Annotated in this window: 53 protein-coding genes, 1 pseudogene and 2 riboswitches (1 of these 56 cut by a window edge); of the genes and pseudogenes, 21 read left to right on the forward strand and 33 right to left on the reverse strand. The window is 70.0% G+C overall.

Features of this window, described 5'->3' with window-relative positions; translation table 11 throughout:
• Nucleotides 1-65: 65 nt before the first annotated feature.
• The 4 genes from metX to ASG74_RS14465 form a co-directional block, all read right to left on the reverse strand.
• Nucleotides 66-1,205 carry a homoserine O-acetyltransferase MetX gene (metX, locus tag ASG74_RS14450; protein WP_056145103.1) on the reverse strand — a complete coding sequence of 380 codons (1,140 nt, stop codon included), beginning with the start codon at nt 1,203-1,205 and terminating at the stop codon, nt 66-68.
• Between the two features lie 13 nt (nt 1,206-1,218).
• Nucleotides 1,219-1,330, reverse strand: a riboswitch (SAM riboswitch).
• 77 nt (nt 1,331-1,407) lie between these two features.
• Nucleotides 1,408-2,595 carry a DUF4192 domain-containing protein gene (locus ASG74_RS14455; protein ID WP_082569787.1) on the reverse strand — a complete coding sequence of 396 codons (1,188 nt, stop codon included), beginning with the start codon at nt 2,593-2,595 and terminating at the stop codon, nt 1,408-1,410.
• A gap of 94 nt (nt 2,596-2,689) precedes the next feature.
• A complete protein-coding gene (locus tag ASG74_RS14460; protein ID WP_056145109.1) occupies nt 2,690-3,097 on the reverse strand; it encodes a YkvA family protein in 408 nt (135 codons plus the stop codon).
• A 3-nt stretch (nt 3,098-3,100) separates the two neighbouring features.
• On the reverse strand, nt 3,101-3,982 hold the full coding sequence (locus ASG74_RS14465) for an EcsC family protein (RefSeq protein WP_235499009.1): 882 nt from the start codon (nt 3,980-3,982) through the stop codon (nt 3,101-3,103).
• Here ASG74_RS14465 and ASG74_RS14470 point away from each other — a divergent pair.
• Nucleotides 3,981-5,678, forward strand: a complete 1,698-nt coding sequence (locus ASG74_RS14470; RefSeq protein WP_056145111.1) for a DNA polymerase — start codon at nt 3,981-3,983, stop codon at nt 5,676-5,678. The genes ASG74_RS14465 and ASG74_RS14470 overlap by 2 nt on opposite strands.
• Nucleotides 5,679-5,823: 145 nt before the next feature.
• Here ASG74_RS14470 and ASG74_RS14475 read toward each other — a convergent pair whose 3' ends face one another.
• The 3 genes from ASG74_RS14475 to ASG74_RS17910 are packed head-to-tail and all read right to left on the reverse strand — an operon-like array spanning nt 5,824 to nt 11,550.
• A complete protein-coding gene (locus ASG74_RS14475) occupies nt 5,824-6,732 on the reverse strand; it encodes a proteasome assembly chaperone family protein (protein WP_056145114.1) in 909 nt (302 codons plus the stop codon).
• 33 nt (nt 6,733-6,765) lie between these two features.
• Nucleotides 6,766-10,665 (reverse strand): ATP-dependent RNA helicase HrpA, encoded by a 3,900-nt coding sequence (hrpA, locus tag ASG74_RS14480; protein WP_056145118.1) that lies wholly within the window; start codon nt 10,663-10,665, stop codon nt 6,766-6,768.
• A 45-nt stretch (nt 10,666-10,710) separates the two neighbouring features.
• On the reverse strand, nt 10,711-11,550 hold the full coding sequence (locus tag ASG74_RS17910; protein WP_056145120.1) for a DUF2249 domain-containing protein: 840 nt from the start codon (nt 11,548-11,550) through the stop codon (nt 10,711-10,713).
• On the opposite strand from ASG74_RS17910, the gene ASG74_RS14490 reads away from it, so the two are divergent.
• The 3 genes from ASG74_RS14490 to ASG74_RS14500 are packed head-to-tail and all read left to right on the forward strand — an operon-like array spanning nt 11,534 to nt 16,139.
• The gene (locus ASG74_RS14490) at nt 11,534-12,349 is read left to right on the forward strand and encodes a helix-turn-helix transcriptional regulator (RefSeq protein ID WP_200942627.1); all 816 of its coding nucleotides are present in this window, start codon (nt 11,534-11,536) and stop codon (nt 12,347-12,349) included. The genes ASG74_RS17910 and ASG74_RS14490 overlap by 17 nt on opposite strands.
• Nucleotides 12,349-13,533 carry a hypothetical protein gene (locus ASG74_RS14495; RefSeq protein ID WP_200942628.1) on the forward strand — a complete coding sequence of 395 codons (1,185 nt, stop codon included), beginning with the start codon at nt 12,349-12,351 and terminating at the stop codon, nt 13,531-13,533. Before ASG74_RS14490 ends, ASG74_RS14495 begins: the two co-directional genes overlap by 1 nt.
• A complete protein-coding gene (locus tag ASG74_RS14500) occupies nt 13,530-16,139 on the forward strand; it encodes a multicopper oxidase domain-containing protein (protein WP_056145124.1) in 2,610 nt (869 codons plus the stop codon). The genes ASG74_RS14495 and ASG74_RS14500 overlap by 4 nt, the downstream gene beginning before the upstream one ends.
• Here ASG74_RS14500 and ASG74_RS14505 read toward each other — a convergent pair.
• From ASG74_RS14505 to ASG74_RS14515, 3 genes are all read right to left on the reverse strand, one after another.
• Nucleotides 16,126-17,310, reverse strand: a complete 1,185-nt coding sequence (locus ASG74_RS14505) for a hypothetical protein (RefSeq protein WP_056145126.1) — start codon at nt 17,308-17,310, stop codon at nt 16,126-16,128. The genes ASG74_RS14500 and ASG74_RS14505 overlap by 14 nt on opposite strands.
• The gene (locus tag ASG74_RS14510; RefSeq protein ID WP_156465423.1) at nt 17,310-17,597 is read right to left on the reverse strand and encodes a WXG100 family type VII secretion target; all 288 of its coding nucleotides are present in this window, start codon (nt 17,595-17,597) and stop codon (nt 17,310-17,312) included. The genes ASG74_RS14505 and ASG74_RS14510 overlap by 1 nt, the downstream gene beginning before the upstream one ends.
• Before the next feature lie 68 nt (nt 17,598-17,665).
• A complete protein-coding gene (locus ASG74_RS14515) occupies nt 17,666-19,003 on the reverse strand; it encodes a bifunctional o-acetylhomoserine/o-acetylserine sulfhydrylase (RefSeq protein ID WP_056145132.1) in 1,338 nt (445 codons plus the stop codon).
• Between the two features lie 15 nt (nt 19,004-19,018).
• A riboswitch (SAM riboswitch) is annotated at nt 19,019-19,131 on the reverse strand.
• 72 nt (nt 19,132-19,203) lie between these two features.
• Here ASG74_RS14515 and mgrA point away from each other — a divergent pair.
• Nucleotides 19,204-20,250, forward strand: coding sequence for an L-glyceraldehyde 3-phosphate reductase (gene mgrA / locus ASG74_RS14520; RefSeq protein WP_162252810.1), 1,047 nt, complete (start codon nt 19,204-19,206; stop codon nt 20,248-20,250).
• Here the strand turns inward: mgrA and ASG74_RS14525 are convergent.
• Both ASG74_RS14525 and ASG74_RS14530 read right to left on the reverse strand, forming a co-directional pair.
• Nucleotides 20,239-20,670: a hypothetical protein gene (locus ASG74_RS14525; RefSeq protein ID WP_056145135.1), complete on the reverse strand. Its 432-nt coding sequence runs from the start codon at nt 20,668-20,670 to the stop codon at nt 20,239-20,241. The two genes, mgrA and ASG74_RS14525, sit on opposite strands and share 12 nt — an antisense overlap.
• Complete coding sequence (locus ASG74_RS14530; protein WP_056145138.1) at nt 20,663-21,025, reverse strand: hypothetical protein; 363 nt, start codon at nt 21,023-21,025, stop codon at nt 20,663-20,665. The genes ASG74_RS14525 and ASG74_RS14530 overlap by 8 nt, the downstream gene beginning before the upstream one ends.
• A 69-nt stretch (nt 21,026-21,094) precedes the next feature.
• Between ASG74_RS14530 and ASG74_RS14535 the strand changes: the two genes are divergently transcribed.
• Entirely contained in the window at nt 21,095-21,991 is an 897-nt protein-coding gene (locus ASG74_RS14535) for an alpha/beta hydrolase (RefSeq protein ID WP_056145140.1), read from the forward strand.
• A 47-nt stretch (nt 21,992-22,038) separates the two neighbouring features.
• The gene (locus tag ASG74_RS14540) at nt 22,039-22,689 is read left to right on the forward strand and encodes a cobalamin B12-binding domain-containing protein (protein WP_056145143.1); all 651 of its coding nucleotides are present in this window, start codon (nt 22,039-22,041) and stop codon (nt 22,687-22,689) included.
• Between the two features lie 4 nt (nt 22,690-22,693).
• Here ASG74_RS14540 and rocD read toward each other — a convergent pair whose 3' ends face one another.
• Both rocD and pdxH read right to left on the reverse strand, forming a co-directional pair.
• Nucleotides 22,694-23,920 carry an ornithine--oxo-acid transaminase gene (rocD, locus tag ASG74_RS14545; protein ID WP_056145146.1) on the reverse strand — a complete coding sequence of 409 codons (1,227 nt, stop codon included), beginning with the start codon at nt 23,918-23,920 and terminating at the stop codon, nt 22,694-22,696.
• A 50-nt stretch (nt 23,921-23,970) separates the two neighbouring features.
• Complete coding sequence (gene pdxH / locus ASG74_RS14550) at nt 23,971-24,651, reverse strand: pyridoxamine 5'-phosphate oxidase (protein WP_056145149.1); 681 nt, start codon at nt 24,649-24,651, stop codon at nt 23,971-23,973.
• A gap of 89 nt (nt 24,652-24,740) precedes the next feature.
• On the opposite strand from pdxH, the gene ASG74_RS14555 reads away from it, so the two are divergent.
• Nucleotides 24,741-25,670, forward strand: coding sequence for an oxygenase MpaB family protein (locus ASG74_RS14555; RefSeq protein WP_056145152.1), 930 nt, complete (start codon nt 24,741-24,743; stop codon nt 25,668-25,670).
• Between the two features lie 101 nt (nt 25,671-25,771).
• Here ASG74_RS14555 and ASG74_RS14560 read toward each other — a convergent pair whose 3' ends face one another.
• From ASG74_RS14560 to ASG74_RS14570, 3 genes are all read right to left on the reverse strand, one after another.
• Nucleotides 25,772-26,329: a TIGR03086 family metal-binding protein gene (locus tag ASG74_RS14560; RefSeq protein WP_056145154.1), complete on the reverse strand. Its 558-nt coding sequence runs from the start codon at nt 26,327-26,329 to the stop codon at nt 25,772-25,774.
• A 135-nt stretch (nt 26,330-26,464) separates the two neighbouring features.
• Entirely contained in the window at nt 26,465-27,190 is a 726-nt protein-coding gene (locus ASG74_RS14565; protein WP_056145355.1) for a SprT-like domain-containing protein, read from the reverse strand.
• Nucleotides 27,191-27,228: 38 nt separating this feature from the next.
• Nucleotides 27,229-27,879, reverse strand: coding sequence for a hypothetical protein (locus ASG74_RS14570; RefSeq protein ID WP_056145158.1), 651 nt, complete (start codon nt 27,877-27,879; stop codon nt 27,229-27,231).
• A gap of 154 nt (nt 27,880-28,033) precedes the next feature.
• On the opposite strand from ASG74_RS14570, the gene ASG74_RS14575 reads away from it, so the two are divergent.
• Nucleotides 28,034-29,182 carry a sensor histidine kinase gene (locus tag ASG74_RS14575; RefSeq protein ID WP_056145160.1) on the forward strand — a complete coding sequence of 383 codons (1,149 nt, stop codon included), beginning with the start codon at nt 28,034-28,036 and terminating at the stop codon, nt 29,180-29,182.
• Nucleotides 29,179-29,844 (forward strand): response regulator, encoded by a 666-nt coding sequence (locus ASG74_RS14580; RefSeq protein WP_056145163.1) that lies wholly within the window; start codon nt 29,179-29,181, stop codon nt 29,842-29,844. The genes ASG74_RS14575 and ASG74_RS14580 overlap by 4 nt, the downstream gene beginning before the upstream one ends.
• 132 nt (nt 29,845-29,976) lie before the next feature.
• On the opposite strand, the gene ASG74_RS14585 is transcribed toward ASG74_RS14580, so the two are convergent.
• Nucleotides 29,977-31,542, reverse strand: coding sequence for an HNH endonuclease signature motif containing protein (locus tag ASG74_RS14585; RefSeq protein WP_056145167.1), 1,566 nt, complete (start codon nt 31,540-31,542; stop codon nt 29,977-29,979).
• Nucleotides 31,543-31,985: 443 nt separating this feature from the next.
• On the opposite strand from ASG74_RS14585, the gene ASG74_RS14590 reads away from it, so the two are divergent.
• The 6 genes and pseudogenes from ASG74_RS14590 (at nt 31,986) to ASG74_RS14620 (ending at nt 38,324) form a co-directional block, all read left to right on the forward strand.
• A complete protein-coding gene (locus ASG74_RS14590; protein WP_200942629.1) occupies nt 31,986-33,440 on the forward strand; it encodes a S8 family peptidase in 1,455 nt (484 codons plus the stop codon).
• Nucleotides 33,441-33,524: 84 nt separating this feature from the next.
• A complete protein-coding gene (locus tag ASG74_RS14595; RefSeq protein ID WP_056145174.1) occupies nt 33,525-34,334 on the forward strand; it encodes a ceramidase domain-containing protein in 810 nt (269 codons plus the stop codon).
• A 219-nt stretch (nt 34,335-34,553) separates the two neighbouring features.
• Nucleotides 34,554-35,626, forward strand: a pseudogene (locus ASG74_RS14600) (IS110 family transposase).
• A gap of 14 nt (nt 35,627-35,640) precedes the next feature.
• A complete protein-coding gene (locus tag ASG74_RS14605) occupies nt 35,641-36,585 on the forward strand; it encodes an NYN domain-containing protein (protein ID WP_056145176.1) in 945 nt (314 codons plus the stop codon).
• 252 nt (nt 36,586-36,837) lie between these two features.
• Nucleotides 36,838-37,440 carry a DUF6318 family protein gene (locus ASG74_RS17845; RefSeq protein ID WP_268766037.1) on the forward strand — a complete coding sequence of 201 codons (603 nt, stop codon included), beginning with the start codon at nt 36,838-36,840 and terminating at the stop codon, nt 37,438-37,440.
• A gap of 326 nt (nt 37,441-37,766) precedes the next feature.
• A complete protein-coding gene (locus ASG74_RS14620; RefSeq protein WP_056145184.1) occupies nt 37,767-38,324 on the forward strand; it encodes a hypothetical protein in 558 nt (185 codons plus the stop codon).
• Nucleotides 38,325-38,372: 48 nt separating this feature from the next.
• Here ASG74_RS14620 and ASG74_RS14625 read toward each other — a convergent pair whose 3' ends face one another.
• The 8 genes from ASG74_RS14625 to ASG74_RS14660 all read right to left on the reverse strand — a co-directional run bounded on the left by ASG74_RS14625 (nt 38,373) and on the right by ASG74_RS14660 (nt 46,593).
• Nucleotides 38,373-39,389 (reverse strand): CPBP family intramembrane glutamic endopeptidase, encoded by a 1,017-nt coding sequence (locus tag ASG74_RS14625; RefSeq protein ID WP_056145187.1) that lies wholly within the window; start codon nt 39,387-39,389, stop codon nt 38,373-38,375.
• Nucleotides 39,386-39,625: a hypothetical protein gene (locus ASG74_RS14630; protein WP_056145190.1), complete on the reverse strand. Its 240-nt coding sequence runs from the start codon at nt 39,623-39,625 to the stop codon at nt 39,386-39,388. The genes ASG74_RS14625 and ASG74_RS14630 overlap by 4 nt, the downstream gene beginning before the upstream one ends.
• A complete protein-coding gene (locus ASG74_RS14635; protein ID WP_056145193.1) occupies nt 39,622-40,308 on the reverse strand; it encodes a DUF2306 domain-containing protein in 687 nt (228 codons plus the stop codon). Before ASG74_RS14635 ends, ASG74_RS14630 begins: the two co-directional genes overlap by 4 nt.
• The gene (locus ASG74_RS14640; protein WP_056145195.1) at nt 40,305-40,994 is read right to left on the reverse strand and encodes a hypothetical protein; all 690 of its coding nucleotides are present in this window, start codon (nt 40,992-40,994) and stop codon (nt 40,305-40,307) included. The genes ASG74_RS14635 and ASG74_RS14640 overlap by 4 nt, the downstream gene beginning before the upstream one ends.
• Nucleotides 40,995-41,111: 117 nt before the next feature.
• A complete protein-coding gene (locus ASG74_RS14645) occupies nt 41,112-43,820 on the reverse strand; it encodes a LuxR C-terminal-related transcriptional regulator (RefSeq protein WP_156465424.1) in 2,709 nt (902 codons plus the stop codon).
• A 110-nt stretch (nt 43,821-43,930) separates the two neighbouring features.
• Nucleotides 43,931-45,208: an MFS transporter gene (locus ASG74_RS14650; RefSeq protein WP_082569805.1), complete on the reverse strand. Its 1,278-nt coding sequence runs from the start codon at nt 45,206-45,208 to the stop codon at nt 43,931-43,933.
• 159 nt (nt 45,209-45,367) lie between these two features.
• A complete protein-coding gene (locus ASG74_RS14655; RefSeq protein ID WP_056145205.1) occupies nt 45,368-45,661 on the reverse strand; it encodes a hypothetical protein in 294 nt (97 codons plus the stop codon).
• On the reverse strand, nt 45,658-46,593 hold the full coding sequence (locus tag ASG74_RS14660) for an NAD(P)/FAD-dependent oxidoreductase (protein ID WP_056145207.1): 936 nt from the start codon (nt 46,591-46,593) through the stop codon (nt 45,658-45,660). Before ASG74_RS14660 ends, ASG74_RS14655 begins: the two co-directional genes overlap by 4 nt.
• 78 nt (nt 46,594-46,671) lie before the next feature.
• On the opposite strand from ASG74_RS14660, the gene ASG74_RS14665 reads away from it, so the two are divergent.
• Entirely contained in the window at nt 46,672-47,250 is a 579-nt protein-coding gene (locus tag ASG74_RS14665) for a helix-turn-helix domain-containing protein (protein WP_056145210.1), read from the forward strand.
• 114 nt (nt 47,251-47,364) lie between these two features.
• Nucleotides 47,365-48,171 carry a hypothetical protein gene (locus ASG74_RS14670; protein WP_056145213.1) on the forward strand — a complete coding sequence of 269 codons (807 nt, stop codon included), beginning with the start codon at nt 47,365-47,367 and terminating at the stop codon, nt 48,169-48,171.
• Nucleotides 48,172-48,183: 12 nt separating this feature from the next.
• Here ASG74_RS14670 and ASG74_RS14675 read toward each other — a convergent pair whose 3' ends face one another.
• From ASG74_RS14675 to ASG74_RS14690, 4 genes are read right to left on the reverse strand one after another with little or no spacing between them, the layout of a single operon-like run.
• A complete protein-coding gene (locus ASG74_RS14675; RefSeq protein ID WP_056145215.1) occupies nt 48,184-49,440 on the reverse strand; it encodes an NAD(P)/FAD-dependent oxidoreductase in 1,257 nt (418 codons plus the stop codon).
• 59 nt (nt 49,441-49,499) lie between these two features.
• Nucleotides 49,500-50,129 carry a GTP cyclohydrolase I FolE gene (folE, locus tag ASG74_RS14680; protein ID WP_056145217.1) on the reverse strand — a complete coding sequence of 210 codons (630 nt, stop codon included), beginning with the start codon at nt 50,127-50,129 and terminating at the stop codon, nt 49,500-49,502.
• Nucleotides 50,126-51,106, reverse strand: coding sequence for a patatin-like phospholipase family protein (locus ASG74_RS14685; protein ID WP_056145220.1), 981 nt, complete (start codon nt 51,104-51,106; stop codon nt 50,126-50,128). The genes folE and ASG74_RS14685 overlap by 4 nt, the downstream gene beginning before the upstream one ends.
• A 6-nt stretch (nt 51,107-51,112) precedes the next feature.
• A complete protein-coding gene (locus ASG74_RS14690) occupies nt 51,113-51,562 on the reverse strand; it encodes a hypothetical protein (protein WP_056145222.1) in 450 nt (149 codons plus the stop codon).
• Nucleotides 51,563-51,637: 75 nt separating this feature from the next.
• Here ASG74_RS14690 and ASG74_RS14695 point away from each other — a divergent pair, with 75 nt between their 5' ends.
• Genes ASG74_RS14695 through ASG74_RS14705 form a run of 3 tightly spaced genes read left to right on the forward strand, consistent with a single transcriptional unit; the run spans nt 51,638 to nt 52,979 of the window.
• On the forward strand, nt 51,638-51,970 hold the full coding sequence (locus tag ASG74_RS14695; protein ID WP_200942631.1) for a hypothetical protein: 333 nt from the start codon (nt 51,638-51,640) through the stop codon (nt 51,968-51,970).
• Nucleotides 51,971-51,996: 26 nt separating this feature from the next.
• Entirely contained in the window at nt 51,997-52,725 is a 729-nt protein-coding gene (locus ASG74_RS14700) for an RNA polymerase sigma factor (protein ID WP_200942632.1), read from the forward strand.
• Complete coding sequence (locus tag ASG74_RS14705; RefSeq protein ID WP_200942633.1) at nt 52,722-52,979, forward strand: hypothetical protein; 258 nt, start codon at nt 52,722-52,724, stop codon at nt 52,977-52,979. The genes ASG74_RS14700 and ASG74_RS14705 overlap by 4 nt, the downstream gene beginning before the upstream one ends.
• A gap of 174 nt (nt 52,980-53,153) precedes the next feature.
• Here the strand turns inward: ASG74_RS14705 and ASG74_RS17790 are convergent, their stop codons facing one another.
• The 3 genes from ASG74_RS17790 to ASG74_RS14720 all read right to left on the reverse strand — a co-directional run.
• Nucleotides 53,154-53,393, reverse strand: a complete 240-nt coding sequence (locus ASG74_RS17790; RefSeq protein WP_056145229.1) for a hypothetical protein — start codon at nt 53,391-53,393, stop codon at nt 53,154-53,156.
• Nucleotides 53,394-53,428: 35 nt separating this feature from the next.
• A complete protein-coding gene (locus ASG74_RS14715) occupies nt 53,429-54,829 on the reverse strand; it encodes an HNH endonuclease signature motif containing protein (RefSeq protein WP_056145232.1) in 1,401 nt (466 codons plus the stop codon).
• A 229-nt stretch (nt 54,830-55,058) separates the two neighbouring features.
• Nucleotides 55,059-55,544, reverse strand: the 3' portion of a protein-coding gene (locus tag ASG74_RS14720; protein ID WP_056145235.1) for a DUF2399 domain-containing protein. Its footprint extends 84 nt past the window's final position; only the last 486 of its 570 coding nucleotides appear in the window; its start codon lies off the right edge, out of view; its stop codon occupies nt 55,059-55,061.

Genomic DNA, 55,544 nt, shown 5'->3' on the forward strand with positions numbered 1-55,544 from the left:
CGTGACACGGACTCGACCGCGCGCCGTGTGCTCGGGCTCCCTGACGCCGGGCAGTGCGGGGACCCTCAGGGGTGCGTGGGACGAGCGTCGAGCGCCTCACGGATGATCTCGCCGACCCGCTCGATCTCGATGAGGAAGCCGTCGTGGCCGAAGCGCGAGGAGATGTGCCGCAACGTCGTTCCGGGACGCAGCGCCGCGATCTCGTCCGAGAGCCGGGCGGGGTAGAGCCGGTCGGTGTCGACGCCGGCCACGACCAGGTGCCCGGGAAACCTCGCGAGCGCGGACGCGACACCCCCGCGGCCTCGCCCCACGTCGTGGCTGTTCATGGCCTCGCTGAGGACGAGGTAGGAGTTGGCGTCGAAGCGGGCACCCAGCTTGCCGGCGTGGTGGTCGAGGTAGGACTCGACGGCGAAGCGTCCGCGTCCGGACAGCGGCCGGTCCTCGGGCTGCGCGTCGCGGCCGAAGCGCTCGGCGAGCTCACCCTCGTGGCGGTAGGTGACGTGGGCGATGCGCCGGGCGATGCCCAAGCCGTCGAGGGGGGCGACACCGTGCTCGTAGTAGTCGCCGTCGTGGAAGCGGGGGTCCGAGCGAATGGCCAAGAGCTGCGGCTGGCACCACGCGATCTGGTCGGCGGTCGCATATGCCGTGGACGCCAGCACGATGCAGGTGTCGATCCGCTCGGGGTGGGTGGTCGCCCACTCGATGGCCCGCATCCCGCCCATGGAGCCGCCGAGCACCCCGGCCCATCGGTCGATCCCGAGGTGGTCGGTGAGACGCGCCTCGACGGTGATCTGGTCGCGGATGGTGATGGCCGGGAAGCGGCTCCCCCACGGGTGCCCGTCGGGGGCGTCGCTCGAGGGACCGGTCGTCCCCTGGCACCCTCCGAGGACGTTGCTCGAGACGACGAAGAACCGGTCGGTGTCCAGCGGCCGGCCCGGACCGACCAGCCCGTCCCACCACCCCGCCGTCGCCTGCCCCGGCCCGGCGGGGCCCTCGACGTGCGCGTCTCCGGTGAGGGCGTGCTCGACGAGGACGGCGTTGTCGCGGGCGGCGTTGAGCTGGCCCCAGGTCTCGTAGGCCACGGTGACCTGCGGCAGGGAGCCACCGAGCTCGAGAGCGACGCGGCCGACGTCGACGAACCGTCGCTCGCCCGGGGGGTCTCCCGGGCGCCAGTAGGACGCCGTGGGGAGGTCGGTGATGGTCATCGCAGGCTCCTCGGTATCGCGCTTGCCCGCCGAGTGTCGGCAGGGCCGTGTCTTCACCCGGGGCACCCCACCGCGAGGAGGGTTGCCGCCCAGCAAGCCGGGGCTTGTCGCTGGGACTCATGACCTGCGCCCGATTCTAGGCCCGGTGCCACGCTCGCGGGGAGCCTGTCCGCAGCGTGAGAGCGACCCGTCTGCGCGCCCGTCAGGACGCCTGCGGCCACGCCTCGACGTCGGCCCACGTGTGACGGGGCCGCATCTGCAGCTCGATCATCCGGCTGAGGTAGTCGGCGAGCGTGTAGTCCGGCTCCAGGCGCAGTGCCCGGCTCACCGCGTCACCCGCGGTGGACCCGTTGCCGAGCCCCCAGGCCACGCACGAGACGACCGTGCAGACAGCCGCGGCCTCGTGCGACCACTCGTCGGGCAGGCGTCGCGCCAGCTGCATGAGGCGCCGCAGCGCGGTCTGGGACCGCTCGCTCGACGTCGCGGGTCCGGACGGCGCCGCAGCCGCGAGGGCGGCGCCGGAGTCGTCGTCGACCTGGTCGAGCGGGAACATCACCGGTGACAGCCACGAGATGAGCGAGTCACGCCAGGCCTTGTTGACCAGCGACCGTGCGGCCCGGGCCACATCGAGGTCGGACACCTCGAAGGTGTCGCCACGCTCCCCCGCCGGAGCCAGCACTCGTCCCCACACGTCACCGGCCCGGTCGACCTGCTCGATCCACCGGGCTGCCCGCGCCTTGGCCGCCTCGATGCCCTCCGCGCTCTGACTGCACGGCTCGAGCGCGTCGGGGTCGAGCTCCATGAGTCCGTCGGGGTCGATCGCGTCCACGACGTCGTCCCACAGGTCGTCCAGTGCGTCGGCCACGCCGGCGCTCAGGGACGGGTCCTCGGTGACGAGGTCGCTCAGGGCGTCGCGGCCGGGCAGCGGCGCGCTGCCGCCGGCGATGAGCTCAGCCACGGCAGGCACCGAGGCGTCGTCCGGCACGGGGTGCCCATCGAGGTGACCGGGTCGCAGGCCCTCGAGCGAGTGCCCGGGCCGGCAGCAGCCGCCCCACCAGCGCCCGCCGCGGACGACGACGTGGTCGATGAGCCCCACGCCGGCCTCGAGGAGCCCGGTGTGCAGGGCCCGCAGCAGGGAGCGGGACTCCCCCGGGACGTCCTCGAAGCCGACGAGGAGGGCGAGCTGCGGGCCAACACGCAGCAGGCTCGCGAGCAGGTGCTCGGCGGTGTGCTCGACGTGTCGTTCCTCGGGCAGGTCGACACGGGCGACGGGCCCGACGACCTTGTCGGTCACGAGGGCGATGGCAACACACTGCTGGAGGCGGTATCCGAGCTGGTGCGGCAGGACCGCGAGCAGCTCGTCGGTGGTGGAGATCTTCACTGAGGTCATGACCTCAGCGTCGAGAGATGCCTGCCACCCCGGGAAGGGTCAGATCAGCGGGTTGGGGACAACCCGGCATACGGGAGGTGCCTGTGGACAGCGCTCACGCACGAGGGAAGGACGAATCGCCGCGCGAGTCGTCGACGACCTCACCCGGGACCGAGCCACCGGTCCCACGACCGGACGAGCGCTCCCACGCGAGGAACTCCTCCGTCTCGGTCACGAGCTGGGCGGCGAGCCAGGACCCGACCATCGCGTCGTCGGCGAGCCCGAACACGCCCAGGATCCCCTCGGGCAACAGGTCGACCGGCGACACGAGGTAGCCGGCCGCCCCGAGCATCATGAGCAGGCGCCCCACGGAGGTGCCGCGGTACTCCCCCGACCTCACGGCCCGCACCATGCGCGGCACCGCCTGGGCGCGTTCCGTCATGGTCGGGCCACCCGGCCGCGTGGCGATCCTCACGGCCGTCGCGAGGCTCCGGAACGTCGAGACCTTGGAGTGCAGGGCCATGGGTCAGGCCTCCGTGATCTGCGCCGACGCCTTCGGGAACTCCTGGCGCGCGTTGTCGGAGATGCGCTTGAGCAGCCAGCCGTCGAGCCCCGCACCGACGACTCCACCGATGATGGGCACGTTGCGGCCGAAGCGCGAGAACGTCTTCTTGCCCGCGGTCGAGAGCAGCCGGAAGCCGATGGCCTTGTTGACGACCATGAGGGCCGGGCCGGGCAGTCGCTGGGCGGCGAGGTTGGTGAGCCGGCCGGCCGGAGCCACCATGCCCGCCTTCGCGAGCAGGTCGTCGGCGTCGGCCCCCACGAGGGTGAGGAGCACGGCCGTGCGGATCTGCTGCTGCGAGAGGTCGTGCCCGCGCAGGCTGGCGACGGCACCGGTCATGCGGGTGGCCAGCAGGTAGAAACCCAGCACGTTGGCGGGCAGGGAGATCGGGAGGGTGATGAACCCGCCCAGGTTCGTGACGAACCCGCTGGCGGCGGCCAGCTTGAGGTGGCTCTTGACGACGTCGTCGACGGCCTCCTCGACGTTGCCGGAGTTCTTCTTCAGCGCTGCCGCCGCAACGTTGGTGGCCGAGTCGAAGGGGCCCTTGCCGTCGATGCCCGTGTCGAGGAGGTTCTCGACGAGCTTGGCGGCGGAGTTGCCGAGGAAGCCCTGGTCCCGGGGCCCGTCCTGGGCCTGCTCGAGAGCGGACCGTGTCTGCCCGATCTGGTCCTTGGCGTTCTTGGCGTCGTCCTTGCCGAATCCGAAGAGTCCCACGGTGACCTCCTGTGGCGTGCCGGCGTGGCCGGCCGCGGTTGCGAGCATGTGTCGCCACCGATCCTGCCACGTCAGGGGAGGTGCGCCGGGCGCAGCGGTGGTGTCATCGCGCTCACCTAGGCTGCCGCTCATGGCATCACACGGGACCGACGTCGACCTCGTCGCCGTCGTCGTCCACCGCGGGCGCGCCGCTCTCGTGGGTGCCGGTGCGCGGCTCGCCGGCTCGGTCCCCGAGGTCGCTTCCGCCATGGTCACCGCTGCGTCCACGTCCCGTCCGCGGTTCGTCTGGTGGTCCGCCCGGTATGCCGGCGAGCTGGTTGCCGCGGTCGCCTCACCTCTCCCTCGGGCCTGGGACCTCGCCGAGGCCCACCGGATCCTCCACGGCGGGTGGAAGGCCGAGCCCGGCCGCGTCTGGGCAGCGGCTCACGCCCTCCCCCTGTCGTCGATGCCGGAGGCGTCGTCGGGCGACCTGTTCGACTTCTCGGCGGGCGACGAGCTCGGGCCCGACGACCTCACCCGCAGTGACGGGCACCTGCGGGCCGACGCCGCCTCGGGGTGGCTCGAGAGCGATGCGCGGTTGCTGCGCTGGGCCGAAGCCGCGCTCGAATGCGCTGCGCTGCAACGCGATCGGGCCGAGACGCTGGGTCCGCGGATCGTCGGCACCATCCACTCGGAGTCCGCGGCAGCGCTCATGTGTCTAGAGCTGGAGGCGGGCGGGTTGCCCGTCGACCGGGCGGTGCTGGAGGACCTCATCGGCGGGTTCGCCGGCCCTCGGGCGGCGTCGGAGGAGGCAGCCGTCGCGGCGCGCCGCGCGCGTGACGCCGAGGTGCTGCGGCACGTGCCCGGGCGCGAGTCGACCGACCTGCGCAACCCCCAGCAGGTACGCGACATGCTCGCCGGGGTGGGCGTGGACGTGCCCAACACCCGCAAGTGGGTCCTCGACGCCTACCGGCACGTCCACCCGGTCGTGGACGCCCTGCTCACGTGGCGCAAGGCCGAGCGGATCGCGACGACCTATGGCTACCGGTGGCTCGACCAGTGCGTCGGCCCGGACGACCGGCTGCGCGGTGGGTGGAGCGCGTGCGACGGCGCCGCCGGGCGGATGACGGCCGAGAACGGTCTGCACAACCTGCCGGCTGCCCTGCGCTCCGGGGTGGCTGCCCATGGCGGGCACGTCTTCGTGCGTGCCGACCTGGGCCAGATCGAGCCCCGCGTGCTGGCGGTCGTGTCGGGTGACCCGGTCTTCGCGGAGGCGACGCGGGCCGACGACCTCTATGCACCCGTCGCCTCCCGCCTGGGCGTGGAGCGCCCGGTCGCGAAGGTGGCGGTGCTCGCCGCGATGTACGGCCAGCGCTCGGGAGCCGCCGGTGAGGCGCTCAAGGGCCTGGAGCGGGCCTACCCGGTCGCCATGGGGCTGCTCGACCGGGCCTACGAGAGCGGCGTGCGCGGCGAGCCGTTGCGCACCTTCGGCGGGCGCCTCGTCCCGACGGGGCGCTTCCTGGCACAGTCGCCGATCGGCACCAACCCGGCGCTGGACGCGGCACGAGGCCGGTTCGCCCGCAACGCCATCATCCAGGGGGCCGCGGCGGAGCTCTTCAAGGCCTGGGCCGCGACGGTGCGGGCACTGGGCGCGCCCCTGGGGGCACAGATCGTGCTGTGCCTGCACGACGAGCTGCTGGTGCACGCCCCGGCAGACCGGGCCGACGAGGTGGCGACGCTGGTCGACCGGGCCCTCGCCGACGCGTCACGCAGGTGGGCCGCCGGCGCGCCGGTGCGCTTCGTCGCAGACACCTCGGTCATCCAGCGCTGGTCCGACGCCAAGCCCTGACCCCGCCGCCATCCCCCGACGCCGCCTCCCCATTTCCGGCCCATCACGGAAACGGAGCGTTCAGCCGGGAACTGTTCCCGGCCGAACGCTCCGTTTCCCGGCTGAACCCGGCGCGCGAAAGTGCGCCGGACGGCATACGGGCCGGTCAGTCGTCGCTGACGTTGCGGAGGAACTCCTCGATGTCGGCGCCGAGCTCCTCGGCCGACGGCAGGTCCTCGGCCTCGGTCGCCAGCAGGCTCGGGCGCTCCTGGCCCTCGACGAACGCGTCGTACTGCTGCTCGAGAGCGCTGACGATCTGCCCGGCGTCCGCGTTGTCGGCCAGCTCGGAGGCGATCTCACGGTTGTTGGCGCCGGCCTTGGCGACCAGCTCATCATTGGGCAGGTTGAGCCCGGTGGCGTCGGTGATGGCGTTGAGGGCCGCGAGCGCGCCCTCGGCCCACTCGGCCTGCGCGAGGTACTGGGGCACGTGGATCGCGAAGCCCAGCGCGTCACGTCCGGCCTCACCCAGGCGCAGCTCCAGCAGCGCGGGGAAGCTCGCCGGCACCTGGACCTGGCCGAACGGCGACTCCTTGCCACCGACGAGGCGAGCGTCCGTGGCGTGCGCGGTCATGCCCACCGGGCGGGTGTGCGGCACACCCATGGGGATGCCGTGGCTCGTGACGACGAGGGAGACACCGAGGATCTGGATGAGCTGGCGGATCGCCTCGATCGCGCGCTCCCACTGGAAGTCCGGCTCGGGACCGGTGAGCAGGTAGTAGGTCTGCCCGTCCCGGTCGTTCATCCGGTAGAGCACCATCGAGGGATCGGCGTAGCTCTCCCAGCGGTTGGTGTCGAACACCATCGCCGGACGGCGCCCGCGGTAGTCCAGCAGGGCGTCGACGTCGAAGGTCGCCACGACCTCGGCCTCGCTCGTGTCGACGAGGTGCGTGCCGAGGATGCGCTGGATGTTGCCGGCGTCGATGAAGGCGCCGAGCAGCACGATGAGCGCGCCCGGCTCACGGGTGGGCACGGGTGCGTCGGTCTCGAAGCGATACAGGTCAGACGGGTTCTGCACGGGAACAGCCTCTCAGGGGGGTCACGTGTCTGGTCAAACGTGTCGGGTGGCGCGGAGATTCCCGGACTGGGCCACCGCCGCGATGGCGTTGCGCACCCGCTTCTCGCTCACCGGGTGCGCGGTCCCGAGGGCCTGGGCGAAGAGGCTGACGCGCAGCTCCTCGATCATCCAGGCGATGTCGGTCACCTCGGGTGCCCGTCTCGACGTCGCGGGGAGGTCGTCCAGCAGATCGGCGTATGCCGTCTCGACCGAGTCGACCTGTTCCTGCAGCTTCGACTCCCGGGGGTTGGTCGCGGCCCTCTCGAGGCGCTGGAGCATGGCGCGCAGGTAGCGCTGCAGGTGCGGGAGCCGGGCGAGACCGGTGTCGGCGACGAAGCCCGGCCGGATGAGCCCGTCCAGCTGGGCGCGGACGTCGGCGGTGGTCGCGGCCAGGCTGTGCCGGGCGGCACCGGCCTCGATGGCATCGAGACGACGACGCACGTCACCGGCCAGGGCGAGCACCGGCTCGACGGCCTCGATCACGTGGAGCACCCGGGCCACCACGTGGGTGCGGACCGCGTCGTGCGCGGCCTCGAACTCGGCCTTCGTGCGCACCTCTCCCCCGGTGGCGCCGGAGGACGGGTCCGCGACGATCGAGTCGACGGCCGCGGCGAGGCAGTCCTCGAGCAGAGCGGGGACCGAGCCGTGGGGGTTCTGGCCGAGCGCGAGCTTCTGGGCGTTGCTGAGGCGCGCGAGGACGCGCTTCCACGGCGCGGTGGTGTTGAGCAGCAGCAGCCGCCGGACGCCGGCGCGGTGCTCTGCCTCCGCCGAGCCAGCGGAGTCGAGGACCCGCAGCGACACGCTCGTCCCCTCGTCGACGAGGGCGGGGTGGCCCTGCACGGTGTGGCCCCCGGAACGACCCTCGAAGGTGCGTGGCACGTCCTCGACGCTCCACTGGGTGAGCCCGCTGCGCTCGATCGACGCACCCGCCTTGGCCATGCGCTGCCGGACGGCGCCCTGCGACTTCGGGCGCAGCTCCTCGAGGTCCTTGCCGCGCGCGATGACCCGTCCACCCGGCGCCTCGACCGAGAACGTGACCCGCAGGTGGTCCGGCACCCGGTCCCAGTCCCACTCTCCCTCCGGGATGGTCACCCGCGTGCGCTCGCGCAGCACCCGCGCCAGCTCGTGGGTGAAGGACGCCCCCGACGACGGGTCAGCACCCACCAGGGCGGCACGCGCGTGGTCCGGGGTCGGCACGAAGTGGCGCCGGGTCGCCTTGGGCAGCGACTTGAGCAGGGCGATGGCCAGGTCCTCACGCAGACCCGGGACCTGCCAGTCGAACCCCTCGGAAGTCACCTGGTTGAGGATCGCCGTCGGAACGTGGACGGTGACACCGTCAGCAGCGTCACCGGGCGAGAACTGGTAGGTGACATCGAGCTCGAGGTCGCCCTGGCGCCACGTGCGCGGGTAGTCACCGGCCGACACCGTGTCGACGTCCTCACGGGTGAGCAGCTCCTCGGTGAAGGTGAGCAGGTCGGGGCGCCGGCGCTGCTCGCCCTTCCACCACCGGTCGAAGTGCCGCACCGAGGTGACGTCGGGCGGGATCCGCGCGTCGTAGAACTCGAAGACCACCTCGTCGTCGACGATGAGGTCGCGACGCCTGGCCCGCTCCTCCAGCTCCGAGAGCCGTTGCAGGAGAGCGGTGTTGGCCTTCCAGAACCGGTGGTGGGTGTCCCAGTCGCCCTCGACCAGGGCGTTGCGGATGAAGAGGTCGCGCGAGACCTCCGGGTCGATCCGGCCGTACTGCACCGTGCGGTCGACGATGAGCGGGACCCCGTAGAGCGTCACCCGCTCGGAGGCGATGACGCTGCCCGCGGACTTCGACCACCGCGGCTCCGAGAACGTCCGCTTGATGACGTGCGCACCGACCTCCTCGGCCCACTCGGGGTCGATCGCGGCGTTGACCCGGGCCCACAGGCGCGTGGTCTCGACGAGCTCGGCAGCCATGACCACGTCGGGCTGCTTCTTGAACAGCCCGGAACCGGGGTTGATGCCGAAACGCGAACCCCGCGCGCCGGCATACTCACGCTTTTGCTCGTCACGGACGCCGACGTGCGACAGCAGGCCGGCGAGCAGCGCCTTGTGCACGACGTCCCAGTCGGGCTCGGCATCCTTCGCGGCGGTGCTGCGGTCGGGGTCGATGCGAGCGGACTTGCAGGCGCTGCGGAGCTGCTGGTGGAGGTCCTGCCACTCCCGGATGCGCAGGTAGTGCAGGAACTCGGCCTTGCACAGCCGCCGGAAAGCGCTGCCGGACAACGCTTTCTGCTGTTCCTTGAGGTAGCGCCACAGGGCGTGGAAGCCGGCGAAGTCGGACGTCTCGCTCTTGAAGCGCGCGTGCTGCTGCTGGGCCTGCGCCTCCTTGTCGACGGGGCGCTCGCGTGGGTCCTGGATCGAGAGCGCGGCCACGATGACGAGGACCTCGCGGGTGCAGCCCAGCCGGTCGGCCTCGATGATCATGCGCCCCATGCGAGGGTCGAGCGGCAGTCGCGCCAGGGTCTTGCCGTATGCCGTGAGTCGCCGCTCGCCGTGCCTGCCCTTCGCGGGCCGGAGGGCGTTGAGCTCGTCGAGGAGCCGCACCCCGTCGGCGATCTGCTTGCTGTCCGGGGCGTCGACGAAGGGGAACCGGGCGATGTCGCCCAGCCCGAGCGCGGTCATCTGCAGGATGACGGCGGCGAGCGACGTGCGCAGGATCTCGGGCTCGGTGAACTCCGGCCGTGACTCGAAGTCCTCCTGCGAGTAGAGCCTGATGGCAATGCCGTCCGCGACGCGACCGCACCGACCGGAGCGCTGTGCCGCGCTGGCCTGCGAGATCGCCTCGATGGGCAGGCGCTGGACCTTGGTGCGCTGGGAGTAGCGGGAGATGCGGGCGGTGCCGGTGTCGATGACGTAGCCGATGCCGGGCACGGTGAGCGAGGTCTCGGCGACGTTCGTGGCGAGGATGATCCGTCGGCCCTTGCCGCGAGTGAAGACCCGGTGCTGCTCGTTGGCGGACAGCCGCGCATAGAGCGGGAGGATCTCGGTGCTCGGTAGGTTGAGCCCCTTGAGTGCGTCCGCGGCGTCCCGGATCTCGCGCTCACCCGAGAAGAACACAAGGATGTCGGTCGCGCTGTGGCCCGGCGGCGTCTCGGTCCAGAGCTCGGTGACGGCGTCGGCAACAGCGGTGACCTGGTCGCGTTCCTGGGTGATCTCCCCGCCGGGCCCCCGCTCGACGAGGGGGCGGTAGCGCACCTCGACGGGGTAGGTGCGTCCGGAGACCTCGATGACGGGCACCTCACGGACCACGTTGCCACGAGCGTCGGTGGAGAAGTGCTCGGCGAACCGGGCGGGGTCGATCGTGGCCGAGGTGATGACGACCTTGAGGTCTGGCCGACGCGGGAGGAGGGACTTGAGGTAGCCGAGGATGAAGTCGATGTTGAGGGACCGCTCGTGGGCCTCGTCGATGATGATCGTGTCGTAGCGGCGCAGGTCGCGGTCGCGCTGCATCTCGGCGAGAAGGATGCCGTCGGTCATGACCTTGAGCCGGGTCCGGTCGCTGCTGTGGTCGGTGAAGCGGACCTGGTAGCCGACGAGGTCGCCGAGCTCGACCTCCATCTCCTCGGCGATGCGCTCGGCCACGGAGCGGGCGGCGATGCGGCGTGGCTGGGTGTGGCCGATCTGGCCGGTGCCGCCCAGTCCCAGCTCGAGGCACATCTTGGGCAGCTGCGTGGTCTTGCCCGAGCCGGTCTCGCCGGCGATGACGACGACCTGGTGGTCCCGCAGCGCGGCCAGGATGTCGTCACGGCGTTCGACGACGGGCAGCTGCTCGGGGTACCTCAGCTGCGCGGGGTCGAGCGGTCCGCGCCCGACGTTTCCGTCGACGACGCTGGTCCCCTCCTGCTGCTCCGGCTGCGGCACGCGCCCAAGGATAGGTCGGGCACGTGCCGCGGCTCGCGCGAGTTCTCAGGCGACGGCTGCACGCACCAGGCGCAGGCGCCACGCCTCGGGACCGCGCTCGAGGTAGTCGACCGTGAACACGCCGGGTGCGCGACCCTCGAGCTGGCGCAGGAGTGGCAGGGGGTCGTGCGGCGCCACGAGGACCATGCCCTTGCCGGGCTGCACGGCGTCCAGCGCGCCGAAGATGGTCGCGTGGCGGATGGCGTGCGGGACCTGACGGGCGTCGAGCTCGGGCAGCTCCTCGTCGTGTCCACCGCACCCGCAGGCGCCCGAGCCGGCCGCCTCGACCGGCGCGGACTCGGCGACCTCGCCGTGACCCGCGTGACCGTGGCCCTCCTCGCCGTGGCCCTCCTCGGCGTGGCCCTCGTGGCCGCCGAGCAGGTCGTGCATGCCGTCGAGTGCCCCGGCGAGCGAGACCTGCGGGTTGCTCGCGAGCAGCGGCAGGATCTGGTCGTTCTCCTTGGCCAGGTGGCTGTCGAAGGTCACCGCCAGGGCACGTGCCTCGGCGGCCGCGCGCACGCGGCTGGGAGCCGAGCGCAGCGAGTCCACGAGCCCGATGATCAGCTGGTGCTCGACGAGCATGGCGTCGACGAGGAGCTGTCCGCGGGAGTCGGCGTGGGCGAGGGGATACATCGCGGACTCCTCGGCCTTCGCGTGCGGGACGAGGTCACTCTCGGCCCACTGGACGAGCTCGTCGCGGGCGGCGAGGGCATCCTCGTCGGTGCGCGCCGAGATGAGGCGTTCGACATGGGCGGCGAGCGTGCCGGCCATCTGGGCGTGGTGCTGCTTGACGGCCTCGACCGCGTCCGAGTCCTGCTCGGTGCTGGCGATGACGATGGTGTTCACGGGGGTGACCTCCTGGGGCCTCCTGCCGCCCGGCTGGCGGCGACGACCCTTATTTAATACACTAGTTTCCGTGGATAATCCAACTGCTGACGCCGGCCTGCACCAGCGCATGGCGGCGGGGCTCGGCCCCGTCCCCTCGTCGACGAGCCGGGTCCACGAGGCGCCCGGACGTGCGGCTGCGGGTGTGCTCACGGCCCTCGAGGACTCCGGCGAGCCGGTGACCGTGGCGACGCTCGCCGAGGCCCTCGGACAGCACCCCAACACCGTGCGTGAGCACTTGGACGCCCTCGTCGACGCAGGCCTGGCCGAGCGCACCCGTGCCGCGAGCGCCGGTCGTGGCCGGCCGGCCTGGCTGTATGCCGCGCTGCCGGCTGTCGCTGCCGGGTCCCGGGAGTACGCCGGCCTGGCCACGGCGCTCGCCCTGCAGCTGGCCCGCACGAGCGCCCACCCCGGTGACGAAGCAGCCACGGCCGGACGCGCCTGGGGTGCCAGCCTGGCCACGGCCAGCGGGCGGCAGCCCCGGACGCGGCCGGGGGTCGAGCGTGGGGTCATGGGCATCCTCGACGAGCTCGGGTTCGAGCCGGAGTCACGTGGGCGCAGCACCACCGTCCGGCTGCGCCGCTGCCCACTGCTCGAGGCGGCCCGCGAGGAGCCCGAGGTCGTGTGCTCGGTACACCTCGGCATCGTGCGCGGTGCGATGGACACGTGGGGCGCGGACACCGAGGGGGTCGGGCTCGTCCCGTTCGCCGAGCCCGGAGCATGCCTGCTCCACCTCGGAACGCCCAAGGGAACCGCCTGATGCTGCTGCGCCGTGCCCCGTTCCTCCTCCCCGGTGCCGTGGCCCTCCTCCTAGGCCTCGACGCCGGCCTGCAGCTGCTCAACCTCCCCTCGGTGCCGCTGGCCAACCGCCTGCCGGACGTCCACGGGATGCTGCTCGTGCTCGGTTTCGTCGGCACCCTCATCGCGCTCGAGCGGGCCGTGGCCCTGCGTCGGCGCTGGGGCTTCGCGGCGCCTGCCCTCCTGGGCGCCGGCGGGATGCTCATCGTGCCGACCGCGACCGCGCGTGCCGGCCAGGTGTTGCTGGTGGCGGGCAGCGCCGCCCTCGCCCTCGTCTACGTCTCGCTGTGGAAGCGCCAGCGCGACGAGGCCGTCACCATCCAGGCCCTGGGAGCCGTCCTCGCACTCGGAGCCGCGATGCTCTGGCTCCGGGACGTGCCCATCCCGAGCCTGCTGCCGTGGCTGGCCGGGTTCGTCGTGCTCACCATCGCCGGGGAGCGGCTCGAGCTGGCCCGGATCGACCTTGCCCGCAACGGACCGGCCCAGGTCTGCGCTGCCGCCCTCGTCGTGGCCACGCCAGTGAGCCTGCTCTGGCCGACGGCTGGCCAGCCGCTCTTCGGGCTCGTGCTCCTGGCCCTCGTCGGCTGGCTCGTGACCCACGACGCTGCGCGGCGCACCGTGCGGGCCAGCGGCCTCCCGCGGTTCGCCGCTCTCTGTCTCCTCGCCGGCTACGCGTGGCTCACGCTGGCCGGAGCGCTGTGGCTGCTGGCGGGCCCGGTGCTCGAGGGACCTGCCTACGACGCGACCGTCCACGCCGTCTTCCTCGGCTTCACCCTCTCGATGATCATGGCTCACGCGCCCGTCATCCTGCCGGCGGTGCTGCGGGTCTCGCTCCCCTACCGTCCGGCGCTCTACGGCCCGGCGGTCCTGCTCCACGCATCGCTGCTCATCCGCGTCGGCGCGGGTGACGCGCGCGACTGGGAGCTGGCACGCGACGTCGGCGGAGCCCTCAACGTGGTCGCCGTCCTCTCGCTGCTCGTCGTGCTCGTCTGGAGCGCCGCCACCGCGTCTCGTCGCTCGGCCACCCGGGATCGCCCACGTGCGGCACCGGCGGACGCATCCGCCCAGGCACCTGCACAGTCACCCACGGAGGCACCGGCGATCGCGCCACCTCTGCGCGGGCGAGCCCCTGAGGTGGTCAGGTGACCGGCGGCAGGCCCCGGCTCACCTGGCACCTCGGCGCCAACTCCGGCGTCGTCCTGTGGCTCGTGCTGCTCTTCATGAGCACGCTCGTGCACCCCTTCGTGGCGCAGTCGCGGTGGCTCATGGTGCACCTGCTGCTCCTCGGTGCCGTCACGAACGCCATCCTCGTGTGGAGCACACACTTCGCCCACGCCCTCCTGAGGACACCTGCCGGTTCACGGCGCGGCGAGGTCGTGCGTCTCGTCGTCCTGAACGTCGGTGTCGCCACAGTGGTCGCCGGGATGCTGAGCGGGCTCTGGCTGGCCGTCCTCGTGGGTGCGGTCGTGGTCGGCGCTGTCGTTGCCGCACACGGCATCTCGCTGGCCCTCAAGGCCCGACGCGCCCTGCCGGCCCGCTTCGCGACGTCGGTGCACCACTACATCGCCGCGTGCTGCGCGCTGCCCGTGGGCGCCGCCCTGGGCACCCTGCTGGCTCGCCACCCGAGTGAGTCGACGCACGGTCGTCTCCTGGTCGCGCACCTCACGGCCAACATCCTCGGCTGGATGGGCCTCACCGTCATCGGGACCCTGCTGACCCTGTGGCCGACGATCCTGCGCACCAAGATGACCGTGGGCGCCGAGCGCGCTTCCCGGCAGGCCCTCCCCGTCCTCGGAGGCGCCCTGTGCCTTGCCGCAGGCAGCGCCCTCCTCGGCATCCTCAGCCTCGCCGGTCTCGGGGTCATGGCCTACCTCGGTGCGACGCTGTGGGCCCTCCGGCCGGCCCTGGCCGCGGCTCGCGCACGGCCACCCCAGTCGTTCGCCGCCTGGTCGGTCCTGGCTGCGATCGGATGGCTCGCCGTCTCCCTGGTGTGGCTGACGGCCCTGCTCGTGACGTCTGCGGACTGGGTCACGGCCGGCGAACGCACCCACCAGGTGACCGTGCCGCTCGCCGTCGGTTTCGCGGCGCAGGTCCTGCTCGGCGCCCTGACCTACCTCGTCCCCGTCGTGCTGGGTGGAGGCCCAGCCCGGGTGCGCGAGCTCACCGCCATCCTGGAGCGCGGCGCCGCCCTGCGCATCGCTCTCACCAACGCCGGCCTCGCCCTGTGTCTGGCGCCGGTGCCGAGCCTGGTGCGGGTCATCGTCTCCATGCTCGTCCTCGGCTCGTTCGCGTCGTTCCTCGTCCTTCTGGCCACCGCCCTTCGCCTTTCCCGCCGGTCGGTCGAGCCGCCCGCCTCCCCACCCGTCCGGCACGTGCCGGAGCCGCGCGCGGTGGCGAGCGGACGGCATACGGGACTGGCAGCCGTGGGTCTGGCAGCAGTCGTCCTCGCCACCGCCGCAGGAGTCGCCGCGGATCCCGCCGCGCTCGGTGGGCTGGGGGTCACCGCTGCCGGATCCGTCAGCGCCACTGGTGCGACGACCACCGTGCAGGTCGAGGCGCGGGACATGCGCTTCCACCCGGACTCGGTGACGGTCCCGGCGGGCAACCGACTGGTGATCGAGGTCGTCAACCGCGATGCCGACGTCCACGACCTCGCCCTCGAGAGCGGTGAGCGCAGCGGTCGCCTCTCCCCCGGAGCGAGCGGCCAGGTGGTGGTGCCGGTGGTCGGGCGCGCGCTCGACGGCTGGTGCACCATCGCCGGTCACCGCCAGATGGGCATGCTGTTCAGGGTCACCGTGACCGGGGCTCCGTCGGAGCACTCCGCACACGCCCTGACCGAGGCGGCGGCACCCCAGGGCGCTGCCCCACCGATCGACTTCATGGCCAAGGCGCCTCCGGGCTTCGCCGCCCGCGACGCAGCAGTGCCCCCGGCGCCGAGCACCACCGTGCACCGCGTGCGGCTCACCGCCCAGGAGGTCGTGTTCGAGGTGGCCATCGGTGTGCCACAGAGCCGGTGGACGTTCAACGGCACCGCTCCGGGACCGACGCTGCGCGGCCACGTGGGCGACCGGTTCGAGATCACCCTGACCAACGACGGGTCGATGGGCCACTCGATCGACTTCCACGCCGGCTCCCTCGCGCCGGACGGGCCGATGCGCACCATTGCCCCCGGTCAGTCGCACACGTTCTCGTTCGTGGCGACGCAGGCGGGGATCTGGATGTACCACTGCAGCACCATGCCGATGTCGCTGCACATCGCCAACGGCATGTTCGGCGCCGTGGTGATCGACCCGCCCCACCTGCCGAAGGTCGACCGCGAGTACCTCCTCGTGCAGTCCGAGGTCTACCTCGGTGGGTCGGTCGCGTCGGGGTCCGACCCGGTGAAGGTGGCCACCGAACGTCCCGATGCGGTGGTGTTCAACGGATTCGCCAACCAGTACGACCACGACCAGCTGCCTGCGAGGGTGGGTGAGCGGGTCCGCATCTGGGTCCTCGACGCCGGTCCGAGCCGCGCCTCGTCCTTCCACGTCGTCGGCGGACAGTTCGACACCGTCTTCCGTGAGGGCAGCTATGACCTGCGGCCGGGTCAGCCCGGGAGCGTGGGTGGTGCACAGGCGCTTGCCCTCCTGCCCGCGCAAGGTGGCTTCGTCGAGCTCGTCCTACCGGGGGCGGGCCACTACCCGTTCGTGTCGCACGTCATGGTGGATGCCGAGCGCGGTGCCCACGGAGTGCTCGACGTCAGCGCTCGCTGAGACCCTCCTGCTGCGACGATGTGCCGTCCGACTCAGTAACGAGCTCCGTGCGCAGCCGGGGCAGCGCCTTCTCGAGGGTGGCACCGGCGACGAACATCCGCTTGGCCCCTGCCCCACCGGCTGCCGCGAGGCGGAACTGGCCGACCTGGGACCTGTCGAGCCGGTCCCGCGCCAGCTGACGGGCGCGTTCACGCAGTGGCAGTGCGCCGGAGACCTTGGCGGGCACGTCCGGTCTGCTCAGGTCGACCTTCTTGCCGAAGGCGCTCTGCGACTGGGCCCACTGCTCGCGAGCTCCTGCCCTCACGCGCTGAACCGTCGTCATTGTCGGCGCTGACGTGATGACGCGCCTGCCGTTGGTCACGGTGCGTCCGGCTCCGGCCGTCGACCCCTTGACCAGGGCCGACCCACCCCTGACCCCGAGTGCAGTCGCCGCACCGACCGCGACGTCGCCCACGCTCCCCTCGTCATAGAAGAGGGCCAGGGCGGCACGTGAGACGCCGCCCACGGCAGCCGTACCCGCGGCTGCCTGGGAACCTCCCGGCACCTTGGTCGCCAGCAGGTCGAAGAAGGGGACGTGGTCGCGTCCCACCTGGAAGCTGGCCTCCATGGAGGCGACAGCCTCGTCGCCCCGGGCGAAGGCGGTGTAGTGCCAGGAGTCAGCCAGGATGTCGTCGGACAGGGAACGCAGCCGCCGGGCCAGCACAGTGTCCGCCTCCCGGAAGTCCTCCCACGCGCACGCATGGACACGCTCGCACTCGTGCATCCGGGCCAGCGCATCTCGTTGCCGGCGCTCGAGGTCGGCCCTGGCGACGGGGTCGTCCAACTGGGCGTCGAGCTGGACCTGCAGGGCCTCGTGGTCCGCCCACGCGTCGAGGTAGCGCTCACCGGCGGCCACGGCTCGGCGCTGGGCACTGTCGAGCGCCTCGGCGAAGGTACGCAGGGCGCCGGCGGACCCGGCGTAGCGGTCGATGAGCGCGTCGACGAGGGGCGGCGACTCGCGCACCGCCGCCTCGAAGACCTCGCCCGCAGGGCTCTGCCAGGAGGCACCCGAGGAGATGGTCACGAGGACGTCGTTGATGGCACTCAGCCTGGCAGCAGCCCCCGAGAGAGCCGCGGCCAGCCGGCGCACGGAGTCGGCGTTGCCCTCGATCGGCGCCAGGGCCCGGCCCATCACCGCGTCTCACCACCGAACATCCGGTGGGTGTCCGACTCGGTCTCGACGTAGGCGGTGCCGGCACGTGCAGCCTTCTCGCTGAGGTCGCGCAGGGCCTCGACGAGCTGCAGCCGGCTCCGGCGCCACCCGCGCAGCAGGTCGTCGAACGCCTCGGAGCTCTGCCCGGCACCCAGCGCCCACCGGTCGACCGACCCGTCACGCACGGACTCGAGGTCGCTCGCCGTCTCGGCCAGGGACATCCCGAGCGCCGCGACCACCTCGGCGTCGACCCGCATCCTCGTCATGCACCAGACGCTAGATCGAACCGGGGATCGCGCCGTCGAGTTATCCACACCCCTCAGCGGGGCGGGGGTCAGGCCCCCTTGGCAGCCACGAAACCCAGCTCGAGGTCGGCGAGGATGTCGTCGATGTGCTCGATCCCCACCGCGAGCCGCACCAGACCGGGCGTGACGCCCGCGGCCAGACGGTCCTCCTCGGGACCCTGCGAGTGGGTGGTCGACGCCGGGTGGATGACGAGCGAGCGCACGTCACCGATGTTGGCGAGGTGGCTGTGCAGCACGAGCGCCTCGACGAAGCGCTTGCCCGCCTCCAGGCCGCCCTTGATCTCGAACGAGATGACCGCTCCGGCGCCTCGCGGCACGTACTTCTGGGCGAGGTCGTAGCTGCTGTCGCCCTCGAGCGAGGCCCATCGCACGGACTCGACGCTCTCGTGGTCCTTGAGGAACGCGGCGACCTTGTGCGTGTTCTCGATGTGGCGCTCGATGCGCAGGCTCAGTGTCTCGATGCCCTGCGCGATGAGGAAGGCGTTGAACGGCGCGATCGCCGGTCCGAGGTCACGCAGCAGCTGCACGCGGGCCTTGAGGATGTAGGCGAGGTTCGCACCGAGCGGGCTGCCCACGCCGAGGTCGCGGCCGTAGACGAGCCCGTGGTAGCTCTCGTCGGGCGTGTTGTAGTTCGGGAACCTCTCGGGGTCCTTGGCGTAGTCGAAGGTCCCCGCGTCGACGATGACGCCGGCGATCGCCGTGCCGTGCCCACCGAGGTACTTCGTGGCGGCATGGACGACGACGTCCGCACCATGCTCGATCGGCCGCAGCAGGAAGGGCGTGGCGATGGTGTTGTCGACAATGAGCGGAACGCCCACCTCGTGGGCCACTGCCGCCACGGCCTCGATGTCGAGGACCTCGGACTTGGGGTTCGCGATGGTCTCGCCGAAGAACGCCTTGGTGTTCGGCCGGACCGCCGCGCGCCAGGACTCGGGGTCACGAGCGTCCTCGACGAAGCTCACCTCGATGCCGAACTTGGGCAGCGTGTGCTTGAAGAGGTTCACGGTGCCGCCATAGAGACCAGGGCTCACCACGACGTGGTCACCCGCCTCGGCGACGTTGAGGATCGCGAGGGTGGTCGCGGACATGCCCGAGCTCAGCAGCAGCGCCCCGACGCCACCCTCGAGCGAGGCGATGCGCTGCTCGACGGCGTCCTGCGTCGGGTTCATGATGCGCGTGTAGATGTTGCCGAACTCCTTGAGCGCGAACAGGTTTGCCGCGTGCTCCGTGTCCTTGAAGACGTAGGAGGTCGTCTGGTAGATCGGCAGGGCCCGCGCACCGGTGGTGGGGTCGGGCTCCTGCCCGGCGTGGACCTGGCGCGTCTCGAAGGACCAGTTCGGGGTGGCAGTGGTGGCGTCGTCGGACATGGCTTTGCTCCTTGTGTGCCGTGCTTGCGGACGCCGGTCGACGTACGCCAGGTCTTCACCCGGGGCACCCCACCGCGGTGGAGGGTTGCCGGCCAGCGAGCCGGGGCCTGTCGCTGACACTCATGACCTTTCTTGACGATAGAACGACCACTCGAGGTCGCACTCCCCCGTCTCTCACTGTGGACGGCATGATGGGGAACATGACCTTCCACGTCGATGAGTACAAGGCGGCCGCTGGTCGCTACCGCGCCGGTATGCCGTTCCGCCGGGTCGGGCGGTCCGGTCTCGACCTCCCGGCCATCTCCCTGGGCCTGTGGCACAACTTCGGTGACGACGTGCCCCTCGAGCGTCAGCAGGCGATCCTGCGCCGGGCCTTCGACAAGGGCATCACCCACTTCGACCTCGCCAACAACTACGGACCGCCCTACGGCAGCGCCGAGCGCAACTTCGGCACGCTGTTCGCGCGCGACTTCAAGCCCTACCGTGACGAGCTCGTCATCAGCAGCAAGGCCGGCTACGACATGTGGCCCGGGCCCTACGGGCAGGGTGGCGGCGGGCGCAAGTACATCCTCGCCAGTGCCGACCAGTCCCTGAAGCGGATGGGGCTGGACTACGTCGACATCTTCTACAGCCACCGATTCGACGACACGACTCCCCTCGAGGAGACGATGGGGGCGCTGGACTCGCTTGTGCGACAGGGCAAGGCGCTCTATGTCGGCATCTCGTCCTACTCGGGTCCGCGCACCCGGGAGGCGGTCCAGATCCTGCGCGAGATGGGTACTCCCCTGCTCATCCACCAGCCGTCCTACTCGATGCTCAACCGCTGGGTGGAGGAGGACCTGCTCGACGTCCTGGGCGAGACCGGCGTGGGGTGCATCGCCTTCTCCCCGCTGGCCCAGGGGATGCTCACGAGCAAGTACCTCGACGGGATCCCCGAGGGGTCCCGAGCGAGCCAGGGCAAGAGCCTGAGCCCCGACCTGCTCACCGAGGAGTCGCTCGCCCACGTCCGCGCCCTCGACGCCATGGCCAAGAAGCGCGGTCAGAGCCTCGCGCAGATGGCGCTGGCCTGGATCCTGCGCGACGACCGGGTGACCTCGGTCCTTGTCGGCGCCTCCAGCGTCGAGCAGCTCGACGACAACCTGCTCGCAGTCAAGAACCTGAAGTTCAGCGACGCCGAGCTCAAGGCCATCGACAAGCACGCCGTCGAGGCGGGCATCAACCTCTGGGCGAAGTCCTCAGGCGGCTGAGGACTCGCCACCTCGCTGTGACCGCACCCGGTTGAGCCACCAGATACCCAGCATCGGCAGCACGAGCGGGACATAGCCGTAGCCGGCCCCGAAGTGTGACCAGACCGTCTTGTCCGGGAAGGCGTCGGGGATGGCATACGACAACGCTCCGACGACGAGCACGCCGACCAGCTCGACCGTGCACGCCACCAGGGCAACGCGCGTCGACGCGCGGTCACCGCGGGCCATCCCGATCGTGGCGACGATGTAGATGACCGCCGCGAGCGCGGACAGCACGTAGGCCAGCGGTGCCCGTGAGAAGTACTCGAGGATCTGGAGGATCGAACGTCCCGTGGCAGCGAGGGCCAGGACGCCGTAGACCGCAACGAGGATGCGGCCGGGCCCACGTCCGGAGTGGGTGTCGGGTGCTGCGTCAGGCATGGAGGTCCCAGATCTGCTGGAGTCGGAGGGTCATGACAGCGACTGCGAAGGCACCCACGGCGATGGAGGCCATCGCCCACCGGGTCTTGTCCTTGATCGCACCCCAGACCGTGATGAGCAGGACGAAGGGCAGCGTCACGAGGTATGCCGTGAACGTCGCCTTCGGCTCCGTGCCCTCCAGCGACATGATGCCGAAGAGCCCTCGGACGAACTGCACGACGACGCCGAGCTCCACGAGGGCGACGAGGCCCAGCAGCACGTTGCCGATGAGCCGGTCGAAGAGCGCGTACCCCAGGGCGACGACGGCGAGGAGCATCGCGGCGGCGACGAGCACTTGGGTGAGCAGGAGGAACACGGCGCACAGCCTACGTCGGCTCGATCACCCCTTCGTGGGGCGCCCAGCGGGCTTTGGTTGGATGCAGGGATGACTTCTGCGCAGATCGGGAACCAGGTCGTCGAGTACGTCGTGGACGGCCCTGACGACGGCGAGCCGATGCTGCTCATCATGGGCATGGCCGCGCAGCTCGTGGCATGGCCGCAGGACTTCGTGGACCAGCTCGTCGAGCGCGGCTTCCGGGTCATCCGCTACGACAACCGTGACATGGGGCTGTCGGGCCAGACCGACGCTCCCCCGCCGACACGAGGTGCAGTCGCCAAGGGACTGGCGGCGCGACGCCTGGCGACCTCGGACTACACCCTGGCGGACCTGGCCGACGATGCGGCAGGACTACTGAGCCACCTCGGGGTCGCGAGCGCGCACATTGTCGGCATGTCGATGGGCGGGATGATCGCCCAGGAGCTCACCTTGCGGCACCCCGAGGTCGTGCGCTCGCTCACCTCGATCATGTCGAACACCGGGCACCGCAGGTTCGGCCGGACGTCAGCCCGCCTCCTGCCGTCCCTCATGCGACAGGTGCGTGCGGCTGCCCCGACGACCCGCGAGGAGGCGCTCGCCGCAGCCGTCAACGGGTTCCGGCTCATCGCTGGCGACGCGTTCGACGAGGTGGAGTTCCGCGCCCTGGCCGAGCGCCATCTCGAACGTGGCGGCATCTCCGGGACGAGCCGTGACCGGCAGCTCAACGCGATCAACGCCTCGCCCGACCGCACGTCCAGGCTGCGCACGATCACCGTGCCCACCCTCGTCATCCACGGTCTGCGCGACCCGCTCGTCCTGCCGAGTGGGGGCATGGCGACGGCACGGGCCATCCCGGGGTCGCGCCTGCTGATGTTCCCCGAGATGGGGCACGACCTGCCAAGAGGACGTCGCGTCGAGATGGCCGAGGCGATCACGCAGAACGCGCGTCGCTCCGCTGCGTCCTGACGTCCCCAAAACCGCTGGTGAGCGGCGTGAGGACCTATGATCCCGGGGTGACGTCCTCCCCCGCCGAGACCGCGGTCGCAGCCCTGCTCGACGGTGCCGGCTCGCTCAACGAGCTGGCCCTGCGTGCCACGCTCCGCTCCCACGCCGACGACCACGGCGTCGACGCGACCGTCGTCGACGTGGTCCTCCCGTTCCTCCATGAGATCGGAGCGGCCTGGGAGCGCGGCACCCACACTGTCGCCCAGGAGCACTTCGCGAGCCAGGTCATTCGCGGCTGGCTCATCGGTGAGGCGCTCTCGGGCGCGGCCGAGCACGGCCCCGGTATCTCTCCGGTCGTCCTCGCGTGCCCGCCCGGTGAGCGCCACGATCTGGGCCTGCTCTGCTTCCACGTCCTCATCACCCGGGCCGGCGTGCCCTCACGCTTCCTCGGCTCGGACACTCCCCTGCCCGGTCTCGGCGACGTGTGCCGGGTGGTGGCCGCCTCGGGCGTCGTCGTCGCGGCGACCCGCAGCCGGGTCTTCGAGGCCCATGGCGGCGCGCTGCGGATGCTCGCGAGCCACTACCCGCTCGCCATCGGCGGCGCCGGGGCCGACCCGGAGGTGGCCGAACGGGTGCGGGCCACGCCGCTGTCCTCCGACATGCGCGAGTCCGTCGCGAACCTCGTCGGCTGGTACGCGCGCGTCACCGCCGCCGCCTGAGCGATCAGGCGGTCAGGGAATCCTTGACCGCCGCGACGAGCTGGTCGACCTCGTCCTCGGTGATCACGAGCGGCGGCGCGAGGCGGATCGTCATGCCGTGGGTGTCCTTGGCGAGGATGCCGCGCTCCATGAGGCGCTCGCACAGCTCACGACCGGACGGCCCACCCGGGGTGACGTCGAGCCCGGCCCACAGACCACGGACGCGGACCTCGTCGAGGCCGTGCCCCACGAGCGGCTCGAGCCCGGCCAGCAGCCGCTTCCCCAGCCGGCGTGCGCGGTCCTGGTACTCGCCGGTGGCGAGCAGACGGCATACCTCGTGTCCGATGGCGGCAGCGAGCGGGTTCCCACCGAAGGTGGAGCCGTGCGACCCGGGCGTGATGATGCCGAGGACGTCCTTGTCCGCGGCGACGGCCGAGACCGGGTAGAGGCCGCCACCGAGCGCCTTGCCGAGGATGTAGATGTCGGGGACGACGTCCTCCAGGTCGCAGGCGAAGGTCGTGCCGGTGCGGGCCAGGCCGGACTGGATCTCGTCGGCGACCATGAGGACGTTCTCCTGCGAGCACAGGTCCCGCAGCTCGCGCAGGAAGCCCTCCGGCGGGACGACGACGCCACCCTCACCCTGGATCGGCTCGAAGAGGACGGCCACCGTGAACTCGTCGATCGCGGCACGGACCGAGTCGATGTCGCCGTAGCGGACGGCGCGGAAGCCGGGCGTGTAGGGCCCGTAGTTGTCGTGGGCGACCTTGTCGTCGCTGAAGCTGATGATCGTCGTCGTACGGCCGTGGAAGTTGCCCTCCATGACGATGATGTTGGCGTGGTCCTCGGGCACGCCCTTGGCCTCGTAGCCCCAGCGGCGGCTCACCTTGATCGCGGTCTCGACGGCCTCGGCGCCGGAGTTCATCGGCAGCACCAGGTCCTTGCCGGTGAGCTCCGCGAGCGCCTGGGCGAAGGGACCCAGCTGGTCGTTGTAGAAGGCGCGGCTGGTCAGCGTCAGGGTGCCCAGCTGCTGGCGGGCGCGCTCGACGAGCTGCGGGTGGGAGTGCCCGAAGTTGAGGGCGGAGTAGCCGGCGAGGCAGTCGAGGTAGCGCTTGCCATCCACGTCGGTGACCCAGGCGCCCTCACCACTGGCGATCACCACCGGCAGCGGGTGGTAGTTGTGCGCCGCGTAGCGCTCGGTCGTCTCGATGTGCTGCTCGGTGCTCACCGGTGCGGTGCTGTGCTCGGGCGTCATGCTGGGCTCACTCCTTCATCGTGTGGTCGCGCTCACTGTATCCGCGCTCGTCAGGGCTGACGACGTCCCAGGGACCAGGCCTCGGCGTCATCGAGCGAGCCCTGCGCGACCCGGGTGAAGACGAGCCGGTCGTGCAGGCGGTTGGTGCGGCCACCCCAGAACTCGACCTCGTCGCAGAGGATCCGGTAGCCGCCCCAGAAGTCCGGGACCGGCACGTCGTCCGGGCGGCCGTGGTCGGGCCACTGGACGGCATACCGCCCGTATGCCGTCTCGAGCTCGGATCTGGACGTGGCCGGCTCCGACTGCCTCGAGGCCCACGCCGAGATGCGCGAGCCCCACGGCCGGGAGCCGAAGTAGTCGCTGACCTCGTCGCGACCCAGCGGGACGGCCCGGCCGCGGAACCGGATCGCGCGGAACATCGCCGGCCAGGTGAGTGACGCGGCGACGTTCGGGTTGCCGGCGAGCTCCCTCCCCTTGGCGGACAGCGTGTTCGTGAGGAAGCCGGGACCGCGCTCGTCGAAGAAGCGCATGAGGACGGTGCGTACGTTGGGCACGCCATGGGCGTCGACGGTTGCGACGGAGATGGCATAGGGCTCGGGGACGTCAGCCTGTGCGCTGGACCGCTCGACGGCGTCGTCGACCCAGGCCTTGGCCTGCTGCCACGGCGTGGCCGCGACCTCGTCCTCGGAGAGCCCGGTGCCGGTGTAGTCGATGCGCGTCACGTCGTTCATCCACCGAGCGTAGGACGTGGAGATGACAGGGCTGTCAGTGGAGCGACCTACGCTGCCAGGAGCAAGCCCCCCTCGTCAGGAGACAGCGCATGTCAGTGATTGACCGCTCGAGCACGCCCACGACCGCGACGCTCAGCGAGCGCGCTCGCCGCACCCTGGCCACGGCCCTGCGTTCTCGGGTCGCAGGCGACGACGCCGCCCGCAAGGCGCAGGTCATCTGGGGCGCGGAGGGTGAGCGATGGTTCACCGCCGAGGACCCGATCTGGCGCGTGCACGCCGATGCCGCCATGTTTCCCGGTGGCATCAGGGCTCTGCTGCTCCAGTCGCTGCATCCTCTTGCCATGGCCGGGGTCGCTGGACACTCGGGCTTCAAGGGTGACCCGTGGGGACGGCTGCAGCGCACGAGCGAGTTCCTCGCCACGACGACGTTCGGCACGGTCGAGCACGCGACCAAGCAGATCGAGCGGGTGCGCCGCATCCACGAGCGCGTGCGCGGCGTGGCTCCCGACGGGCGCCCCTATGCCGCCAGCGACCCGCACCTGCTGCGCTGGGTGCACGTCACCGAGGCCGACAGCTTCCTCACCGCCTACCAGCGCTATGCCGCCCAGCCGCTCACGCCTGCCGAGGCCGACCTCTATGTCGAGCAGAGCTCGGTCGTCGCATCGCTGCTCGGCGTGGTCGACGCACCGATGACCCGCGACGAGCTGAGCGAGGCGATCGAGGGCTACCGGCCGGAGCTCAGCTCGACGCCGGAAGCCCGCGAAGCCGCCCGCTTCCTGCTCGTGCGTCCGCCCCTGCCTGTTCTGGCCAGGCCCGGCTATGCCGCGCTTGCCACCGGGGCGGTCGCGCTGCTGCCGCGGTGGGCCCGCTGGCCGCTCCGGCTGCCCTGGCTGCCGCTCACCGAGCAGCTCCTGGGCCGGCCCATCGGTGGCGCGGCAACGTCGACGGTGCGGTGGGCGATGACGTCACCGGACGACGTCCGCACCCGGGCTCTGGAAGCACGCACTCAAACAAGCTGACTCCCACGCGCCGGGCCCGCACGCGCTCGCGCCGGCGCTGCCTGCACCGGCGGTGGGATCGGGAACGTTCGGTCGCCGAGCCTGGGTGCGACTCGAACGGTTCAGGACCCTTCGGCCTGCTTGCGCGTCGGCGTGTGGTTGGGGCTGCGGCCGGCGAAGGCCGCGAGCCGGTCCTGGACGGAGAAGTCAGGCGCAGCATCGACCTCCGGCTTGAACACACCACTGCGGTTCTCCGGAGTCAGGTTGGCGCTCATGAACGCGAGCGCCTGCTCGGCGACCTCGTCGTCCAGAGGCGTGGAGCTGCCGATCGAGTGGGCGAGGTCCCAGCCGTGGACGGCGAACTCGGGGATCACCGCGTCCGAGGAGCCACGCGACGCGTCGGCCTGCACCTGGTCGACGAGCTTGGCGGCCCCGGCTCGGAAGTCGGCGGCCGGGTCGTCGCCGAGCTCGGGCGGGTTTGCCCAGTCAACCTCCTGACCTGCGAACATCGAGAGGAAGTTCTGTGGTGAAGCGACGACGTGCCGAACGAGGTCACCGACACTCCAACCCTCACACGTGCTGGGCTGCTCGAGCTGGTTGCGGGAGACCTCGTCAAGGAGGGCAGCGGTCTGGTCGACGGCTCGTGAGAGCAGGGTCGCGGCATCGGGCTGGGCGTTCATGGCAGAAGACACCTTCCGTGGACGGACGTTGCGGGTTCCACCGCCGGCAGTTCCGACACTGCGGTCCCACTCGGCAGGTTCACACTGATGGTTCCGACACTGATGGTTCCGACGCTACTGCTGGAGGCCGTGGTCTCAGCTCGCCAGACGTTGAGCACTCTCGAGCATCTCGTTGGGCACGGCGTAGAGCTCGTCGCCCACCCTCACCTGGCTGCGCGTCGGGAAGACCGCCTCGACCTCCCCGGTGACGTCGCGCATCGCGCCGTCGGTGACGATGCGCACCATGGCGCCGATGGGGAAGGACGACCCGTGGCCGGCGGCGCTCGGTCCGCCCCTTGGCGACGGCGTCGTCGACCCCTGGGCGCCCATGATGCGGTCGAGCTCCGCGCGGTAGGCCTCGCCCATGTCGACGCGCCTGCCCTGGTAGGTCCACGTGAGCAGGGAGCCGGCATCGAAGCCTGGACTGCACCGCAGGCAGCTCATCACGTGCCCCGGTCGGCGATGCCTCGTGTGGGCGTGGCCCTCGGGGCACTCACCGCGCCAGGGGCCCGCGACCGCAGGGGCGCTCGTCGACACGGTGCGCTCACCCGAGCAACCGATCGACATGGCCTTCTGGCGCCACACGTGGTCGTGGCCGTGTGCGGGTCCGACGAGGGCGTGCGCGATCTCGTGCAGGATCGTGTCGCGCACCTCGGCGTCGTCGTGGAGGCGAGTCAACGCGGAGCTGAGCGAGATCGTGCGGGAGGCGAAGCGGCATACACCTGCTCGGGTCTTGGCACGGTCGGTCGTGATGGTCCAGTGCTCCAGCCCGTGCTCACGCAGCAGGCGGCGCCCGAGCGCGAGTGCCGACGAGATGTCCATGCCCCTCATCGTGTCAGCGAGCACTGACAGCACCCGGCTCACGACCCGTGGGCAAGGGGCACCTGGGCGGCGGGGATGCGAGCCTCGGTCGCGCGCGCACCGCGGACCACCAGCCGAACACCGAACACGAGTGCCCAGACGAGGTACACCGGGATGGTGAAGTAGAACGGCAGCAGTATCCCCGCGAGCCCGGCCACGACCGTGAAGACGGCGAGCCAGCGGGGCAGCTTCGCCTTGGCGGCCAGGACGATGGCGAGGACCCCGACGAAGAAGGCCGGTCCGCACAACGACAGCAGGTTGCCGATCTCGCTGACCATGTAGACCACCGGGTACGGCACTCCCTGCTGGACGGCAGGCCCTCCCTCCACCAGGGCTGTGACGAGACCGCCACCGACGAAGGCGCCGACGACACTGGTCGCGGTCCCGGCGACGGACAGGGCCCAGGCCGTCTCTCCCAGCGCTCCGCCGAGGCGTCGCAGCCCGTGGCCGAAAGCCAGCAGGCCCAGGGCAGCGACGCCACCCAGGTACCAGAAGGCCAGCGACTGCGCGTAGTGACCGGGGTCGACGTATCCCGGCACGTTGGCCGCCGCGTAGTCACCGCCGGGTCCTCCCGCACCGACGAAGCCGACGGTCGTGCCGATGACGTAGACCAGGAGCCCGATGCCGGCGCTGCGTGGAATGGTGTTCATGGTTCCTCCTCGAGTGGTTGATGAGCAGACGCTAGGAACTCGAGCACCCCCACCGCGTCGTGCCACAGTGCGAAATCACGGTGTCCGACAGGAGGATTCACGCATCCTCCCCAAGGAGGACGCTCCGCCGCGCTTCCGGGCGTACGGTCGACTCGTGACCCGCAGGAACTGGGCTTTCGACATCAGCGTCGCGGTGGTCGTCGGCGTGCTGGGGCAGCTCGAAGCGTGGTGGGGAATCAACTCGACTCACCGTCAGGGGCCGCTCTGGGCGCAAGCTCTGTTGTATGCCGTGACCGCGGGTCTGCTCGTGTTCCGCCGGGTCAGTCCCCTCACCTGTCAAGGCGCGATCCTCGTGGTGAGCGCGGCCGAGTTCGCCACTTTCGGTTCGCCCGAGGGCAACGGTGTCGCACTGCCGTCGGTCATCGCCGGCTACACCGTCGCCCGCCGTCTGGACCTCAGGCGGTCGTGGTGGGGCCTGGCGATCGGCGGTGTCTTCTGGCTCCTCTGGTCCACCCTCGACCCGACGAGCGCGGGTGCCAGCGGGAGCGAGCGCCTGCTGACCCTGCTCTGGCTCTCACCCTTCGTCATCGCGTGGCTGCTGGGGACGCTCGTGCGCCTGACGCTGCAGAACAGAGAGCAGCGCCGGGTCAACACGGCTCAACGCGCGGTGCAGGCCGTGTCGGAGGAACGCAACCGGATCGCTCGCGAGCTGCACGACGTCATCGGGCACAGCGTCTCCGTCATGACGGTCCAGGCCGCCGCGGTCCGACGTCGCCTCACCCCCGAGCAGGCGGTCGAGCGCGAGGCCTTGGAGACGGTGGAGTCCGTCGGCCGGGAGGCGCTGGCCGAGATGAGGCGCATGGTCGGGGTGCTGCGACAGGCAGGTGACGACCCCGACCTCGAGCCGCCACCCGGCCTCGACCAGCTCGACCGGCTTGCCGAGAAGTTCCGCACCGCCGGGCTGCCGGTCACCGTGGAGGTGACGGGTGCGAGCCGTGAGCTGGCTCCGGGACTGGATCTGACGGCATACCGGCTCGTCCAGGAGGGCCTGACGAACACGCTTCGGCACGCCCACGGGGCCCAGGGGGCGCGCGTCGAGATCGACTATCGCGATGACGAGCTGGAGCTGGCCGTGCGTGACGATGGCCTGCCCACCGACTCACCGGGGGTGGCTGCACAGGCGAGCAACGGACTGCTGGGGATGCGTGAACGCGTTGCGGTGTACGGCGGTTCGCTCCTGGCGAGGCCGCGCCCCGAGGGTGGCTTTGAGCTGGTGGCAACGCTTCCGCTGGAGTCGAGATGACCCCGACCGAGACCATCCGTGTGCTCATCTGCGACGACCAGGCGTTGGTGCGCGCCGGCTTCCGGATGATCCTCGAGATCGAGCCGGACCTGCACGTCGTGGGCGAGGCGGTCGACGGCGAGGACGCCGTGTCCAAGGTGGCGGAGCTTGCACCTGACGTCGTGCTGATGGACGTCCGGATGCCCGGCGTCGACGGAATCGCCGCCACTGGGCGCCTTCTCGCGGAACCCGGCTGCACTGCGCGGGTCGTGATGCTGACGACGTTCGACATGGATGAGTACGTCTATGAGGCGCTGCGAGCCGGTGCGAGCGGGTTCCTGCTCAAGGACATCCGGGCCGAGCTGCTCGTGGCCGGCATCCGCGCCGTGCACTCGGGCGAGTCGCTGCTGGCCCCGGCGGTCACCCGCCGGATGATCGAGTCGTTCCTCGGACGAGCCCACACTCCGGCGACCGGGGCTGCGAGTCGCTTGGCCGCCCTCACCCAGCGCGAGCGAGAGGTGCTGCAGCTCATCGCCCGGGGGCTGACCAACGGAGAGATCGCCAGTGAGCTCTTCGTCTCCGAGACCACCGTGAAGACGCACGTGGGCCGAATCCTGTCCAAGCTCGGGCTGCGGGACCGGGTGCAGGCCGTCATCCTCGCGTATGAGACGGGTGCCGTCTGACCGTCCGAGCTCGGACGGTCAGAAGCCCGGGACCGCCGCGAGCTGGGCACCACGCATCCCACAGCCGACCAGGAGCAGGCCGGAGCAGGGTCACAGCCAATCGGGAGCCGATCGGGAGCCGATCAGAGCCGGTCAGGCGGGCACACCCCACCACTCGTCCATCTCGCAATAGAGCTCGTGCTCGGCCGCCAGGTCGTCGGCGATCTGCGCCAGCACGTCGGCAGGAACAACCTGTGCGAGACCGTCCGGCGGACCGGTGTCCAGTCGTCGGCGACCGACTGTGCCATCGCTGCGTTCTCGGGCTCTCGCGAACTCCGCCAGGCGGTCAGGCAGTGCCCGGTCGTAGCTTCCCGGGCTGAGGTCCCACGTGACCGACCGACCGCCTTCCTCCGGAGGGTGGACCGTGGCGATGAGCCGCTGCTCGTGGACCTGGGTGTGGTGGCGCTGGCACAGGAGCGCCGCGTTGGACAGGTCGGAAGGTCCCCCGCTGGACCAGTGCACGATGTGGTGCGCCTGGGTCCATGCAGCAGGAGCGGTGCACCCGGGGAACGTGCACTGGCCGTCACGGTGCCACAGCATGCGCCGCTGACCACGAGTGAAGAGGCGTGTCACCCGCCCCAGGTCGACCACCTCGCCGTCTGCTCCGAGCACGACCGGGACGAGGTCGGCGTCGCACGCCAGCTGCCGCACGGCGGACGGGGCGAGCATCGTCTGGTGCGCCCGGGACCCCATCACCGAGCCACGTCCCTGCCCAGCCTCCGCGCCGGATAGACCGGCCAGGAGATCGGCGAGGGTCATCGTCACGTGCACGACCGTCGGGGCTCCGCCGGGCTCCCGCGTTGCTGCGTCTTCCGCGGCCGCACCGGTGAGCACCGCATCAAGGGCCTCGACGCGCCGCTGGCCCGAGCTCCGCAGGTCCGACTCCCCCGTGTCGGGGTTCGGCGAAGGCTTGGACCCGGGACCAATCGCAGCCTCCAGCCTGGACGCCTGCTCTGGAGTCATCGCCATCCGGTACTCCGTCAGGTCACCGTCGGAGACCACCGGGCTGGAGAGGAACGCCCCCGGACGCAAGCGCTTCTGCTTGTCGTCGAACTCGCCCTCCATGCCGAACTCCGCCAGCAGACGGGGACGCAGACGTCGAGCCTCCGCCTGCCCCCACTCGACGCCGTGGTCGAGGATCGCCTTGGCCACGGTCGGCACGGCCTCCTCGGTCAGGAGGTCCTTCATCCGGGCCAGCTCACGCAGCATCGTCAGCGCAAGCGCCGCACTCACCTCGCCGGACACCACTCGAGCCCAGGCGATCCCCTCAGGGCGGCTCCCGTCCGCGAACGCGCCGGCATCCGGGCCGCCACGCGACCACATGCCACCGGGAGTCGCTGCGGCAGCCTCCTGCGCGAGCTGCGCCACCTGCCCAGCCCCAGCCTGCCGGAGCGACGGAGCGTGCTCACGCACCCAGGCATGCACCGAGCCGACACCGCGGCGGGCGGATGCGAACTCACCCCGGTGGGCCGCCTCGGCGGTGGCGCGCACCTGCGCCGCCGCCGCCTGGGACTTCACCTCATCGGCTGCGGTCATCAGCTCCGCGAGGTCAGCGGCACTGAGCGAGGGGAGCACATCGCCGATCCCGGCGAGACCGTCACGGGCAGCGTTGAGCACCTCGCGCAACGGCGTGCCGGGTGTCGGCTGCTGCTCGTCCATCGATCCCTCCTCCAACGTCTGCTACCAACCTAGCGGCGACCACTGACAGCCAGTGCGGTCGATCAACTCCGCCCAGTGCCAACGGAACTCGCGCTTCGTGAATCTCGTCGCCAGCCGCTCCCGTCCACCTGGGATCCATCTGGAAACCACCCCAGGGATGGCCACCGACAACCGCGCGTACACAGGATCCGTGGCCACGGCATACGTCGTCCTGGTCGTTCTTCTGGGATGCAGAGGTGGAGCCCTCACGAGCGTGATGCACGTGGTGGCGTCCACGTGCCCGAGACAGGAAGCAAGGCCTGTTCTCCACGGCGGGACGTGGCTACACTCGCGCTCATCCGGCCCTGCGGCGCACCACTCGCCGTGTCGTGAACGTCCGACTGGCCGGCCCGTCGCCGACGACGTCGACGGAAGCACTCAGCAGCTCGAAGGAGACCCTTTCGATGAGAATGCACAAACTGGTCGGCCTGCCATCTGCCATCGCCCTTGCCGTCGGCCTCGCCGGCGCAGCGATCGCACCGGCGAACGCCGCCGCACCACCCAGCGCGGGACCAGCCAGCACCTACCTGGTGCTCGCGCCGCAGGGCGGGAACACGAAGGCAGCGCAGAAACGGGTGGCCGCCGCAGGTGGAACGATCCTCGCTTCGTACGACCAGATCGGGGTCCTCGTCGCACGCTCGACGAACGGCGCCTTCGAGACGGCAGTGAAGGGTTCGGGCGTCCAGTCCGTCGCTTCGACCGACGGCCTCGGGACCACGCTCATCGACGACAACATCACCATGGGCGTCGACACGGGCGCGGAGGAGGCAACCGGCAACCCGACGGCCGAGCCGTTGTGGGCCAACCAGTGGGACATGAGGCAGATCGACGTCCCCGAGGCACACGCGATCACGACGGGCGACCCGTCCGTGGTCGTCGGGGTGCTCGACTCGGGCATCGACGCAACGCACCCTGACCTCGCGACCCAGGTCGTGAAGGAGAAGAGCGCCTCGTGCATCGGCGGCGTCGTCGACACGAGCCAGGCCGCGTGGAGCCCGACGACGTCCACACATGGCACACACGTCGCTGGCACGATCGCCGCAGCCATCAACGGCGTCGGCATCGCGGGAGTCGCGCCGGGCGCGAGGGTGGCCTCGGTGAAGGTCGTCAACGACGACGGCTTCATCTACCCCGAGGCCGCGATCTGCGGATATCTCTGGGCCGCCGACCACGGCATGCAGGTCACCAACAACAGCTACTACATCGACCCGTGGGAGTTCAACTGCATCAACGACCCCCGCCAGCGGCCGGTGTGGCTGGCTGTGCAGCGGGCGTTGAGCTACTCATCGCGCAAGGGCACGCTGACTGTGGCATCGGCGGGCAACAGCAACGTCGACCTGCAGCACAAGTTCACCGACTCGACCAGCCCGAACGACGGCAGCTACCCGGTCGTGGATCGCACCATCACCGGTGCGTGCCGTGACCTCCCGGCCGAGGCGCCCGGTGTCGTCACCGTGTCCGCCGTCGGCCCGACCGAGCAGAAGAGCTACTACTCGTCCTACGGCCAAGGCGTCGTCGACGTCACCGCTCCCGGCGGTGACACCCGCTTCCGCACGGGTGGCGCCACGTCCACCATCACGGACGCGGTGCTCTCGACCGTCCCCGGTGGTTGGGGTTGGGCACAGGGCACCTCGATGGCCGGGCCGCACGTGGCCGGCGTCGCAGCCTTGGCGCTGTCGGCGCACCCCGGCATGAAGCCTGGTCAACTGGCCTCGTTCCTCGAGCGCACGGCGACTCCGCTGGCCTGTCCTGAGGGTGTCTACGAGCCGCGTCCCGGCTACGCAGCAACCTGCACGGGCGGCGAGCGCAACTCGTTCTACGGCGCAGGCAATGTCAACGCCTTCAACGTCGTGAAGTAGCAACCTCACCGCACGGCATGAGGGGTCGGGCCTTCGGGTCCGGCCCCTCGTCATGTCGCACCGACGACGGCTACGTTGAGCGACATGGAGGCCGGCGCAGCACCCGAGGTGAGCACCCATGGCCGAACCCGCCCCTCACCCGTGGCCGTCACCGCATGGACGGCCGTCGTCTCGCTCGGACTTCTCGCGACAGCCCTCACGGCCGGCTGGCTCGGCCCCGACACCGGACGCGGCGGCGGCTTCTGCGAGGCGGCTCGTGACGCACTGGTCAAGCAGCCCGCGAACACGTTCAGCAACCTCGGCTTCGTGATCGCCGGGCTGGCCATCGCGGTGCATGTCTCCCGCCGCGGAAGCGGCACGATGGACGCGCGCCTCGGCACGGCATACGCCGTCCTCGTCGTGCTCCTCGGGCCCGGAAGTGCAGCCATGCACGCGAGCCAAAGTGTGCTGGGCGGCCACCTCGACGTCTACAGCATGTATCTGCTCGCGTGCTTCGTCTTTGCGTATGCCGCCGCGCGGCTCCTTGCGCTGTCCCCCAGCGGTTTTGCTCTGGTCTATGTTCTGCTGCTGGGGCTGTGCAGCATTGCGGAGTTCACGCCGGCGGACGTCCCGGTCCTCATGACGGTGGGCAACACGGTGTTCGCGGTGCTGTTGCTCGCCGGGCTGGTCCTCGAGGTGGTGCTGAGGGTGCGTGGGGCGAGCCGGCTGGACCTGCGCTGGGGCCTGGCGTCCGTGGTGACCTTGCTGGTGGCGTTCGCGATCTGGAGCCTGGGCAAGGACGGTGGCCCGCTGTGTGAGCCGCGATCGCTGCTCCAGCCGCACGCGGTGTGGCACCTGCTGGACGCCCTCGCCGCGTGGCTGCTCTTCCGCTACTACGCGAGCCGCCGGCCATAGGGTCGGGTCAGTGTCAGGGTGTTGTCGCCGCTCACGCGGTGGTTGGATCCTGAGCATTCGGTGTCTGGCTCGTAGGGTCGTTGTCGCCTTCGGGCTGATGTTCATGCGTTTTGCCGACACCGGGTGTGAAGGACCGGCCGGCGTGACTTGATAGGAGCGTGGCTACCGCCCCCACTGAGATGTGTCCGCCGACCGGCCCAACCGTCCAGTCACTGACAAGTGAAGGAGGCAACCACCATGGTTGTTGTCGGAGCCGATGTACACAAGCGCACGCACACATTTGTTGCGGTCAACGAGGTCGGCAAGGAAGTTGGGCAGCTCACGGTCGCGGCCACGTCCAAAGGGCACGCGAAGGCGTTGAAGTGGGCCCGAGGACAGTTCGGTGACGAGTTGACGTGGGCGATCGAGACTGCCGACACCTGTCCGCCAGGTTGGAGCGCGAGCTGCTCAGTGCCGGGCAGGCCGTGGTTCGGGTGCCGCCGAAGATGATGGCTGAGCAGCGCCGCGTCGCGCGCACGCGCGGAAAGTCCGATCCGATCGACGCGTTGGCGGTGGCGCGAGCGTTCCTGCGCGAACCTGACCTGCCGGTGGCCTCGCACGACGAGGTGTCTCGTGAGGCAAAACTGTTGGTCGATCGGCGCGAAGCGTTGGTGCACACCCGCACTCGCACGATCAACTCGCTGTTGTGGCGGGTCCACGAGCTCGACCCCGAGCGGGCGCCGAAGCCTCGGTCCTTGGATCTGGCCAAGCATCAGCAGGCGTTGCGAACATGGCTGCTGAGCGTGAACGGCGTCGTCGCGGAGATGGCCCTCGATGAGCTCGATGACGTCATCGCCCTGACTGCCCGGATCAATGCCTTCACCCAACGTATCGGCGCCATGGTGCGCGCCCAGGCTCCTGAGCTGTTGGCTCTGCCGGGTTGTGGGGAGTTGTCTGCGGCCAAGCTCCTGGGTGAGTCCGCCGGGATCACCCGCTTCGCCACCGAGGCACAATTCGCCCGCCACGGCGGCTTGGCACCGATCCCTGTCTGGTCCGGCGCGACCGCTGGCCGTGTTCGCATGACCCGTTCGGGCAACCGTCAGATCAACTGCGCCATCCACCGCATCGCGGTCACCCAACTCCGCCTCAAGGACTCGCTGGGCCGCGCCTACTACGACAAGAAGAGAGCCGAGAACATGACCAAGACCGAGGCCCTGCGCTGCCTCAAGCGACGCATCGCCAGAACCGTGTTCAACCGCCTCAACGCCGACCACAACCACCGTCAAAGCACTGCCATCCCGGCAGCGGCTTGACATAGGAGAAACGCATGTCAGACAGTTCCCGGGTCGCGGTCTACCTCGACTTCGACAACATGGTCATCTCCCGCTACGACAACCTGCACGGCAACAACTCCTGGCGCAACGACAACGCCCGGGACCACCGGCCTGGTAGCGGCGACGCCACTGACGTGCGTCTGGCCGAGGCGATGCTGGACGTGGGGGCGATCATCGACTACGCCTCCTCGTTCGGGACAGTGGCGCTGAACCGGGCCTATGCCGACTGGTCGGTGCCCGCCAACGCCGCCTATCGCACGCAGCTCGTGGACCGCGCCGTCGACCTCGTGCAGCTCTTCGCCACCTCGGGGACCAAGAACGGTGCCGACATCCGGCTGTCGATCGACGCGATCAACGACCTGGTCGACCACGCGGATCTCACCCACGTCGTGATCGTCGGCGGCGACTCCGACTACATCGCGCTGGCGCAGCGGTGTCGACGGATGGGCCGCTTCGTCGTCGGCATCGGGGTGACGGGGTCGACCAGCCGGGCGCTCGTCGCGGCGTGTGACGAGTTCAGTGACTACGGCGACCTCCCGGGGGTGCGGGCCGTGGTTCCGACGACGAAGGTGGCCGTCAAGAAGGCCGCTGCGGCAGACGCTCCGGTGGAGACGGCTGCTGCGGAAGCGGGTCCAGCGAAGAAGACCGCTCCGGCGAAGAAGGCCGCCAGGAAGGCCACGGCAGCGGCCACCAAGGCGCCCACTGCTGCTGAGGCGGCGACGGCGTTGCTGCTCCGGGCGATCCGGGTAGGGATGGAGAAGAGCGACGACGAGTGGCTGCACTCCTCGTCGGTGAAGAGCCAGATGCAGCGCATGGACTCGACGTTCAAGGAGAAGTCGCTCGGCTTCTCCTCGTTCAAGGCGTTCGTCGAGTCGCAGGGAGACCTGCTGGAGCTCCAGTCCAAGGACAACGGTCAGCTGATGCTCCGCCTGCGCTGACTCTTGTCTGTGGAAAAGTCCGCGGCGGGCGTCGCGACTTTTGCCAAACTCCCATGTCATGACTTCGATGTGCGGCGTACGAGCCTGCTTGGTGCAGCCACAGGGGCGTGGGCCAGTTCCCTCAGGCGCTCGAGTGGCGAAACCGTCTGATTTCCCTACTCTGGATGACAAGACACGATGCCTTGCGCCGGCTCGGACGACTGCTTGGCACCGCACAACGGAGGGCCCGCACGAATGAAGTCGCGCACAACCATGTCGTATGCCGTTGCCTTGACGACCGCTGCCACGCTCGCCTTGGCGGGGTGCAACGGCAATGACGAAGCCCCGACTCCCTCCCCCACATCGTCCGCTTCGTCCACCGGCTCCCCCACTCCGAGCCCCTCGGCAAGCCCCCCACAAAGCGCCAGCCCTACCTCGAGCGCCTCAGCGTCGATCGACATCCCGGCCGCGGCACGAAGCCATTCGAAGTCTGGCGCGGAGGCGTTCGTGCGCTTCTACTTCAAAGAGATAAATGCTGCGTACTTGGCCCCGTCTGAAGAAGCCGCCGACCGTATCCTCCAGATCTCAACAGACGCCTGTCGGAGTTGCGCGGCCGGATCTGCAGATATTCGAAGCCTCAGTGAGGCGGGGCAGCGCTTGGCTACGCCGGCGTTCGCCCAGATGCCCGACGTCACCGCCCAGAAGGTGAGCGACACGAACTACCGCGTGTCGTTCACGATGACTCAGACGGACGCCAAGGTGCTTGATGGCAGCGGCAAGGTCGTCGATAAGCAAGTTGCGAAGTCACAACCCCAACTTGCCGCCGTGGTGTGGGAGGAGGGGTCATGGCGAATGGACGGACTCGCCGCCGCGTAGCCGCTACGGCACTGGTTGCAGCCGCTTGCTTGTTGTTACCCGATGTCGCGCACGCCGTGCGTGATCCAACGGCGACATGGAGTAATGATGGCTCTAAGTTGCATGGGCTAGGCGAAAAGGAAATGCTCGGCCTCGCAGCCAAGACTCCCAACGCTGCCAACGCAGTTTCGAATCCTCCTTGGTTCAAGTACTCATCCACCTCATTCTGCAACTCCAACCCGCCTGGAACACCTGGAAGTGCGCAGGCTAGTTGCACTCTTGAATACAGTATTTGTAACGGTGGCCGAATCGGTGGAAGCGCTGGGCCCGCCGTGCGAGTTTGGCAAATGGAGGTCAGCAAGACCGGCCAGCCCGTCGCTGGAGCGACGTGGACGGACGTTGGATTTACGTGCCTTGCGGCCCTCGTCCCGGGCGCGAACAACGTCCTGACGATGCAGATGATTCTCGACCAGTTCCACAAGACGACGTTCGCCAAGCCGACCGCGTCCATTCAGCCCGTTGGGCTCAAGACGCTCGTGAACCTGCCGACGTACTACGAGCTCAAGTGGCCGACCAGCGGCTTCGAGCCTGGTGAAGCGGACGCCACGATCCTCGTGGGACGTCGGGTCGAGATCGAGCCCGTCTTCGTGAGCGCGACCTACATCTACGGCGACGGTGAGACCAGCGGCCCCGTCGACACCTTCGGGGGACCGCACCCGACCGGCGATGTCGTCCACACCTATCGCAAGAAGATGACGGCTCCAGTGCAGATCAACGCCACCTACTCAGGACGCTTCCGTGTCGATGGCGGCGCATGGATCACCATTCCCGACACGGTGACGATCGAGGGCACCCCGGCCAATCTGACCGTCGCCGAGGCAAAGGCCCGCCTCTACAGCAACTGATCTGCGGCTTCACCTCAGCCCGTCGAGTCGCACCATGGGTCTGGGTGATCATGCGTTCCCCGTGGCTGTCGGGGCATGGTCGTGACCGGTTGAACCCAGAGCAGAGGGATCGTGCCTGACCCCAGCAGCCGCAGGGAATCCACAGCGCCCGGCAGGTTCGCTTCGAGCGTGTTGCGCTCGGCGACGAATGAGCGCAAGAGTTGCGAGGGTGACCGCGCTGACCAGGACCAGGGCGACCACTGAGGCTTCCGGGCCGAACGCCCCTCCCGTCAGCCAGGTTGGCGCACCAGCGCGAGCGGTGCTGAGCGCGACGGACTGGCCGAGGTCTCCGCCGGAGACGGCCGCGCCGAACAGGTACCCCTGCGCGAGGTTCCAGGCGGCGTGCACACCGATCGGCAGCCACAGCCTCCCGGTCACTACATACATCGCACAGAACATCATCCCCGCCACGGCCACGGTGGCTCCCGACAGGACGGTGGCGCCGTGGTTCGCCATGTGCGGAGTTGCAAAAACTACTGCGGAGACGACGAACGCTGGCACCGGGCCGAACGCCCGCCACACCAGTCTGAAGAGCAGGGCGCGCATCCACAGCTCCTCGGTCACTGCGGCCTGTACTGCAAGGCCGAGCCCGGTCCACACCGGTGCAGTGCCGAGCAGTGTGATGTCGTAGGCGCCGCCCATGGCAAGGATGCCCATGAGCACGGTCATCATCGCCAAGCCGAGGAGCGCGCCAGTGAGCAGTTCGGCTGGTGCCGGTCGCAGGGCCAGCTCCTGCGCAGCGCGCGCCTCACCGAGGCGGACGGCGATGCCGTAGCAGGCCAGGGCAAGCGCACAAGCACCGACCAGGCCCGTGAGCTGCAGAGGCGCGTTCCCCGGTGAGAGGTGGTCAGCGGCCCACTGCAGCGGTAGGCCGAACGCCAGGGCGGTGAGGAAGAAGAGCCCCACCAGCCAGGACAGGGCCCGCAGCCAACGCCAGCGGCCGGGGCGGAGCATCCGCCGTTGGCCCAGCTGAACCGGTGGCACGCCCCAGCGCGGCGGTTCCATGCCTGACTCCGAGGTCATCATGACGTGGACCCGGGGTAGGTCGCGGTCACGGAGATCAGGGTGACGCCGAGGTCGCGAATGCGCGCCAAGGTGCCGTGCAGCGCGGCCTGGTCTGCCACCACCCCCGTGAGAAGGGTGGTGCCGTCCGGGTCGTGAGCGAGAGCAAGGCCGAACGCGGCCGCCCAGTGCGGGTCGAGGTGTCCGCCGACCCGGATGACATAGGCGTCCGGCCACGCGCCGGGCGTGGAGCGAGTCACGGGGTACCCGCCACTGACACGACAGTCCGGACGCCGGCCCGGGCGTAGCGGTGGATGATGATTTCGGCCACGGCCAGGTTCACCAGCCAGCCAAGTCCCAAACTGAGGTCCTTGGTGAGGGCAGCAGGGCCGAAGAGTGCCGGTCCGACGCCCAGGGTCACGGTCTGCGTGGCTGCTGCCAGGGCGATGGCGTAGGCCCTCGTCATCCACGCTTGGTGGGTCGGCACGTCGACGCGGCGGATCGCCGCGACGCCGAGCACGATGCACGCGGCCAGGGCCGAGCCGAAGACGAGCCGCAAGAGGTACGCGAGATCGCCCGTGCCCGGCTGGCGGGCGTAGAACAACGTCATCCACAGTCCCGAGAGAGCGACGAGCAGGCCGAGGGGCACGAGCAGCTTTCCGGTCGCCCGGTGCCAGCGGGGGTGTCTGCGGCGCAGGCCTGAGGAGAACTGGAAGGCGCCGAGCACGGCATACGGGACAGCGCTGAGCACATGAATGAAGACCGGTACGGGTGAGGCAGTCATTCGCGGGTTGGCGGGCAGCAGGAGCGGACCACCGGCGAGCTCGACGAGCCGGAGGGACCCCGCGATGGCCGGGATCGCGACGATGGCGATGAGGAGGAACGGCACCCACCCGGTCGGCCGAGCCGACCGGATGGGCTTCGTCGGGGTCAGGAGAGTCATCGCGCGCCGGCCGGGTCGAGCCGTGCGTCGATGGTGCTGGTCGCCGGCTCGAGGGTCGCCGCGCGGTGCTCCCGCCACAGGGACCAGCCGAGACCCATCAGAGCAATGGCGTTCGGCACGGCGAACAGGCGCTGGTTGGCCACCGGGAGGAAGAGGGGCGCCAGCGTGGCAAGAGCGGCGACGGCGAGCAGGGCCGCGGCCCAGCGGGCGAGGACGCCGGCGCGGTACAGGGCGATGCCAAACACCAGTCCGCCAACGATGTAGCCCAATCCCTGGACGCCGTTGAGCGACCCGAACAGGCCGAGGTCTGCGTTGGTGCTGCCGTTGGTTGCCCGGGCGACCACACCGCCGACGTACTCGGAGGAGCTCTGGGCGATCGTGGGAACGACGACCAACCCGATCGCCTCCACGCAGAGCATGGCGAGGTAACCCATGCCGAAGAGCAGGTAGCCGACCAGTCCGAGCAGCCCGATCTGGCGGACCTGGCGCAGGTACATGCCGGTGATGCCGGCGAGCGCGAGGGTGGCCATCGCGACCTTCATGCCCTGGCGCACCTTCCACTGGGCGGTCTGCACGAAGTCGACGGTGATCTCGGGGTGCTTGACCTGGACCGCGATGAACAGCGTGCCCGCGGCAATGGCGGCCAGGCCGGCCGCACGAGTGAGTGTGGTGGTGGTGATCTGCATGACGTCCTCCGTGGTTCCAGGTCGTCCCTGGCGGATGCCTCGGGACTGTTTGGAAACCTACGAACCTGCAGGGGTCCCGGGCATCACCCGATGATGTGACTGGCTGGGTGAGATCCGTCAGCCGGATGTTGGCGGCATTACGCTGCGCTCACGAGCGCGCATCACGGCGGCCCTGCGGCTGGATACGCCGAGCTTGGTGAAGATGTGTTTGGTGTGTGTGCGCAGGGTGTTGTGTGAGATGAACAGGGCTCGGGCGATCTCCGGCCCGCGCAGGTCGCTGTCGAGGAGCGCGAGCACCTCGAGCTCGCGCTCGCTCAATTCGTCCACCGATGTACTCGGCCGCAGATGTGTCGCAGCGGTGGCCGTTCCAGCCGATGCCAAAAGGCGTTGGGCGTGGTGACTGGTCCGCTGGTGGCGTTGCGCAGCGCGCAGCAGCTCGGTCATCGGCGTGCCTTCGTCAAGGAAGAGCCGCACGTACCCGTCGGGCTCCGGTGCAAGCTCCCACGCGTCACCCAAGACCATCAGCGCGTCAGGGCGTCGCCCATGGGCATCAAGCGCCAAGGCCGTGAGCATCCGAATTTCGGTGAGGCTGCGCGCGCGACCCGAGGCCCGCGCGGCCTCGCCGAGCCGCTCAAGCAGCGCGAGCACGGCGTTGATCGTGTCGCTGTCCGGCTCGTTCCGGTGCGTCGCCACCATGAGGCGCACCAAGGTGAGGTGGTCGTACTCCCGCAGGTGGCCAACGGGCTCGTCCAGGGATACCCCGCGCTCTTGTGCCCACTCAGCGGCCACCCCATGATCGCCCTCGCAGATCTGGAACCGCGCCCGCAGGGACGCGATGGGGCGCAGGTCGGGAAAGAAGCCAGGGCGATAGAGCTGCTCAGCCTGCTGCAGGTGCGCGAATGCTGACGCGAAGTCCCCCGCGGCCCGGGCCAGCAACGCCTCGGCCACGGAGGACCGGAACAGGCTCTCCGTGATCGCCGTCCCACGGCTGTGCCCGGCAGCGGAGTCCAGGTGTCGGCGGGCGCTGTCCAGGCCACCGCTTTCGATGTCGAGCTCGGCCAGTGCGACGTCCAGCTCTGCGGCTGCGCGCGCGATCCCTTGTGTCTCGGCCCGTCGAAGTGCCTCGTCGCAGATCTCGCGGGCCCTGCGTGGTCGGCCGGATGCACGCCACAGGTCCGCGAGCACCACGGTGCCGGTGAGCTCGTCGACCACATTTCCCGCGGCATGCAGGCTGTGCACTGCTTGCTGGAAGGTGACCAGGGCGCGCGGCACGTCACCCTGCGCCCACGCCGAGAGGCCAAGGAAGCCGGCTGCCCCACCCCGGGCCAGGTGGTCCTCCGGTGCAGCGAGGTCGAGCGCGACCTGGGCATGCCGAACGGTGGCTTCGATGTCACCGTGCGCCTGGGCGAGGGAGGCCCGGTAGATGGCGATCGTCGCCGGGAGTCCAAGCGACTCTTGGGCCAGGGCCTGTCCATCAGTTGGAGCGTCCTGGGCCGCGGCCAGCGCCTCCTCTGCCTCGTCCAGGCGAGAGCTGACCCCATCGAGGTCACCAGCAACGAGAAGCAAGCCAGCGGAGAGCACGGCGAGTGCCGGCCTGCGCCGGATGACGTCTTCGGGCAGCTGGTGCAACCACGTCTGGGCCACCCCTTCCTGCCGCTCCCGCCGGACCGCTGGCATGGCCGCCTCGATGAGTGCTGATGCCCGGTCCAGGTCACCGGCTGCGAGCGCGTGCCGGATCGCAGGGTCCGCGAGGTCGTGGTTCTCGAACCAGTCGCTGGCGCGCCGATGCAGCAGGGGGATGACCTCGGGCTGTTCGCTGAACAGGCGGGCGCGCAGCACGTCGGCGAACAGGTGGTGGTAGCGGTACCACTGGCGCTTGTCGTCCAGCGCGACGAGGAAGAGGTTGGCCCGATCCAAGACGCGCAGCATTCCGTCCGCGCCCTCTCCTCCCATGAGGACGTCGCACAGCGGCGCGCAGAACCGGTCGAGGACAGCGGAGCGCAGCAGGAAGTCGCGCACCACCGGCTTCTGATGGGCCAGCACTTCCTCGATGAGGTAGTCGACGACGTATCGGTCGTCACCGGCGAAGCCCTCGATGAAACGGCCAACGTCCGCGTGATCCTGCAACGAGATGGCGGCAAGCTGAAGGGCGGCGATCCACCCCTCGGTGCGGTCCTCGAGCGCGCGAACCTGCCCCACGGTGAGTCGAGTGGTGCAGGTTCCTTCGAGGTACGCCGCAGTCTCGGCGGCGGTGAAACGCAGGTCGACGGCGCGGACCTCGACCAGCTCACCCCGCGCCCGCCAACGGGCCAGGGCCAGGTCCGGATCAGCACGGGTGCACATCACCACATGGGCGTTCGGCGGCAGGTGCTCAACCAGGAAGGTCATGCCCGCTGCCACCTCGGGGTGGTCGGCCAGGTGGTAGTCGTCGAGCACGAGCAACACCTCGTCGGGACTGTCAGCCAGGTAGTTGACGATTGCGGGCACCATCGCGTCGGCCGAGACCGCCAAGCCAGCCAGCTGTGCTGCGGGCTCTGTGCCACGTCGCGAGAACGCACCGCGCAGAGCCGTCACAACACCGGTCCAGAACACCGACAGGTCCGCGTCACCGGCATCGAGCGACAGCCAGGCAACGGCACGGTCGTTCTCCGGGCGCGCCAGCCACGAGGCGACCAGTGTGGTCTTGCCGAAACCGGCCGGGGCCGAGACGAGGGTCAGCCGTCTGGAGGCGCCGTCCTCGAGGCGGCCAAGAAGGCGATCGCGTGTCACCAGCCCGGGCCGCACCGATGGCACGTACAGCTTGGTCGCCACCATGGGCAGTGTCACGAGCGTTCACCGTACCCATCACCGTGTGGTCGGCAGTCGCCCCATACTACGCGGCACCCCGCTTCGTGGCCTCCGTTCATCGTGGTTCCCGCCGGCCTTGCCCACGACGCCTAACGGACACGGTGGATGGGAAGAACAGCAAGGGCTCCCAGGGCAGCGCAGGTGCCCGAGACGAGGTAGAGGACGGAGTAGCTGTTCCCGCTGATGGCCAGGATGACCGGTGCGACAGCGGGTGCGAGGGCGAAGGGTAGAGCGCCCGCCATGTTCAGCACTCCGAGATCTTTCGCGGCGGAAGCGGCATCCGGAAGGACGTCGACAACGAGTGCGAGGTCGACCGCCATGTACATACCGAAGCCCACGCCGCCCAAGCCCATACCGAGCAGGTAGCCACCGGTCCCGCTGGCGGTCGCGATGATGACCAATGCAGCGGCGTAGATCACAGCAGCGGCCATGACGAAGACCTTGCGGCGTTGCAGTCGATCCGAGAGCTGGCCCGTGATCGGCGAGGCGATGATCAGAGCTGTCGACTGCACGAGAGTGCCGAGGTAGATCTGGTGGGCAACGTCTGCCACCACGACGCCGAGCTCGTCGATCAGGAAGTAGGCCTGATACGTGACCAGGAACGCGTACGCCACGATGAGCATGAAACGACTGGTGAAAGCCCACGCGAAGTCGGGGTTGGCCCGGGGGTTGACATAGAAGGTCCCGGCCAGCTGTTTCAGCGACCATGGCGGCTTGTCGGCTGAGTCGAGCCGCCGGTCCTGAAGCGAGCTGGTGAAGATGCCGACCAGCACGCAACCGACCAGCAGTGGCGCGAGGAAGGTCATCAGCCGGCTTCCCTCGAAGGCCTGGACGAGGTAGGTGGCGGCCACCGACGCCACCGGAAGGCAGACGCCGAGAATGCCGGAGACCCGACCCCGCTGCACGGTCGGCACCTGGTCGGGCAGCACCGCGGCCTGGGCCGCGAGCAGGGCGTTGAGGAAGACCTGAGCCATGCACCAGCCGACGAGCACCACCCCGATGTTCGGCGCGAGCGCAACCGTGAGTGTGCCAAGGGCGCCCCCGGCGACCCCGACGATCATCCACGGACGTCGCATGCCCAGCCGAGAGGACGTGCGGTCGCTCAGGCGGCCGAACAGCGGGTTGCTCACGATGGCCAGCAGCGAGCCGACCCCGGTGACGAGGGCCAAGTTCTTGGGTGCATCGTCGATGCCGACCAGGTCGTTGACCTTCAGCGCCAACGACACCAGCAGCGGGCCCAGGAGGAGCAGCGATCCCCCTGCGTAGGACAGTGCGTACAGAGTGACGAACCGCCGCCCGACCTGCGGCGGGTCGAGCATCGCGAGGGCGACGCCGCGATGGTGCAGGTGAGGATCAGGTGCTTCCATACCGCCTGCCTCGAGCATGCATCGCGCCGGTGAGGTGACCAGCATCCGGCAGGCGCAGCGTGCTGCCAATGGCCAATCCGGGGTGGACCGGTCAGAGTTACAGGCGGATCAGGTCGTGCTCGAGCCGACAGCCGGTATGCCGGTCGGTCACCTGCGCTGTCAGCTCTGTGCGCGCTTGGCCAGGAGTCGAGCGCGCCCCTTGTGCAGCTGCGGCATCAGCAGGTAGATGACGATCGGCACGGCCACAGTGGCCAGCACCAGCGTGCGCAGGATGGATGGCATCATCCCCAACCACCCGCCGAAGGTCAGGTTGATGAGGGTGAGCGTCGGGAAGACGCAGACCCAGATCATCAGGGCCAGCTCGTGCTTGCTCGGCGGGCCTGGTCGGCGCGGCTCGCCAGCACCCTGCGGCCCCGTGGGCTGTCCCGGACCGGTCAGCGAGGGGGTGCTCATGCGCGCACCCCGTGCCGGGCATCGCGAACGGCGTTGCGCACGTCCTCGTCGACGAGCTCGGCGTTGAGCGCGATGGCAGCCGCCGATCCTTCGCCCGCCGCGGTGATCACCTGGGCGCGGGCGTTGGCGACGTTGCCGGCGACGCGCACGCCGGGGATCGACGTGGCACCATGCTCACCGGTGATCACCCACCCTGAGTCGTCGACCTCGCAACCGAGTCGGAGCAAGAGGTCGACATGGGGCACGAAGCGCGGTGGCACGAACACGGCCTCGCAGGCCACGACCGTCCCACCGTCAACGGCGATGCCCGTCAGCCGGTCGTCCTGGACGACGACGTGGTCGACGGCCTCTTCCACCACCGTGATCCCCCGGGCAAGCAGCTGGGTGCGCTCGGCGTTGGTCAAGGTCTCCTTCGGGGCGAACATCGTCACCTCACCCGACCACTGCCTGACGACCTGCGCGTAGCCCACCGTCTGGGGCCCGTTCCAGATGATGCCGAGTCGCTGGTCGCGCACCTCCCAGCCGTGGCAGTAGGGGCAGTGCAGGACGTCGCGCCCCCACCGCTCCCGCAGGCCGGGGATCTCGGGCAGCTCGTCGCGCAGGCCGGTCGTGACGAGCAGCCGTCGGGCACCGAGTCGTTCACCGCCCTCGAGCAGCACCTGGAAGCCGTCGGCGCCGCAGCGCACGACCTCCAAGGCCACGCCGCGCCGGATCTCACCTCCATAGCCCTCCACCTCACGGCGACCGGTCTCGAGGAGGAGAGCGGGCGGCATACCGTCGCGGGACAGGAAGCCGTGCATGTGCGCGGCCGGAGCGTTGCGCGGCTCCCCCGCATCGATGACGAGGACCCGGCGGCGGGCCCGGCTGAGGACGAGGGCGGCCGAGAGTCCGGCGGCTCCGCCTCCGATGATGATGGTGTCGTAGGAGTTCATGTCGTCAACATTCCTCGCGGCCGAACCATGTGACAACATCCGTTGCTGTTTCCGGGACGTCGGGTGTGCAATGGGTCCATGAGCCCTCCAGACTTCCGTGCGGCCCTTGACCGGGTTGGCCCTCGAATCAAGGCGATTCGCGCACAACGCGGCGTCACCTTGGCCGCCCTCGCCGAGGTGACAGGCATCTCCAAGAGCACGTTGTCCCGGCTCGAGACGGGACAGCGCAAGGCCAGCCTCGAGCTGCTGCTGCCGTTGGCCCAGGCCTACCAGGTGCCCCTCGACGACCTCGTGGGTGCACCCGACGTCGGCGACCCGCGGGTGCGCCTCAAGCCGCACAAGGTGCACGGTCGGACGGTGCTGCCCCTCACCCGTCAACCGGGAGGGTTGCAGGCGTGGAAGATCGTCGTCCCCCGGACGCAGCGCACCCCCGAGCTCAAGCAGCACGAGGGCTACGAGTGGCTCTACGTCCTGTCGGGGCGGATGCGCCTGGTGCTCGGCGACCTCGACCTGGTCCTGGGGTCGGGCGAGGTGGCGGAGTTCGACACGCACGTGCCGCACTGGTTCGGCAGCACTGGGGACTCGGCGGCGGAGGTGCTCAGCCTGTTCGGGCCGGAGGGAGAACGCGTGCACGCCCGGGCCAGGACGACGGACTGACGCGGACCAAAAGCACCTTCCCGGCCGCTCGCTTGCCGTCCAGCCGCACTGCTGGCCCGGTCCCGATTTCGACGTTTCGCTGCGCCGTGGTCCACCTAATGCCACCTTGTCCTCGTGAGCATCGGGGCCGGATCACAGCGCGCACGCGCCTTCTCCATGCCCCTTGTCCTGACCCTCCTGCTGACAGGCGGCCTCCTCTGGGCTCGTCAGGCCCTCAAGGACCCCATCGACCACATCGCGACCATGGTGTCGACGGGCGCGCCTCCCCCGCGTGCCTCGGATGCCGGGTTGGGCCGGGTAATGCCCCCGCCGCAGCAGCTGGGTGGGTCCGGGGACTACACGTTCATGATGTCGAACGGTCGCGGCCCGGCGGCCTACGATCCCTGCCGTCCTCTGCACGTGGTCGTGAACCACGAGCAGGCTCCTGCCGGAGCAGACCAGCTGGTGGCCGACGCGGTCGCGCAGGTCTCTGCAGCATCGGGTCTCGCGATCGTCATGGACGGACCGACCGACGAGCTGGCGGCTGACAGCCGACCGACCGTGGACCGCACGAGGTACGGCAACCGGTGGTCGCCGGTGCTCATCGCCTGGACGACTCACGCCCGGGACGCTCGGCTGGGTGATGCGGTGGGGATTGGTGGCAGCCAGGTCCTCGAGGCTCCTGACGGACGACTGTGGAACATCACCGGCACGATCCATCTCGATGGCCCGGCCATGAGCGAGATCCTTGCCCGCCCCGACGGCCCCCAGCGCGCGACAGCCGTCATCGTGCACGAGCTGGTCCACGTCGTGGGACTCGGTCACGCGGCCGGTGATGGGCAGCTGATGACCGTCGACGGAAGTGGTCGCACGACGCTGGGCGACGGTGACCTCCGTGGCTTGGCGGAGCTCGCCAACGTCCCCTGCAACACCGTCTTCTGAGCAGCGAATCGGTCAGTGCACCCCCACCAGCTCGCCCAGTGGCACGTTCGGGTCGGAGAGCCGGGACGCCGGGACGACGTCGCCGGAGCGGATCAGCTCCTGGATGTTGGGCATCTCGTCCCAGATGTTGACGCTCAACCCGGCGACGACTCGACCCTGCATCGTCCAGAACGCCATGAAGGCACCCGATGCCTCCTCACCACGCACCACGACGTCCGTGACGTCGCCTCGGGCCACGTGCCCGGTGTACTCCAGCCCGAGGTCGTACTGGTCCGAGTAGAAGTACGGAAGGCGCTCGTATGCCGTCCGCTCACCCACGATGGTCGCCGCCACGGCCTTGGGCTGGTTGAGCGCGTTGGCCCAGTGCTCGACCCGAATTCGCCTCTCCAGCAGGGGATGCCACGCGTTCACGATGTCACCGACCGCAAGCACCCCGGCGTGTGAGGTCCGCAGGAACTCGTCGGTGAGCACTCCGTTGTCGAGGTCGAGACCCATCGCCAGCGCGAGCCCCAGGTTTGGCGTGGCGCCCACGCCCACGACCACCAGGTCGGCAGCCACCTGGGTACCGTCGCGGAGCTCGACACCGGTGACCCGACCGGCCCCGTCGTCGGTGAACCCCGCGACGTCGACGTCGGTACGCACGTCCACGCCATGGGCACGGTGCGCCTCGACGAGGACGGAGGCGATCCGCTCTCCGAGAACGGTGCCGAGCGGCATACCCGAGGATTCGAGCACGGTGACGGACGCACCCAGGGTGGCGCCCGCGGCCGCCACCTCCAGCCCGATCCAACCCCCGCCGATGAGCACCACTCGAGGACGAGTGGCAAGGGCCGCATGGAGGGCACGGCTGTCGTCAAGCGTGCGCAGGTAGTGCACACCGGACAGGTCTGCGCCGGGCACATCGAGGTGCCTGGGTGACGAGCCCGTCGCCAGCACGAGGGCATCGAACGGCAAGGACTGGCTCGACCCGCCGACGCGTGCCGTCAGGGTCCGGGTCTCGAGGTCGACCGCGTCGACGGTGCACCCCAGGCGCAGGTCGACGTCGTGCTCGGAGTACCAGGACGCCTCGTGGACGAAGAGATCGGCGTCCGGCACGGTGCCCTTGAGCAGGTTCGTCTTTGACAGCGGCGGGCGCTCATAGGGTCGGTGCTCCTCGCGCCCGAGCAGGGTGATGGCCCCGTCGAAGCCAGCGGTGCGCAGCTCCTCGGCGGTCTTGGCACCGGCGAGGCCGGCGCCCACGATGGCGACGGAGGTGGGAGTGCTGGTCATGGCGTCCTGCTTTCGGGGTCGGGGAGTCCTGCGGCTACTGGTCCGGAGCCGGCCAGCATTCATCGGGGTGAGTGCGTGAGGGCGAGGAACTCGGCTCGGGTGCGCGGGTCGTCGCGCAGCACACCGAGCAGGCTGGACGTCACCGTGCTCGTCCCCGGCACCTGGACTCCCCGCAGCGTCATGCACATGTGCTCGGCCTCGATGACGACTCCGACCCCTGTCGCGCCGAGCTGGTCACGCAGCCAGGTGGACACCTGCATGGTGAGCCGCTCCTGCACCTGAGGTCGGCGGGAGAAGTGCTCCACGACCCGGGCCAGCTTCGACAGCCCGAGGATGCGCTCCCCCGGCAGGTAGCCGACGTGTGCTGTGCCGATGAAGGGCAGGACATGGTGCTCGCACAGCGACCGCACGGGGATGTTGCGGGCCACGATGAGCTCGTCGTAACCGCCGTCGTTGGGGAAGGTCGTCAGCTCGAACGGTCGTGGCCGCAGCATCTCCGCCAGCGCGAGCACCATCCGCTCGGGGGTCCTTCGAAGCGACTCGCTCTCCACGTCGACCCCGAGGGCGGTGAGCAGGTCCGCCGCCGCGCTCGTCGCCGAGTCGACGTCCGGTTCGCCCACCGCCTCGACGGCTGCCCAGGAGGGGCGTGGTCTGGCCGGTTCGCGGTGGTGCAGTCCCGTGCTGGTCATGTGAGGATCCCTTCGGTGCGTGCGGGTTCAGCGAGGGCGGACTGGGCAACGTGGGCGGGTTCGGCGCCGTGTATGCCGTGCACTGCGAGGACCCCGCCCTGGCCGTCAGCACCGCGGTCACCCAGAGCGCGGGCCTGCGCATCGTCATCGTCGAGCCAATGGCCCGTGGTCTCGTGGGCACGCTCGATGAGGGCATCCGCCTGGCCGAAGTCCGCGGGTGAGACGGCGAGTGGGCACAGCGGTGGGGCAACGTGGAGACGGGCGCGGCCGGCATACGCCTCCACCTCCGCGATCAGCTGGCGGTGCAGCAAGAGCGTGAGCGCAGTGAGCGCAACAGCGAGTGCGCTCGTGGGCGGCACTGCGGCACAGGGATATCCGGCAGGCAGTAGATAGATGTCGTCGATACCGGGCTGGTCGGCGAAGGCCAGAGAACCGGCATGCCCGACCGAGCCATCGACCAAGGTGCGCCCGTCTCGCTCCACAGGGGGCAGCAGTCCGGGGACCGCCGCACTGGCCGCGATTGCGTCGACCACCGACCCGCTGTCGATGACGAGCGGCTGGCCCGTGACCAGATCCGTTGCGGTGACGGCAAGCCGGCGTTGTGCGTGGTCGAACGCGGAGTATCCAAGGTTGGTCGACAGCAGCCGTTGCAGAGGAGCGCCGGAGAAGAGGGAGGGCTCAGCACCAGTGGCTGCGCGCACCCAGCGCCGGGGATCCAGGACGAAGACGTCGTGGCGTCGCATACCTCCCCAGAGACGCTCCAGCTCCTCGATACGATCCGACCACCGGCCAGGACCCGCGAGGTACGCGGCGTTCATCGCGCCCACGGACGTGCCGACAAGCAGGTCCGGCTCGACGCCGTGCTCGTGCAGGGCGGCAATCATGCCCACCTGCACGGCGCCCAGGCTGCCCCCACCGGTGAGCACGACGGCCGTGGCCGGGTGCGCCGGAGGGGTGCTGCCTCCGTTGGGAACCACGGTCAGTCAGCCCTGGTGCACGGGCCAGAGCAGCGCGTGGGCGTCGAATCGGGTGGAGAGGCGCTGCAGCGCCACAGCTGCGAGCAGGAGGCCGAAGTCGCGCAGCGCGACGTCGTAGTAGTTGCCGAGGAGCAGGAGGTTGAGGATGATCCCGGCCAGCCACACCGTGACGACGAGGGCGCCGAGCTTCGGGTGGAGCAGGACGACCAGTCCTGCGATGACCTCGATGACACCGACGACGTACATCTGCTGGTGCGGCGTGAACGGGAGCGGGTCGGACAGGACCGGCGCGAGGTAGCGGTCCCACTCGGTCATGAGGTTGGTGAACTTGTCCAGGCCGAAGAGGATCGGTGCGACGACGAACGCCGCCCGAAGGACGAAGAACGCCTGGTATGCCGGGTCGTCGCTGCCGTGCGACCTCACCTCGGACTTGTGGTGGGTCTCGATCGTGGCCATGGGAACCTCCTGGTGCGTGGTGCCCTCCGGCCCGAGCTGCCTGACAGAACGGCAGCGGGGTGGGAGGCTGACATCGTGTTGGTTGCACCGCACCCGTCCGCTCTTACCCGTCTCGAGAAGTTCGCCAAGACGGGTAAGACCGCCGACCTGCCACACAGCGAACAAGGCATGACCACCCACCAGACCCGGATCCCCGGGACGTGCCAGTCGGCCGGCCCCCCGGTCGACGTCGTCGCCTGGCGGGAGTGCCGGTTGCGGGAGGCAGGGTTCCCCTGGGACCTCGCAGACTGGCTGGCGCACACGCCGGCCGACCTGCACGAGCTGCTGTCCCTCGTCGACGCCGGCTGCCCGCCACACCTCGCTGCCCGCATCCTGTCTCCTCTCGACGAGGGAACCGGGCCGTGGTGAGCGATGCCGGCCGCGAAGGACTGCTGATGCCGGCGGCTCCCCGCGCGGATGGCCTCACCGGGGGCGACGGCGCACCCGACGGCTTCGCGACGGCAGACCTGGTGCCCCAGGACTGGGTGCTGGCCCTGTCATCGACCGGTGCCGAGCAGCAGGTGGCCCTGCGAGCACTGCATGCGCTCATGGTGCGTGCCGCCGCCCACCAGGTCTGGCGCATGCGGGGGGTCCTGCCCGATGCCTCACACGCCACGGTCGACGTCATCGTCAACCAGGCGGCGGACGAGGCCATGGCCGCGCTGTTGCGCAAGTTGCACACGTTCGAGGGCCGCAGCGCCTTCACGACGTGGGCGTTCAAGTTCGCCATCCTGCAGGCCGGCAGCGACGTGCGTCGGCTGCAGTGGCAGCACCGCGAGGTCGAGCTGCGCGACCTCGACGTGGAACGTGTTCCGGGGCTCGTCCACGACGGGCCGGAGCGCCATGCCGAGGGTTCGGACCTCGCGCGTGCCCTCGCCGAATCCATGCGTTCCTGCCTGACCCCCCACCAGCGACGCGTCGCGGTTGCCCTCCTCGTCGACGGGGTGCCCATCGATGTCCTGGCCGAGCGGCTCGGCACGAACCGCAACGCGCTCTACAAGACCGTCCATGACGTCCGGCAACGGCTGCGCACGGACCTCACCCGGCGGGGATACCTGCCCGATGGGTCTCCTCGCAGCGGCCCGGGCGACCACGTCCCCACTGCATCGGCAGGCTTGTCATGACTTCCCCGACCACTCCCCCGAATCCCGACCCCAACGCGATGCCAGTCCTGCCTGACGACGCCATTGCCGCTCTGCTCGTCGACACCACGCCGTACCTGTCGTGCGACGAGTGCTTCGAGCGGATGGACGTGCACGTCGAGGCGGTTGTCGCTGACCCGGGTCACCACGACCCGGGCATGGAGCGCCACCTCGCCGGCTGCGCCGCCTGCGACGAGGAGGCCCTGTCCCTCATCGCTCTCCTCACCGCCCACTGAGTCGCTGAGTGGCGCTGTCCCCAGACCGATTCCCGTATGCCGTGTGGTCGACTCGGCGACGCACCGGACGTCTCGCCCGTGAAAGTTCTCAGACAGGGGTGGCCTCGAGCGCCGGTGGCCTCAGCCACGGGTGGTCTCGGACGCGGGTGGTGGTCTCAGTCGCGGATGGTGATCTCAGGCCGTGTTGGCTTGGTCACCGTCGAGAATGGTGGCGATGGCATCGTTGAACTCGGCCTCGAACATCGCATCGAGTCGTTCGCGGTCTTCGCGTTCTTCGATCCATTCATCGACCCACTGGCTGATGAGCTCGTCAGGGGGTTCAAGCTGCCACACGTCGGGTGGTCCGGTGTCGAGGTGGGCGCGTTCGGCGGCGCGACCATCCTTGCTGGCCTGGACGTCGCGCAGTGCGGCCAACCGTCCGGGTAGGGCACGGTCGTAGGACCCAGGCGTCAGGTCCCACGTGACGCACCGCCCGTCGGCGTCGGGTTGATGCACCAGCGCGATGAGGCGCCGATCGTGCACGGTCGTGTGGTGACGCTGGCACAACAGGGCTGCGTTGGACAGGTCTGAGGTCCGCCATCAACCCAGTGGATGAGGTGGTGCGCCTGGACCCAGCCTGCAGGCATGTCGCAGCCCGGGTAGGTGCACTGCTTGTCACGGTGCCACAAGGCCCGGCGTTGGCCCTTGGTGAACAGGCGGACCGCGCGACCGATGTCGAGAAGCTCACCGTCGGAGCCGAGGACGACCGGGATGATGTCGGCGTCGCAGGCGAGCTGGCGCACCACAGCGGGGGCGAGCATCGTCAGCTGCGCCCGCGACACCATGACCCGGCCACACTTCGTCCGGGCAGGCCCAGCCGTGGACCCGGTGTCCTCATCGGCATCCGCGTCGCCGCAGTCGCGGGCGGCGAGCTGGTCCCTCAGGTCATCGAGCGTCGCGGCAACGTGCAACGCGGTCGGCGCCGACCCCGGGCTGCGACGCTCCGCACCCTCGGCGCTGGCCGCACCGGCACACACCGCGGCGAGGGCCTCCGCGCGGCGCTGCTCGGCGGGCCGCAGGTCCCGCTCGCCGGTCACCTCGTTCGGGGCCGGCTTCGAGAGCGGGCCGATCGCCGCCTCCAGGGTCGCCGCCTGCGCCGGGGTCAGCCCAAGCCGGTACTCGGTGATGTCGGCGTCGTTGACTCGCGGCGAGGTCAGATAGGCGGCGACCCGCAGCTTCGCCTGCGCATCATCGAACTCACCCTCGGCCCCGAACATGGCCAGCAGGTGCGGGCGCAGCTTGCGTGCCTCAGAGGACCCCCACAGCACTCCGTGGTCCAGGATCGCCTTCGCCACCGTGGGCTCCGCGGCCGGCTGCAGCTGGTCGGCGAGCTTGGCCATCTCCCGCAGCGCCGTCAGCGCCAGGCTTGGCGCGACCTCACCGGTGACCACCCGGGCCCACACCACTCCTTCGGGCCGCTCCGGGTCGGCGTAGGCGCCGGCTCCCGGACCACCCGTCGACCACAGGCCGCCCGTCACTGAGCACGCCACGTCCTGCGCGAGCTGGCCCAGCTGGTGGGCGCCGTCCTGCCTCAGCGACGGCGCGTGCTCCTGCACCCATGCATGCACCGACCCCACGCCTCGACGCGCTGTCGTGAACTCGCCCCGATGAGCAGCCTCGGCCGTCAGGCGCACCTGCGCCGCCCGAGCCCTCGCGGCGACGTCGTCCGCAACCCGCATCACCGCTGCGAGCTCCGGACCCGACAACTGGGACAGCACCTTCCCCACCGCGGCCGGGTCCAACGCGTCACGCGCACCGGCCAGGGCCGCGTGCAGCGGCCCAACCTCCGGTGTCGTGACCTCGTTGTCCATGGCTCCCATTCTCGTCGAACTGGTGTTCGGTTGTCAAGCGAAAACAGCTGCGCTGTAGGCTGAATTCGTCACTGGCACAGGCAAATTCACGCACACGCCGCCGGACCGCAACGAGGCCGAAACCGTGCCCGGACTCTGTGGTCCACCGTCTCCAAACACGCTAGCTGCCACCTCTGACAACCCCCACGACATGGGCATCTCAGCCACCGATAGGCCGACCGAGCAACGGTCAACCCCCAGCACCGAAGGCCTCGATGCTCACTCGAGGGCGGCGATGATCTTGTCCAGCACCGCCTCCCTCGTGCACGGCCACCCCTCGCTGCCGCATCGCCGCGGCGAGCTCGGGATCCCAGAGCGACTCCACGGGTGAGCCCTTGAGCAACAGCGATCCCGGAACGCGTTCGTAGTCCTTGGCCGACATCAGCCAGGGCTTCGCGCCGTAGCGGTCCAGGGCATCGGCGGTCATCGCCAGGCCGGGCCAGTCGAAGTCCCCGTGAGTGGTCATCGGTGACCTCGACTCGGCCACGTGCGAGAGGACCTGTCCCGTCACCAGGTTCGCGCGGCCACTCGTGCAGATCACGGCCACTTCGATCCCGGCCGTGGCGATCGCCTCGAGCACGCTCGGGTTCTCGCAGACGAGCACCCGGTCGACCCTCTCCACCCGCATGCCCGACCTGAGGTCCCACCACGTCAGGTGGGTGGGCTGATCGGTGTC

Origin of the sequence: Knoellia sp. Soil729, from assembly GCF_001427985.1 — a bacterium.
In the GTDB taxonomy this organism is placed as follows: Bacteria; Actinomycetota; Actinomycetes; order Actinomycetales; family Dermatophilaceae; genus Knoellia.

What these genes read in the sequence shown, in the direction of transcription:
- metX (WP_056145103.1), bottom strand. Translation starts at nt 1,205, where the DNA reads ATGACCATCACCGACCTCCCCACGGCGTCCTACTGGCGCCCGGGAGAC.
- ASG74_RS14455 (WP_082569787.1), bottom strand. Translation starts at nt 2,595, where the DNA reads ATGACCTCAGTGAAGATCTCCACCACCGACGAGCTGCTCGCGGTCCTG.
- ASG74_RS14460 (WP_056145109.1), bottom strand. Translation starts at nt 3,097, where the DNA reads ATGGCCCTGCACTCCAAGGTCTCGACGTTCCGGAGCCTCGCGACGGCC.
- ASG74_RS14470 (WP_056145111.1), top strand. Translation starts at nt 3,981, where the DNA reads ATGGCATCACACGGGACCGACGTCGACCTCGTCGCCGTCGTCGTCCAC.
- ASG74_RS14465 (WP_235499009.1), bottom strand. Translation starts at nt 3,982, where the DNA reads ATGAGCGGCAGCCTAGGTGAGCGCGATGACACCACCGCTGCGCCCGGC.
- ASG74_RS14490 (WP_200942627.1), top strand. Translation starts at nt 11,534, where the DNA reads ATGACGATGGTGTTCACGGGGGTGACCTCCTGGGGCCTCCTGCCGCCC.
- ASG74_RS14495 (WP_200942628.1), top strand. Translation starts at nt 12,349, where the DNA reads ATGCTGCTGCGCCGTGCCCCGTTCCTCCTCCCCGGTGCCGTGGCCCTC.
- ASG74_RS14505 (WP_056145126.1), bottom strand. Translation starts at nt 17,310, where the DNA reads ATGGGCCGGGCCCTGGCGCCGATCGAGGGCAACGCCGACTCCGTGCGC.
- ASG74_RS14510 (WP_156465423.1), bottom strand. Translation starts at nt 17,597, where the DNA reads ATGACGAGGATGCGGGTCGACGCCGAGGTGGTCGCGGCGCTCGGGATG.
- ASG74_RS14515 (WP_056145132.1), bottom strand. Translation starts at nt 19,003, where the DNA reads ATGTCCGACGACGCCACCACTGCCACCCCGAACTGGTCCTTCGAGACG.
- mgrA (WP_162252810.1), top strand. Translation starts at nt 19,204, where the DNA reads ATGACCTTCCACGTCGATGAGTACAAGGCGGCCGCTGGTCGCTACCGC.
- ASG74_RS14525 (WP_056145135.1), bottom strand. Translation starts at nt 20,670, where the DNA reads ATGCCTGACGCAGCACCCGACACCCACTCCGGACGTGGGCCCGGCCGC.
- ASG74_RS14535 (WP_056145140.1), top strand. Translation starts at nt 21,095, where the DNA reads ATGACTTCTGCGCAGATCGGGAACCAGGTCGTCGAGTACGTCGTGGAC.
- rocD (WP_056145146.1), bottom strand. Translation starts at nt 23,920, where the DNA reads ATGACGCCCGAGCACAGCACCGCACCGGTGAGCACCGAGCAGCACATC.
- pdxH (WP_056145149.1), bottom strand. Translation starts at nt 24,651, where the DNA reads ATGAACGACGTGACGCGCATCGACTACACCGGCACCGGGCTCTCCGAG.
- ASG74_RS14555 (WP_056145152.1), top strand. Translation starts at nt 24,741, where the DNA reads ATGTCAGTGATTGACCGCTCGAGCACGCCCACGACCGCGACGCTCAGC.
- ASG74_RS14560 (WP_056145154.1), bottom strand. Translation starts at nt 26,329, where the DNA reads ATGAACGCCCAGCCCGATGCCGCGACCCTGCTCTCACGAGCCGTCGAC.
- ASG74_RS14565 (WP_056145355.1), bottom strand. Translation starts at nt 27,190, where the DNA reads ATGGACATCTCGTCGGCACTCGCGCTCGGGCGCCGCCTGCTGCGTGAG.
- ASG74_RS14570 (WP_056145158.1), bottom strand. Translation starts at nt 27,879, where the DNA reads ATGAACACCATTCCACGCAGCGCCGGCATCGGGCTCCTGGTCTACGTC.
- ASG74_RS14580 (WP_056145163.1), top strand. Translation starts at nt 29,179, where the DNA reads ATGACCCCGACCGAGACCATCCGTGTGCTCATCTGCGACGACCAGGCG.
- ASG74_RS14585 (WP_056145167.1), bottom strand. Translation starts at nt 31,542, where the DNA reads ATGGACGAGCAGCAGCCGACACCCGGCACGCCGTTGCGCGAGGTGCTC.
- ASG74_RS14590 (WP_200942629.1), top strand. Translation starts at nt 31,986, where the DNA reads ATGAGAATGCACAAACTGGTCGGCCTGCCATCTGCCATCGCCCTTGCC.
- ASG74_RS14595 (WP_056145174.1), top strand. Translation starts at nt 33,525, where the DNA reads ATGGAGGCCGGCGCAGCACCCGAGGTGAGCACCCATGGCCGAACCCGC.
- ASG74_RS14605 (WP_056145176.1), top strand. Translation starts at nt 35,641, where the DNA reads ATGTCAGACAGTTCCCGGGTCGCGGTCTACCTCGACTTCGACAACATG.
- ASG74_RS17845 (WP_268766037.1), top strand. Translation starts at nt 36,838, where the DNA reads ATGTCGTATGCCGTTGCCTTGACGACCGCTGCCACGCTCGCCTTGGCG.
- ASG74_RS14620 (WP_056145184.1), top strand. Translation starts at nt 37,767, where the DNA reads ATGGAGGTCAGCAAGACCGGCCAGCCCGTCGCTGGAGCGACGTGGACG.
- ASG74_RS14625 (WP_056145187.1), bottom strand. Translation starts at nt 39,389, where the DNA reads ATGATGACCTCGGAGTCAGGCATGGAACCGCCGCGCTGGGGCGTGCCA.
- ASG74_RS14635 (WP_056145193.1), bottom strand. Translation starts at nt 40,308, where the DNA reads ATGACTCTCCTGACCCCGACGAAGCCCATCCGGTCGGCTCGGCCGACC.
- ASG74_RS14640 (WP_056145195.1), bottom strand. Translation starts at nt 40,994, where the DNA reads ATGCAGATCACCACCACCACACTCACTCGTGCGGCCGGCCTGGCCGCC.
- ASG74_RS14650 (WP_082569805.1), bottom strand. Translation starts at nt 45,208, where the DNA reads ATGGAAGCACCTGATCCTCACCTGCACCATCGCGGCGTCGCCCTCGCG.
- ASG74_RS14655 (WP_056145205.1), bottom strand. Translation starts at nt 45,661, where the DNA reads ATGAGCACCCCCTCGCTGACCGGTCCGGGACAGCCCACGGGGCCGCAG.
- ASG74_RS14660 (WP_056145207.1), bottom strand. Translation starts at nt 46,593, where the DNA reads ATGAACTCCTACGACACCATCATCATCGGAGGCGGAGCCGCCGGACTC.
- ASG74_RS14665 (WP_056145210.1), top strand. Translation starts at nt 46,672, where the DNA reads ATGAGCCCTCCAGACTTCCGTGCGGCCCTTGACCGGGTTGGCCCTCGA.
- ASG74_RS14675 (WP_056145215.1), bottom strand. Translation starts at nt 49,440, where the DNA reads ATGACCAGCACTCCCACCTCCGTCGCCATCGTGGGCGCCGGCCTCGCC.
- folE (WP_056145217.1), bottom strand. Translation starts at nt 50,129, where the DNA reads ATGACCAGCACGGGACTGCACCACCGCGAACCGGCCAGACCACGCCCC.
- ASG74_RS14690 (WP_056145222.1), bottom strand. Translation starts at nt 51,562, where the DNA reads ATGGCCACGATCGAGACCCACCACAAGTCCGAGGTGAGGTCGCACGGC.
- ASG74_RS14700 (WP_200942632.1), top strand. Translation starts at nt 51,997, where the DNA reads ATGCCGGCGGCTCCCCGCGCGGATGGCCTCACCGGGGGCGACGGCGCA.
- ASG74_RS14705 (WP_200942633.1), top strand. Translation starts at nt 52,722, where the DNA reads ATGACTTCCCCGACCACTCCCCCGAATCCCGACCCCAACGCGATGCCA.
- ASG74_RS14715 (WP_056145232.1), bottom strand. Translation starts at nt 54,829, where the DNA reads ATGGACAACGAGGTCACGACACCGGAGGTTGGGCCGCTGCACGCGGCC.